Here is a 57671-nt window from a genome sequence, read left to right as displayed (position 1 = left end):
TGAGACGGTAATTTCCAAGTCGGTGCGGCTGGAGGAAAGCCCGGCGTACCGTGAATCCATTTTTACCTTTGCGCCTCAGTCGAGCGGCGCGCTTGAGTATGCCAAGCTTTGCGAGGAGGTGTTGCGTCGTGTCTAAGCGCGGACTGCCGTCCACGGTGCGCATGCGCCATGAATCGCACTATGTTGAAGAACTCTGGATGCGTACAGGCGCGCCTGTCGGGCGCATGATTCCGATTGACCGTCTAGAGCCGAACCCGAATCAGCCGCGCATCGAGTTCGGCGATTTAGAGGAACTCACCAACTCGATTCGGGAAAAGGGCGTGTTGGAGCCGCTGCTGGTGCGGCCGGCGGAGGTCGGCGGGCGCTTTATGATCATTTCCGGCGAGCGGCGCTACCGGGCGAGCTTGCTGGCCGGATTGCGCGAGTTGCCCTGCATCGAGATGAACGTGGACGACCGCGCCGTGGCGGAGATCGCGCTCATCGAGAACCTCCAGCGCAAGGACTTGACGCCGTTTGAAGAAGCTGAGGGGCTGACGGCGCTGGTGGAGCGGTTCAACTACACACATGAGGAGATAGCGCGCAAGCTGGGCAAGTCCCGCTCCAGCATTACGGAGTCACTGGCGATTGGGAGCCTGTCGCCGGAAATCCGTGAGCTGTGCCGGCAGGCCGGTATCACGTCCAAATCAACGCTGCTGCAAATTGTGCGGCGACCTTCGGACGAAGAGCGGCGGGCGCTGATTGCCCGTATTCGGCGACTGGGGCTGACGCGCGACGCTGTCAGACGGGCGACAAAGCCGGCGAAGCGCGCACAGCCATTCAAGTTTCACTTTCAGGAGCCATCGCGGGCGTTCACGCTCGACCTGAAGTTTCGCAAGTCTGACGTGGACAGGGCGCAGGTCGTCGCGGCGCTCAAAAAGGTGATCGCGGCGCTTGAAGAGGAATTGGCGGCCGGAGACGCCGGGCCGTAGGTTTCATTTAGCTTGTTTGGCGCGCGCCAACAAGGCCTTACGTTGCTGGCGGGCAAGCCAGCGGGCAAAGCGATCCAGGTAGGGAAACAATGGACGCATGAGCCGCGCTCGATAGCTGGTGTCGTGTTCGCGCAGCGTTTCAAGCCCCTTGCGCACGTACTCCCGAATGAGCGGCTCATAGTCGGTTTTCTTGCGTCCGCGCGTGAAGTTGAGATGATAATGCTGACCCATCAGCGCCAGCAGGGCGTAGGTTAGGTTGGCGCGCAACGTCCGGCGGGCGACGAAGCGTTTCCACCAACCCTTATGTTCCAGAAACGGCTCCAACGCAATCTCGAACCACGGGCCGGAGGTTGGCGTCTTGGGGTGGTAAAGGACAGGTAGCTTATTGCGTTGTTCGGCCGGGACGTGGGGATCCTGAATGCGATCCACAAAGACGACGCGGACGATGCCGGCCGTGTGGTTGCGCGGCATGGCGGCGAACGTCGTTTGCACGAGTTCTTCTAGGTTGAGGTTGGTTTTGTAGGTGGCGCGGTTTTCGATCTTCATAGTTTGATGTTTCGGGGCGTAACGCACGAGCCGGCCGGGCGTTGTTTCGGCGCGGCAATGACGCCAGCGTGCGCGCCCCAAACAGTTACAGTAAATCGCAAATCAGCGGACAAGGGCAACCACGCCAAGGCGACGAAAAAGGAACTGACTGGTATGGCGCGAGATGTCATTACGGAGTTTCTAACGTACTTGCGAGTAGAGCGTGGTCTAGCGGCGAACACCTTAGAAGCCTACGGGCGCGATTTGGCAAAGCTGGCGCGGTTCGCCGCTGAGCGCCAGAAGGATGTTCTCACGCTGGAGCGAACGGACTTGGCGGCGTTTGTCGAGGCGCTGTTTACGGCGGGGCTAGACGCCCGTTCAGTCGAGCGGGCGCTGGTGGTTGTGCGCAACTTCTACAAGTTTTTGGTGTTGGACGGCCACCGACGCACTGACCCGACGGTGACACTGGCGCAGCCGAAAAGTTGGCAGACGCTGCCAAAGTTTTTGACGCCGGAGGAAATTGAAAAACTGCTTCAACAGCCAGACATCACCACCGAGGCCGGTGCGCGCGACCGGGCCATTTTGGAACTGCTCTATGCGACAGGATTGCGCGTATCGGAGTTGTGCAGTCTCAAAATTGGCGACGTGAACCGCGATGTCGGCTACTTGGTGTGTCTCGGCAAGGGAAGCAAGGAGCGCCAAGTGCCGATTGGACGGTCGGCGCTGGCCGCGCTAAACCGTTATCTTCAGTTCCGCGCCGCACGGCGGGACGCCCAAGACCACCGGTACTTGTTTGTGACGGCGCGCGGTCGCCCACTCACCCGCCAAACGTGCTGGAAACTGGTGTCGGAGTACGGCCGGCAGGCCGGACTAGGCACAGTAACGCCCCACATGATCCGGCATACCTTCGCGACGCACCTCCTGGAGCATGGCGCAGACCTGCGCTCCGTCCAGATGCTTCTCGGCCACGCGGATTTGGCGACGACCCAGATTTACACCCACGTCACCTCAGAGCGGCTGCGGGAAACCTACCGGAAGTTTCATCCCCGTTCGTAGCCACTCTGCGGTAGCGGCGACGCCGTCTACATGACGGCGCTCACTGGCTCAGCCAGCGAGCTATTGTCCCCGCGACAGCAAGTGAGAAATATAAACGATGCCAAACAGCGTGCCGACCGTGAGAATGAAAAAGCAGATAACGGAAATAATTTGACCGATGACGTTCCACATACCGCGGAGCCTCGTCTTGCGGCTAGTGATTCGGTGGACGCATGGCTAATGTACTGTGTTTTCTGGTGCGTCACAACTTTGATCCTGACGGGAACAGCGACTCATGCAGACACTGATTTTGGCCGGCGGCAAGGGAACGCGCCTGCGCCCGCTGACGCTGCACACCCCAAAGCCAATTGTCCCGATTGCGAATCGGCCCTTCTTGTACTACCAGCTTGATTTGCTGCGTCCGCTGGATGTGGACGGCGCAATGGAGGTGCTGCTGAGCTTGTCCTATCAGCCGCGCAAGATCGAGGCGGCGTTGGTTCACGAAGAACTGGGCGGGATCACCGTTCGTCCGATTGTGGAGCGCCAACCACTAGGAACGGCCGGCGCAATGCGCCATGTTCGGTCGCAGGTGCGGGGAACGCTGCTCGTGCTCAACGGCGATATTCTAACGGATATTGATCTGCGGCCGGTGCTGGAACGTCACCGGATGCGGCGGGCCGCCGCGACGCTTGTGTTGGTCAACGTGGACGACACGCGCGCCTACGGGGTGGTGGAGTTGGACGCCGAAGGACGGATTCGGGCGTTCTATGAGAAGCCGGAGCCGGGTATCACCAATGCTAAATCAATCAACGCAGGCATTTACTTACTTGAACCTGAAGTCTTGGATTTGATTCCGAGCGATTGTGAGTATTCGTTTGAGTACGATTTGTTTCCACGCTTGCTGGCGTCAGGCTTGCCGCTATACGGCGAGATTACCGAGGCGTACTGGTTGGATATCGGGACGCCGGAGCGCTATCGCCGCGCCAACGCAGATGTTTTAGCTGGGAAGCTCCGGCGCTATCCGCCGGAGTCATCGCCGATGTTGACAGCCGACGGCTCGGTAGTGGACGCCGGAGCAACGCTCAAGGCCGGGGTGTCGGTGATCCGTTCAGTTATTGGGGCAAACTGCTATTTGGAGGAAGGCGTGCAGGTGGTGGACAGCGTCGTGTTGTCCGGTTCGCGTCTGGCGGAGGGGGCGGTGGTGTTCGGTTCAGTGCTGGGGCGAGGCGTCCACGTCGGCGCCAACAGTGTGCTGCACAACGTCGTGTTAGGTGATAAGTCAGTCGTCACCGACTTCTCACGCCTTGGGTGACGGCGGCCCAGTCGCCGTTAGGCGGGCGAGGGTGAACCGTCCTGCTTCGCCGAGCAGCGTTAGGGTATAGGCGGATGACTGCAACATTGCCAGCCGCGCTTTTGGAACGACAACCAGCAGGGTGCGGCGTTCGGCGACAGCGGCGGCAACGGCTGCTTGGTTGGGAAGATGATACGGCTCACGAGTGGCGTCACAGCAAGTTGTATACGCTGGGTTATAAAACACAGGTGCGTACTCGCGGCAGCCGAAGAAGGCGACGATTTCACCGGGCTGGGCGGCACGGTCAATCGCAGCGCTGAGGCCCTTAGTAGAAAACTTTGCTTCAAGCGCCGGAAAGGATGTTGTGAGCCATAGGACAAGGAGCAACGTCCCGCCGGACAGACGAAGTAGGGCGTCAGACGGTTGCGCCGCGTACACAGCGCTGACGCCCAAGCCAGCGACAAGCAACCCTCCGGCGAAAAGTTCTATAAAGCTCAAAGTTTTTTCCATCAGACTTTTATCAATGAAAATCTGAAGTCCGATATACAGTCCAACTTGTCCCAATCCGGCGACGCCAAGCCACAGCGTGCGCATTCGCGCTGACAGACTCCAAAAGCCATAGGCCGCAAGGATGGCGGCGAAGGGGATGGCCGGTAGGACGTAGCCGGGAAGCTTCGACCCTGAAAAACTGAAAAAAAGGATCGGGAAGGTAAAAGCGCACAGAGCAAGCCAAATCAAGCTTTGGGGCGCTTCACTTAAAGCGTTTTCTAATTTGTTTGGCCGCCACAGACGCCGAAGGCTACGATACAGGCCCGCCAACAGGAATGGCGTCCAAGGGAGAACGCCCAGTAGAACGATTGGCGCGTAGTAGTACGCTGGGCCGGGATGCCGGAATCGGTTGGAGGTAAAGCGCTGAAAGTGGTGGGCGATGAAAAATTCCTCAACGAACGCCCAACCATGTTGGGCCATGACAGGGATATACCAAATACCCGCCACAGCCGCCGTGATGAACAAACCGGTCAGGGGGCGCAGAGTACGGAGGAAAAAAGCCGGCTGTCGCCGTACATCCGGCACAACCAGCGCGTAAAGCAAAATGCTGCCGACAGGTAGTACTAAGCCAACTAAACCCTTGGCGAGCAACCCGATGCCAAGAAAAACATAAAATAACACACGAGCAAAGTCCACCGTCATTCTCCATCCGGACTGCACCGCTTCAAAGCTCAGATGAAACATGAGCAATGAGATCGTAACAGCAAATGTAAGAAGGGCTTCAAATGTAGCAGCCCGTGCGAAAGCCAGCATGAGGGGGCTGGTTGTCGCTATCAGGGCGGCCGACCAACCGAGATGAGCAGGTCGGAGCGCGCTCAACGCCAGAACGGTTAGTGTGGCGGCAACAGCCGACGGCAGGCGCACCGCCCACTCGTTGACGCCGATGAGGTGATAGCCGAGGCCAATCAGCCAGTAAAGAAGCGCCGGCTTTTCAAACCATGGCGTTTTACCGAGCGTTGGCGTGATCCACTCGCCCTGCGTCCACATTTCACGGGCGACGCGCGCGTAGCGGGGTTCATCAGGGCCAAGCAAACCAAGATCGCCTAACCGCCAGAAAAAGGCGACGCCGCAGGCCAACACAAGAAGCACAGACAAGCTGGTTGCGATCCGGCGCATAGGTGCGGAGGAATCCGCCATAGCCGAAGATTGCTTACGAAGGTTGATTGAACAACTGCCTCAGGTGAGAGGCTGAAAGCGTGACGTGTATTGACGGCTCAGGCGGAAGCGACGGGCGTTTGGAAGTCGAGCAGAGGTAGGCGCTCAGTGTTTTCAGACGCTTCTGGCGGTAAGGCTTCACATCGCCGTTAGGGTGAAGAATGCGAGTCGTTTCTAGCATCCCTCACCCTTCTCCGATCTACTTCGGCCGCGTCTTCACATCGGCCCAAAAAACAGCTCGATGCGGGGCAGGTGAACCTCAAAGCAAAAGTCTAGCGGCTCAAACTGACAGGCTCCCTGTGGCGTCGCTGGGCCAAGCGTCGGTGTGACGACGAGCGACTGTTTGTCCCGCACAAGCGTCACCTTGATCTCGCCGGCTTCGGCGCGGCGCAACTCACGGGCTAAGTCGCGGCTATCCCGAATCGGACGGTCGCCAATCTTTACTAGGCAGTCACCGGCGCGAATACCGGCTTTCTCAGCCGGGGAACCGGGAATAACTTCCGTCACAAGGACGCCTTCCGTAACACCGAAGTAACGTGCAAGCTGTTCAGACAGCGTTTGCGTCCGAACGCCAAGCCGCCCCCGATCGCTGAACACCATCGCCAGAGCGCCGCCTTTGATTTCGGCGCGGCGCTGTTCGCCAAGACGCCGCATTTGCTCCGCCATCTCGCGCACTCGCTCGGCTTGCTCACGGAATTGCTCCACTTGTTCGCGGCAGGCTTCCGGGTCAATCGTGATCCCAAACGGCCCGTCCGGCAGAGCCAGCACGCTGACGCGCGGCTTTTCCGGCACGACCGTGAGTGTGAGCCGTTGTTTGTCGCGGACAACGCCGAGCGTCATTGCTTGTCCGGGCGTTTGCTTGCGGAGCAGGTCGCGGAAGTGCTCGCCGTTGACAACCGCCTGCCCGTTGATGGACACCACCACGTCGCCGCGTTTCAGCCCAGCCCGATCAGCTGGGCTACCTTCGACGACTTTTACTAAATACACTCCTTGGGGAGGCGACACGCCAAGCTCAGCGGCACGTTGCTCGGAAAGTGTCTGGGGAAAGACGCCCAGATAGACAGTGGGACGGCGGAACATGGTTTCGGCGTCGCTGGCCGCTGTAGCGGGTGGCTGTTGTACGTCGGGCAAACCGGTGCGTGGTTGTTCGGCGGCGAAGGCGGCCGCAGCCAAGTAAAGCGGAAGAACCGTCGTGCCAACAAAGCCAGTCCACCGTTTACGAAGCGTCGGACAACAACGTTGTGCCATCGGTTTCATAAGGTTGGCCTCACCAGAAAAAGTCACGGCCGCGAAAACATTCGTCGCATGAGACGACGGCGGCCGGGGTTTGACTCGGTTGCCCAAGACGATGGGCGACGCAGAAAGTTCCCGTGATTTTTGGGCGCGCAAGCCAGGGAAAGTATTCGGCGCAGAGCACGGACGCTCTGCGCCGAACCGTGTGAACAAGGCTACTTGGGCTGTGTTTCTCCCTTCACTTTAGCGAAATCGCCGGCTTTGAAGCGGCTCATCTTGTCGTAGCTGATGTACTTGGCGAACGCCGCCGACACCTGCTCCGGCGTCAGGGCCTTGATCTTCGCCTCAAAATCAGCCTCCCACGTCAGTCGCCGCCCAAGGTAGCGATAGTTGACTAATCCCGGCGCCAGTTCCCGATCCTGCGCCCGCGCCACCTGCCGCTCTTGGAGATAGCCGGCCTTAGCCACTTCGACTTCTTTTAGTGTGAATCCTTCCCGCACGGCCCGCTCGACCTCTTCCTTGAAAGCTGCCTCAAGCCGCGCCAGATTCTGGGGCGCGTAGATGGCGAACACGACAAACGCTCCGCTGCGATCGAGTGAACTCACCTGCAACTGTGCGCCGACGCCATAGCTGATGCCTTCCGTTTGGCGAATGCGCACTGCTAAACGGGAGTTGAGGAAGCCGCCGCCGAAAATGTAGCTGGCTAGAACCAGGGCCGGGTAGTCTGGATCGTCGTCGCGGATTTCCAGCGGCTGCCCGGCGACAAAGAAGGCGTTTGCCTTGTCGGGCGTTTCAAACGTTTCATCCACCGGCGGGACGGCCTGAAAAGGGGTTTCAATCCGAACAAAGGGCGTTTTGGCCTTCCAGTCGCCGAACAACTCGTTGCCAAGCTTTTCAATCTCGGCTGCGTCAAAATCGCCGACGACGGCAAGCTGAGCGTTGGAAACGCCGTAGAACGTCTCGTAGAAACGTTTGACGTCTGCCAACGTCACAGCTTTGATCCGTGCGATTTCCTCATCGGGCAGCGGCGTGTAGCGCACGTCGTCCTTCGGGTAGGGCGCAATATGGCGTCGGAAGGCAACCAACGCCACGTTCTGCGGCTCGCGGCGGTTTTGTTCGATACGGGCGATGGTTTGCTGCTTGAGTTGCTCAAACTCGCTTTCTGGGAATGACGGCTCGCGCAGGATTTCCGCACCAAGCCGCATGACGGCAGGCAGGTTTTCGCGCGTCGTTGTCACGTAGAAGTTGACGCTTGTGGCGTCGCCGGACACGCCGCCCTGCGCCTTCAAGCGGTCAAACTCATCTGCAATCTGTTGGCGGGTTTTCTTCTTTGTGCCACGCGACAGCAGTTGCGCTGTAAGAGCTCCGGCCGCCGCCTGATTGCGCAGCGCCTGCGCGTTCCCAAGCCGGAGCTTCATCGCCAGCGTAACGGTGTTGCCGCGCGTCTTTTTCGGTAGCAGCACCATCTGTAAGCCGCCCCGTGGCGCAGGATAGATGGAGCGCGCCTCGATGTTTTCCGGCGTCGGATCAAACGTTTCCCCCGCCGCAACCGTGACATCGCTCTTGTAGTCTTTCACAAGCGCCGCTACGTCGGGCGTCGGCGGAATTTCCGCGCGGTCAGGCTTTTCCGTCGGAATGAACAGGCCCACCGTCCGGTTGTCAGGCTTGAGATAAGCTTTGGCGACACGCCGCACGTCCTCTACCGTGACTTGCTTGAGCCGGTCGCGGTTGAGGAAAAACAGTCGCCAGTCGCCCGCGCCAATCCATTCACTGAGTTCCAAGCCCAACCGTTCCGAGTTGTTGAGCGTTTGCTCGATGTCGGCAAGGTACTGCCGTCGGATGCGCTCCACTTCTTCGGCCGTCGGCGGCTTGGCCCCGGCAGTTTCCTCAATCGTCGTCAGAAAAATTTTGCGGACAGCCTCGATGTCGGACGCCATCGGCAGCACGGCGGCGAAGTTGACGAGGCCTGGCTCTTTGGTATCGAAGCTGAAGCCCTGCACGAACGCCGCTTTCAAAACTGGATCCTTGGCTTCCACCAGCGCCTTGTGCAGCCGCCCGGAAGGCGTGTCTCCGATGACGCCGGCCAAAATCTGTACCGCCGGTTTGTCAGGATGCGCCGCCGCCGGCACGTGGTAGCACGCCATAACGACTTTGGTATCCCCAACGCGCCGAACGATGACCTGCCGTTCGCCGTCCTGCGTCGGGTCAAGTGTGTAGGTCGGCTCCAATACGCGCGTTGGCCTTGGGATCGGACCAAAGTATTCGTGAATCATCTTGAGGGTTTTTTCCTCATCAAACTTGCCGGCCACGAGCAGGACGGCGTTATCCGGCTGGTAGTACTTGCGGTAAAACGCCCGGAGGCGCTCAATCGGCACATTCTCGATGTCGGCGCGCGCGCCAATCGTGGACTTGCCGTAGTTATGCCAGTCGTAGGCCGCCGCGTGCATCCGCTGGAGTAGTACGCGGTACGGGCTGTTTTCACCCGCCTCAAACTCGTTGCGCACGACGGTCATTTCTGAATCGAGGTCTTTTTTGGCGATAAAACTGTTCACCATCCGGTCGGCTTCCAGATCAAGCGCCCACCGGAGGTTGTCTTCCGTCGCCTGAAAGGTCTCGAAGTAGTTCGTACGGTCAAACCACGTCGTGCCGTTCGGGCGCGCGCCCCGCTCGGAAAGCTCCTTGGGGATGTCCGGATGGCGCGGCGTGCCCTTAAACACAAGGTGTTCCAGCAGGTGCGCCATGCCGGTCTCGCCGTAGTTTTCATGCCGCGAGCCGACCAAGTAGGTGATGTTGACGGTGATGGTTTGCTTGGACTGATCCGGGAAAAGCAACACGCGAAGACCGTTTTCAAGCCGATACTCCGTGATGCCTTCCACACTGGCGACGCGCGTGACGCCGGGCGGCAGCGCCACCCTGGTCGCCGGCGTGTCGGCCTTGGCGGTGACGATGAGCAACGGGTTGGGTAGGCATAACGCGGCGGCCAACGCAGCGCCGGTTAGCCTGCGGAGGCAGGCAAGCTTCATCGGGCAAAATACCTCGAAAGGCGAAATTGAGAATGACAACAGTCGCATGAACGCAGCGAACAATGGAAAGTTTCGTCCGGGGCAAGGGGGACCGCCCAGCGATTTTGGACGTTGCTCGTACGCGGCGTTACAGAATGAGCATCGCGTCGCCGTAGCTGTAAAAGCGATACTCGGCGGCGACAGCGTGCCGGTAAGCGTCCATCACCGGTGTATAGCCTGCAAATGCGACGACCAGCGCCAGCAGCGACGACTGCGGCAAATGGAAGTTGGTCATGAGGCCGTCAAGCACATGGAAGCAAAAGCCGGGCACGATGGTCAAATCCGTCATGCCCTGTCCGGCGACGATTTCCACGCCGTCTTTGGTAACGCGCGCGACGGTTTCGAGCGTCCGCGTGGATGTCGTCCCAACAGCGATGACGCGCCGCCCTTCACGCTTGGCCGCCGTGACGCGCCGGGCAGTTTCCTCCGGCACCATGTAAACTTCCGGCTCGACGCGGTGCGCCGCCAAGTTCTCCGTACGGACAGGCTGAAATGTGCCGTAGCCAACGTGCAGCGTCAGCTTGACGATTTCGACGCCTTGGGCGGCGAGCGTCGCCAGCAGTTCCGGCGTGAAGTGTAGGCCGGCGGTCGGCGCAGCGATGGAACCCGGCGCGGCGGCGTAAACCGTCTGGTAGCGTTCGCGGTCGGCGGGGTTGTCCTGCTCGCGCGCAATGTAGGGCGGCAGCGGCGTACGTCCAATCTCGTCGAGGAGGGCGAAAAAGTCGCCTACGTCTTCAAACGCGATGGTTCTTTGCCCGTCTTCGGTACGCCCCGTGACGAGCCCACGCAACAACCCGTCGCCGAAAACAAGCCGATCGCCGACGCGGACGCGCCGGCCCGGTTTGACGAGCGCCGTCCAGACGCCGGGCGATTGTTCCCGCACCAGCAAAACCTCAACCGTAGCGCCGCTTGGTTCACGGCGTCCGATGAGCCGCGCTGGAAAGACGCGCGTGTCGTTGAGAACGAGAACATCGCCGCTGCGCAGGAATTCCGGCAGGTTGTACACGTAGGCGTCCCGGCGCGCGCCCGTGCGACGGTCGAGGACAAGCAATCGGGCGTGATCGCGTCGTTCGCACGGTTGTTGGGCGATAAGGTGAGGCGGCAGATCGTAGTAAAGGTCGGAGAGGCGGATGGTCACGGTGGATTGAGCGGTGTTGCCCTTTCGTGGAAAGCTTACGGCGCATGGAACGCGCTTTGTGCGTTCATTGCTGAAATTTCAGCCGGACGCAACCCGAAATGCCCAAGGAAAAGACGATTTTCGCCTGTCAGCAGTGCGGCTACCAGAGCCGCAAATGGCTTGGCCGCTGTCCTGACTGCGGAGCGTGGAACTCGTTTGTCGAAGAGCGCGAGGAAAAGACGGTTTCAGCGGCGGCGCTGGCGCGTGGGTTAGGCGGTTCAAAAGCAAGCGCGAAGCTGGCGGCGAAAATTGCGCCGACGCTCTATGCGCAGGTGCCGAGCCAAGATGACTTGCGTCTTTCGTCTGGAATAGCCGAACTTGACCGCGTGTTGGGCGGCGGCATTGTGCCAGGCAGCCTCCTGCTTATTGGCGGCGATCCAGGCATCGGCAAATCCACGCTGCTGCTGCAAATGGCCGCCGGACTGAGTTGTCGGGGCGAGCGGGTGTTGTACGTCAGCGGCGAGGAATCTGAACGGCAAATCAAGTTGCGCGGCGACCGGCTCGGCTTGCGCCCCGGCGATTTGCACCTGTTGCCGGAAACCTGCTTGGAGCGAGTGCTCGAAGTCGTCGCCAACCTCAAGCCGACGCTCATCGTTGTGGACTCCATCCAGACGGCCTATTCCGAGCGGCTGGACAGTGCGCCGGGCAGCGTTTCGCAGGTGCGTGAAACGGCTGGGCAGTGCTTGCTGTTGGCGAAGCATCAGGGCATACCGATTTTTCTCATCGGTCACGTCACAAAGGACGGCGCGCTGGCCGGGCCGAAAACGCTCGAACACATTGTGGATACAGTGATTTACTTCGAAGGCGAGCGCCACCACAACCATCGCGTCATTCGCGCCGTCAAGAATCGCTTCGGCGCGACCAACGAGTTGGGCATGTTTGAGATGACGGGTTCGGGGCTTGTACCGGTGGCGAATCCATCGGCGCTCTTTTTGCAGCAGCGTCCCGTTGGCGTCGCCGGATCGGTCGTCGTCGCCTGTATGGAAGGCACGCGCCCGATGCTTGTGGAGTTGCAGGCGCTAGTGAGCAGCAGCAAATACGGTACCGGCCGCCGAACTGTCGAAGGGGTTGAGCCAAACCGCGTGGCGCTGCTGATTGCGATGCTCGAAAAGCGCGCCGGCCTCCAGATGCTGGGCGATGATGTGTTTGTCAACGTCGCCGGCGGGCTGACGCTAGCCGAGCCGGCTGTGGATTTGGGCATTGTCGCGGCGTTGGCGTCGAGTTTCCGCAACACGGCGATTGATCCGGCGACGGTCGTTTTTGGCGAAGTCGGCCTCGCTGGTGAGGTCCGCGCCACCAGCCAACCAGCGGCGCGGCTGCGCGAAGTCGCCGCCATGGGCTTTGAACGGGTGATCATGCCCGCCGGAAATTTGCCGGGGTTGGATGTACCCGATGGTTTAGAGGTTATCGGCGTCCGGTCAGTGCTGGACGCCCTCGACGCGCTCTTCTGAAAGAGGTTCGCATGACGGCGTTTGATTGGCTGGCCGGGGTGGTGCTGGTTTTTTCCATCGTCAGTGGCGCACTACGGGGGATGATCAAGACGGTGGTTTCCGTCGGCGCATTGCTGGGCGGTTTGGTGGTTGCGCTTGTGTTTTACGACGACATCGGGCGCGGCTTCGCAGCGCTTGGGCTGGCGTCGCCGATCGCCTACGGCCTTGGGTTTTTAGCGCCGATTCTCGCGGCGGGCGTCGGCGGGGCGTTCCTGACACGTCGCCTGCGTAAGGCAATGCGGAAGATGTCCTTGGCAAAGCTTGACCGTCTGGGCGGCATGGCGCTAGGCGTCGGCCGCGCTTGGCTCATTCTCTCAGCTGTGTACCTAGTTTTGACAGCCTTTCCAGCGCAGCCGGCTTTTGTGTTGAACGCACGCATAGCGCCGCTAATCAAACCCGGCGCGCGCCTGCTGACCGAGTGGGGGCGGGCTGACTTGAGAAGTCGTTTTGAGCAAGGCCTGGCGACGCTGCGGCGGATGAAGGCAACAGCTTTGCCGCGCGCGACGTCGCCGGGGGAACCTGCGGCGGGTGAACGTTCAGCGCCGGGTCGCCCGAATGCTGTGGCGTCTGGGCGCAAGTGAACCCGCTCGTGTTGTGGGAGATCGCTTCAGCGTACGTCGCCGTCGCCGCCGATGACGTGGCGTTCAGCCCGTGAAGCCAGCTTTGCCAAGTTGGCGCGGGCGACGGCTTCCAGCGAGGCGTCAAGTTCCGTGCATACTGCCGCGACGTACCACAGCACATCACCTACTTCCGCGAGAAGCCGCTCGCGCTGTTCAGGGGAAAGCTTCCCGTCGGCGTCGCGGATGACTTTTTTGAGCTTGCCGGCGACCTCGCCAGCCTCGCTGGCCAAGCCTAACACCGGATAAATCAGGTTGGCGCCACGGTTAGGGTAGGCGGCGGTGCGTGCGGCGGCCTGCTGGTATTCATTGAGCGTCAGCATGAAGGTTGCCTTTGAGGGAGTGGCTTTATAGGTACAGGGCGTCGCGCAGTTTGCGGCTGCGGCTGGGGTGGCTCAACTTCGCCAGCGCGCGCATCTCAATCTGGCGAATCCGCTCGCGGGTGAGTTGGAAACGCGCGCCAATCTCTTCGAGGGTCCATTCGCGGCCGTCCGGCATCAACCCAAACCGGAGCATTAGCACCTCTGACTCCCGCGCCGACAGGCGACTGAGCGCCTCACGTAGGTTTTGCACCATTTCCGTCGTCATTGAGGCGCGCAAGGGGTCTTGGCTGTTGTGGTCGGGGAGGAGGTCGCCCAGCGAGTGCTCGCCGTCGTCATCCGCCGTCGGCGTCTCAAGCGAAACCGGCTCTGCCACCACATTGAGCACCTGCCGCACGTCTTCCGGCGTCAGGCCGACCAGCGGCGCAATTTCCTCCGGCGTCGGCTCCTCGTCGCCATTTGTCGTCATTTGGCGCAGCACACGCCGGACGCGATTGACCCGATCCACCATGTAGGTGGGCAAGCGAATGGTGCGCGACTGGTTGGCGATCGCCAGCTGAATCGCCTGTTTGATCCACCAGACAGCGTACGTCGAAAACTTGATGCCGCGCCGCCAGTCAAACTTCTCTACTGCCCGAATCAGACCAATGTTGCCTTCTTGGATAATGTCTTCCATGGCGAGTCCACGCCCCATGAAGTCCCTCCCAATAAAGACCACCAGTTTGAGGTTGGACTCAATCATGCGAAGTTTGTAGGCTTCCGCTTTTTGTTTGACCTCGGCGAAATGCTTCCAGTTGGCGATGATGGCGTCTAGCGGCAGCGCGTTATCGCACTCCATCGCTCGGATTCGCGCCCGAACCGCCTTGAGTTGGTGTTTGAGCAGGCGCGTCGTGGCGGCGTCAAGGGTCGCGTCCTTGAGTCGGTATTCAAGCCGCGCACGCTCCGCCTTGAGGGTCAACGCTTCATCCACGACGTGACCCCAGGCGTTTTCAATGCGCCGTCGGATGGTCTTGTTGAAAGGTATTTTGTAGAGAATGCGCCCGATTTGTACTTGCAACCGGCGTACGTCGAAGTTGCGATTGGTGTGCTTGTAGCCGGGTTGCGCCACCATGGCGCGAATGCCAGCGTGCGCCGCTTCAATAGCGGCGAACTTCTCGCGCAGCGCGCGTTCTTGCCGTTCGTCTATGTCAGGCTTGAGCGGCGCTTCACACCGCTCCGCATCCGACTCTTCCTCGCCGCGCGAAACAACCAGGAGATCGGAAAGTCGAAGTCCCTCCGCCTGCAAGTTTTTGGCGAGCTGAACAACATAAGCGGCGACCGGCAGCGCCCGCGACAACAGGCGTAGGGCGCGGCGCTCATGGCGCTCCATCTCCCGCGCGACCATGGTCTCCTCCTGTCGCGTCAGTAACTTGGTGTGCGACAGCGATTTGAGATAGACCGAAATGGTGTCGCTGGCGTCGTCATCTGATGGCTCCGACGCTAGGTGATCTTCTTCCTCGGAAGAAAACATCTCCTCGCTAGGATCGATCTCGTATCGCATGGCATTCCGGCTCATAGCTATCCAATCTCCGAAATCGCACAACGTTGGAAGCGGCAGCCTACAAAGTCGCTCACAAGCTAGCTGACGGTCAGGCGTTGGCCCGGGGCGTTGGGTACTGATGAAGCCGTCGCCGTCATCGTCGCGCCGTCCTGAATGCTCTACACCGGAGAGGGAGAACGCTGTACGCTACGCACTGCGCAAACGCCAGGTGTGCTTTATCGTACACTTTTATCGTACGTTCGCGTCCGGCGGGCGTAAACCCGGACTACCGTGCGGCGTCCGTAGGTGGCGGCGCGGGCTGCCGTCGCCGGGTTAGCGCCTGTTCCAGCAGGGCGGCCACTTCGACAAAACGGGCGTCCCAAGTTTTGTCTCGTACGGCCATCTGGCGGCGGTCGGCGTCGGCTTCAGTATCCGTCGTCAAACAAGCCTCGACGTGATGGATGAAGTCATCTGGCGTTCGAGCGATGCGGATGACATCCGCCATCGGTTCGAACTCTGGAATGGGGACGATAACTACCGGCTTACCGGTCGCCAGATATTCCCGGACCTTGGTGGCGCTGGTGTACTTGACGATGTCCTGTGTGGCGTCTTTTGGCACAATGCAAACATCGAAGTGCGCGGCGAAGGCCGGGAGGTCGGCGTAAGGCTGCGCCGGAATGAAGTGAACATTGGGGCGCGATTCAATCCGCAGGGGAGCCGTTTTATTACCAATAAACACAAACTGCCAGTCCGGGCGGCGGTCACAGACGTACTCCACTAACGATTGGTCAATTTGCCACCGTTCAATTGCCCCGAAAAAGCCGAGAATCGGTTTTCCGAGTCGCTTGATCGGCGCTAACGCCGGAGGACACTCCCAACCGCCATGCCGCGCTGTGGCAAAGTGCTCAAAATCAACCGCCTGCTCCAACAGCACGGATTTTTCACGTCCCCGGCGGGCGTCGGCCAGCAGTTTCCACCCGTGGTAGAAAACAATATCCGCCGCTTCGATGAGTTCCTCATGCAGTTGGCGGATAAAGGCGACCTGCCCACCCGTATCCACTGGATTGGCATCATATTTGTCCGAGACATGGTATGCAACTAGAGATTCGTTGAACTGGCCTACCATGTCGCGCGCCGTCGGGATGGCGATCCACAAGATGGGATGTTCGATGCGCAGCCAGCGCAGCAGCAGCCGCAGTTGAGCGACCAGAAGCCAGCGGTTGATGCGTCGCCACGTAGGATTGGCGAAGAAAGGCGACAGAATTGGGGTGATAACCCAGATGCCTTCCGGCGTTCGGCGAAGGTACTTAGCGTAGCTGCGCAGCTTCCGGCGGATTTTGGTGACCAGCTCCGGGCTGCCGAGACTGGGCAGCCCCATCGAAATTGAATTCACAAACACCACTTGATTGTCGCGTGCAAAGCGCTTCATCAGGTGGTTGTTGGCGTGGGGGTGGTGATACCACCAGTCTTCTCCACCGAAGCAGAGAATCGCCCGCCCTTTCATTTCGAGGAGATGGCGAAATACACCACCACCACGACCACCAGCAGCAACAGGACGAACACGACGCCGCCGATGGCAATAAACAAGACAAGCTTCGACTTACCGCCCCCTGTTTCCGACGGCGGCGGCGTACTCAACGGCGCTTCGTAAGCAGACGGCGCCACCGCCACTCCGGGCGGTTGAGCGGAAGCGCTCTGAACAGCCGTCGCCCCGGACTCAAACGCCGACGGTGGTGAGGCAGGGAGCGGCGGCGGGGGCGGCGGCGTCATTGGCAAAACAGGTGGGGTAGGATGGCTGCTGGCTACGGTCTCTATATTGGGTGAGACAACCGGCGCAGGCGTCGGCGGCGGGAGGAAGGCGTCAGCGCCGACTGTGGGCTGACGCGAGATGGTCGGTTCACTGGGACTTGGGGCTACCGCTGGCAGAGGAGGCAGGGTGGCCGCCTCAAGCCGGTCGGGGGCGACCGACTTGGCTTCCGGCTGGCGGATAAAGTCAAACCGCACCTTTGGACCGCCAATGCCAAACTCAATCACATCCGCATCTTTGAGCCAAACTTCGGTAATGCGGTGACCGTTGAGGTACGTCCCATTGCTGCTGCCAACGTCACGCAGGAGATAGCCGCCGCCTTCATGCAAGATTTGTGCGTGGCGCGTTGAAGCCAGCTGATCTTGAAGCGCCAAAGGGAGGACGCTGTTGGGGTCACGGCCGATGGTCGCAGGAAAGGTCGTGATCGTCACGCGCTCGCCTTTGCGCAACCCGGAGAGAAATACGGCCTCAAGCCCAACAACCGTGGATGGCGAAGTTTCAGTAGAAGGGCTGCCGGCCACAGTCGCCAAGCTGTCTTTTGCGCCGCGCGCCAGCGGCTTCAGCGGCGTGCCGCAGGACTTGCAGAACTTCGCGTCGTCACGATTTTGCGCCCCACAGTTCGGACAAATCATGACCAGGCCTCTTCCGGGGGAGTGTCGCCGCCCAACCAAACTGATTGGGGGCGCTTTAGTTTTGGCGCATCTTTTTGACCTGCTCCGTCAACCTTGGCACAACCTCGAACAAGTCGCCGACGATGCCATAATCGGCGACCTTGAAAATCGGCGCTTCCGGGTCTTTGTTGATGGCGACAATAAACTTTGAGGACGACATGCCAGCTAGGTGCTGAATGGCGCCAGAGATACCACAGGCAATGTAAAGCGTCGGGCTGACGGTTTTGCCGGTCTGCCCAACCTGACGGGAGTGATCAACCCAACCAGCGTCCACTACGGCGCGTGACGCGCCAGCTGCGCCGCCGAGTGCGTCCGCCAGTTCCTGTATCAAGTAGTAGTTTTCCGGCCCCTTAATGCCGCGCCCGCCCGAAACGACGATATTGGCTTCGGTAAGTTCAATTTTACCTTTAGCCGCCGCCAAAATGTCGGTGACTGTGGCCTGTAAGGCGTCCACAATTGTCCCGCCGATTGATTTAATCTCGGCCGTGCGGCTGGTGTCTGGCGCAGCGGCCGGAAAAACATTCGGCCGAAGCGTGGCGACCGCCGGCGTCCGGCGGAACGCCACAGTTGCGAAGGCTTTACCGGCGTAGACTGGGCGCACAACGCTGAAGACGCCATCCGTGACATGGGTTTCCGTCACGTCTGAAGCCAAGCCGACATCCAGCCGAGCCGTCACGCGCGGCATCAAGTCCTTGCCCATCGCCGTCGCCGACGCCAAGACAACCGCCGGCTGCGCCGTCTGAATGGCTTCAACAAGGACCTTGGTGTAGCCGTCGGTGGAGTATTTCGCCAGCGGCGCTACGTCAGCGACATAAACCGTGTCCGCGCCGTAGTGCGCCGCCTCATTCGCCAACTGCCCGATGTTAGCGCCGATGACGACAGCGCACATCGGCTGCCCTAACTTGTCCGCTATCCGTCGTCCTTCGGACAGAGCCTCATAGGTGGCCTTTTTGAACGCGCCATTGCGCTGCTCCGCAAACACCAAAACACCGTTCGACATGAGCGCCAATCTCCTCAAAACAGTCCAGTCTGAAAAAATAACCCGGCAACGCCAGCCCTAGATGACCTTGACCTCATTTTGCATAGCCGCTAGAAGCTCACTGACTTGCTGGTCAGGGTCGCCGGTAATTTTACGTCCCGCCTGACGCGGCGGCGGCAGCCGCAGCGCCATAATCATCAGTCCAGCGGCTTCCGGGCCAACATCAGACGGCGTCAAACCAAAGTCGGCGAAGGTTTTCGTCGCCAACGGCTTTTTCTTCGCCTGCATGATGCTTTGCAGTTTCGGGTAGCGCGGTTCATTGAGCCCCTTCTGCGCGGCGATGACGGCCGGGAGCATGGTTTCGATGACTTCAACGCCGCCCTCAATCTCGCGCTCGGCGCGCAAGCGCCCGTCGCTTACTTCCAGTTTGGTCACGACCGTGACCTGCGGCCAGCCGAGCTTTTCAGCGACAATGGTGTGTACCTGCTGGTGGTCACCGCCAACGCCGTGTTTGCCGAAAAACACAATATCCGGGGTGATGGTTTTGAGGGCGGCGGCCAGCGTTTTACCGACGCACAGCGGATCGTCCACCGCGACGCCTGCGTCGGTAATGTGCATTGCCTCGTCGGCACCGCGCGCAAGCGCTTCGCGCAACAAGTTAGGCACTTCATCTCCACCCAGCGAGAGAGCAATGACCTGTCCGCCCTTGGCTTCTTTGAGCCGAACAGCCTCTTCTAACGCAAACTCGTCGTAGGGGCTAATGATGAACTTAACACCCGTCCGGTCAATCGAACGACCGTCGGCGGCAATCTTGATGCGCGTGTCGGTTTCTGGTACGGCCTTGATGCAAACAGCAATCTTCACAGGAAAGCCTCCAAAAAGTCATGACGGCCGGCTAGGCTTTGATGCCGGCGGCTTAGTGGGAAAAAGCACGTATAACACGCGGTTTCCATGGTGAGCAACGGTTGCAAACAACCTGCATAACGGCTTTCAAGGTATTGTTTCATCCTCAACGTCCACGCGGTTTGGGCGGTTGCCGTCGCTGGCTTCACTCAGGTCGTCGTGGCACGTTGCTTCAAAGCCTCGGCTACTAGCGTTGCGATTTCATGGTGAACGTCAGCGACCCAGACGCCGGCGGCGCGCAGCGCCTCGACCTTTTGACGCGGACTCCCCATGCCGCGCTCCATAATCGCCCCAGCGTGCCCGAAAGTGATCCCAGACGGCATTGCGTCGGCGAACTTGCCGGCGATGAAGGCGATGAGCGGTTTGGTGAAGCCCCCATCCTTGACTAACTGCGCCGCCTGTTCTTCGTAAACGCCACCCGGTTCGCCGAACATCACAACGGCGTCGGTTTCCGGGTCGGCCTCAAACAGGGGCAGAATGTCGGCAAAGGTTGAGCAGGCGATGACATCCCCGCCGACGCTTAGCGCCGTGCTGATCCCAAAACCGGCCTGGCACAACACCCACGCCGTTTCGCTCGTCATCGAGCCGGATTTACTCACAATGCCAATCCTGCCCGGCTTGAACTGAAAGTCCGGGTTGGTGCCCCCAATCGGACCAAGCTTGCATTTACCGGGCGTTAGGATGCCGACCGAGGTCGGCCCAACGACGCGCGCCCCCTTGCTGACGGCGTAGGAGTACAGGTCGGCCGTATCGTGGATGGGGACGCGCTCCGTGATGATGTTGACCAGCCGGATGCCGTTGCTGATGGCTTCAATGGCGGCGTCCTTGGCGGAAAGCGGCGGGACGTATACGAGCGAAGTATTAATGGTCGGGTGCGCAGCCAACGCCTGCTTGAGCGTGTCGTAAACCGGTACGCCGTGAACTTCCTCGCCGCCCTTACCTGGCGTCACGCCGGCCAGCACCTTGGTACCGTAACGCAGCATTTCCCGCGTCACGAACGATCCTTCCCGCCCCGTGATTCCCTGAACAACGACGTGGGTATTTTCATCAACCAAAATGCCCATAAGAACGCCTCGCTTTGCTTGTTCCGGCCACAGCGCACGCTAGCAACTCAGGCTGCGCAGCTTGTTTTTGTATTCCTCGCTCTTCTGAATGACGATCTTGGCGCTTTCCGTCATCGGCATTTCCGGGCCGAAGATCGTCATATCCAGATGGAGTTCGTCCCGCGCTCGCTCCAGCGCCGCCCGCGCTTCCTCCCAGCCTGGGCCGCCGCGCCGGACGACAATTGGGAAGGGCGGCCGAATGGCGCGCAGCCCGGCGATAAACCCTTCCATGGTGATGTCTACACGGGTGTTGTTGGCGACCGCGCCAACGTGCCAGCACGCCGTCAGGCCCGGCTTGGACAACACAACCCGCGTTAGTTTTTCGACTTTCTCCGCCGGTGGGTTGCCGCCGTACTCGGTGTAGTTGGCTGGACGGCCGCCATAGCTGATGAGCGCGTCCATATTCGTCAGCGAGCCGCCGCCCCCGGCGCTCATCATGGCGATGTCACCGTCGAGTTCAATGTATTTGCCGGCGACGCCTCGGTAATCATTCTGGTCAATGAGTTTGGCTTGGAGTTCGCGCTCGGTCAGCGGCCGCCCCAGACCACCGCGTGGTGGGTAGTTGAAGTCGCGGTGGCGCGTCATGGCGTCGTCGTCGAGGATCACAACCGCGTCGGCCGCAAAAAAGTTCATCTTTGGCGTCTCAATGACCGGATTGATTTCAAGCAGTCGGACATCGTTTTCTCGGAAGCAACGGTAGGCGCGTACCATCAGGTCGGCCATTTTCCGCATGCGTTCCTCACGGAAACCAGCCTCAGCTGCAATCTCGCGGGCTTTCCACTCCGGCAACCCAAAGATGGAATCAATCGGACGGATGATGATTTTTTCAGGATTGTTTTTGACAATGTCCTCGATGTCCACGCCGCCTTGTTGGCTCAGCATGACGACAGGAGCGCGGTACCAGCCGTCAAACGTCAGAGCGAGGTAATACTCCCCAACGATCGAAAGCCGTTGTTCAACAAGGACGCCTACTGATTCCGACCCATGGATGGTGGCGTTCAGAAGTAATTCGACAGCGAGTTCTGCGCCTTCAGCCGTTTTGCAGAAGCGGATGCCGCCGGCCTTGCCCCGCTTGCCAGCCAGCACCTGCGCCTTGACGGCGACTTCACCGACTTCCTCTACAAAAGCCTCGATACTGCCGGTGTTCTGGGGCGCGTTGATGAAGATGCCCTCCGGGACGCGGATGCCATACTTTTTGAGCAGCGACTTGCCTTCGTATTCGTAGAGATTCATACCCCCACTCCAGCTTGCGTTGCGCCCCGGCGCGCAGTTGGCGGCGACGACCGGGCGGCCGGAAACATCCGGCAGTAGTGTACCGTAACGCACAGACGGCTGACGTAGCTTTGCCAATTGCCGCCTATCCGTCAACTGTTTGTGTGGGACGACGGCAATTGTCGGGGAAAGCTAGGGCGGCCGTACTCGTCCGTGGGAAGAGAAAGCCGGTGTGTTCCCCGCTGGGCGGGCTTGGAGGAGCGTCTCCGCCCCCCGCTAGGCCCCTGCTCTCGCTTCCTCCTCAAAAAACGACTCTAACGACTCAGAAAGGCCGCGTCAGCGCCCAGCGTTAGAAACAGAATGACGCTGACGAAGGCGTTGGTCGTAAAAAACGCGGCGTCCAGACGGGAAAGATCGGTTGGGCTCACCAGCCGGTGCTGATGGATCAACAAGCCGCCGGTCGCCAAAACGCCGCCAACGGCAAGCCATCCTAGCTTGGTGACAGCGACAAGCGCGACAAGACTAAAAAACATCGCGGCATGGAGTCCGCGTGCGACCGCCATCGCCCGCGCGACGCCAAGGCGCTTTGGCAGGGAGTGTAACTCTGGGTGCTGCCGATCAAAGTCATAGTCCTGACAGGCGTAAAGAATGTCGAAGCCGGCCGTCCATAGGAGGACGCACAGCGACAACAGCACGGCCGTTCCCTCCAGGGTCCCCCGGACGGCGATCCACGCACCAGCCGGGGCGATCGCCAAACACCAACCCAAAACAATGTGCGACAATGCTGTGAAGCGTTTGGTGTAGGAGTACAACAGCACTGATCCCAGCGCGACGGGTGACAGCCACAGCGCGAGACGGTTGAGCATCGCCGCCGCCAAGATGAATAGCGCTGCTGAAACCACCGTAAACGCCACGACAAATTGGCGGCTGACTAGTCCGGCTGGGAGGGCGCGGCCGGCCGTACGGGGGTTGGCGGCGTCATACTTTTCATCCACCAAACGGTTGAAGGCCATCGCCGCGCTCCGCGCTCCAACCATCGCCACCGTAATCCAGGCCATCTGCGCCGGACTGGGTAGCCCGCGCGCCGCTAGAAAGGCCCCTAGAAAGGCGAACGGCAGAGCAAACAGCGTATGCTCGATCTTGATCATTTCACAGGTGATTTTGACATCGCGCAGAACCGTGGACATTGCGCCGATACTCCTCTCATCAGGCATAAAACAGGGGGCGAGGCGCTTCCGGGGAGCGGTAAACCTTATCCCAAACTATTCGAATCATCCGGCGGCGTGGAAGCCATCAGCCCGCAGGCAAGGCTAGGAATGCCCTGCTTCCCCCAAAAGCTTGACTGCGCTGAAAGTGATTTCGTGCGCTTGGTTAGCGCATCTCTCCACGCCCTAGGGTTGCGCCGCCGTGGCGTCGTTGTGAATCACCACGGACGGACGGACACGCTCAAACGCCAACCGTACGGCCGCCGACCACCCCGGCCCGCCGCCCAACGCGAACTTCCAGCGCATGCCGTAGAGGTCGTCACGAGAACTTTCTGTCAGTCGCTGAGGCGCACGGCCAAGGTCTACTAACGGCGGCGAAGGCGAGCCTCTGGGTTGGCACCGCCGCGATGAGTGAGTTCTTCAAACAAAGCAAACAATTTCGGATCGCGCCGGGCCAGTTCGTCGCGGGTATGGCCGGCTGTCGGGCTTGCCGGCCGCCGCTTGACGGTTGAAACATACGCCTCATAGCCCTGTGCGAAGTACTCGAACTTGTCCGAAGCCGCGTAGTAGTCCAGCGCCCGGCCCTCGCGGACGGCTTCCTCATATAACCTTTCAATCCGCTCCAGCGTGGGGGTATCTAGAGCGCAGCTATGAATCTGGTGCGCAAACTCGTGCGCCAGCGTGTTGAAGCCGCCATACTCAACCACGCGCAGGGTCTCGACACCGGAAACCGTGACGACGCCCCCAACACCGCGCAAACTGCCGTAGTAGCGGCCGTCAAACGTCGCCCGTTCGGCTAGCGGCTCACAGCCCGGTATGTCGCCCAACAAGCGGTCAAGCGGGAGAATCCAGTGCTTAGCGCCGCACTGGCGCAGCTTGGGAAGAAAATGCGCCAGCGGAGCGATGGTCGCCAAAACAATCTGTTGTTGACGCAGCGTCAGCGCGTCAAAGTTAGGAAAGACGACCTCTAGGTCCGCTGGCTTTTCGCCAACTTCGGTAAAAACCATCTGGGGAAGGCGCGCACCAAGTTCGCGCGCCGCTGCTTCATGTCGCGCCAAGTTGACCAAGCTCAACTGCAAGTGAGGCAGCGGATGCTGTGGATCAAGCGCCAACGCCCGCCGCGCCAACCGCTCCGCGTAGGCGATGTCGTCATTTTCCAAGGCGAGCGCCGCCCGACTTAGCAGCGCGGCAAAGAAGGTCGGATGCTTTTCCAACGCTTCGTCGTATCGCGCCATCGCTTCGGCGATGGCGTTGCGTTGCCGCGCCGCCTGCGCCGCCGCGTACGCCGCTCGCGCCGCCGGCGGCGGCGGCGGATGCGCCTTGCGACTGCGGACGTACTGCGAGTAAGTGCGACGGACACGGATGTTGTTCGGCTGGAGTTCGAGAACGCGCTCCGCCAAGCGGCGGACATCGTCGGGTTTGCGCTCTATGACGCGCACGGCGCACAGAGCAGCCAGCGCCTCCGGGTTGTTTGGCGCCAGCGCCGCCGCCCGTTCGGCGTGACGCCGTGCTTCCACCGCCCGGTTTTGCTCAAGAAACAGTCGCGCGCCGAGGATGTGTACGCCGACGGCGTCTGGGTACGTCGCCAGAAGTTCCATCAAGCGCGTTTCGCACTCGTTCAGCCGACCCTCGGCCAGCGCAATTGCCGCCAGTCCGGTCGGCCCGCGCGGGTCGTTTGGGAAGCGGTGGGCGAGCGTTTGGAAATGCTGCGCGGCTGGTCCAAGGCACTCAGCCGTCAGATAAATCAGCCCCAGTTCGGCCAGCGCATCGGCCTGTACGGCAGCGTCACCGAGTTGGGCGGCCTGTAGGGCGTAGCGGACCGCTGTTGGATAAGCATGCGCCTCCCGAAAAGCCTGCGCCGCCGCTAGCAGCTCGCTGGCGGTGGTTGGTTCGTTGGTCCGCCCGGAGGCGATCAGGGAGAGTCCGACACAGAGGCCAACCGCTAACCACAGCCACCGGCAACGCTCTTCACACTGTGACGACCTAATGCGGAAAACAAACGGCTTCAAAGCGAACGCCTCCTACCGTACGGTGGAAGGTTTAGCGCGGCCGGGGCTGGAGCAGGCGACGCAGAAGCCGCACGAACTGCCTCGGAGGGCCGCCGACCAGAGTGAGCTGTTGATTTGATGAAGAAGCGCGATGAACCGCAGACGCTAAGCTAGCTTGTCGCTTGCCGGACGGCAACCCGAAGCTGACAGCCATATGACGTGGATTTGTCCGCCCAAAGCGCCCACGTGACAACTGCAGAGAAAAGCGGCAAGATGGGGCGTTCCAAAAACCCATATTTGAATTTCTGCGAGGTTTGCTATGCCCGCTGTCTGGAAGCTCACTCGCGCGGCCGATCATTGGTCAGCCGCTTGGTTTTGCTTTGTCGTCCTGACGCTTGGCTGGATCGGCCCGGCGTGGGCGCAGGGTACGACGTCGCGTCTTACGGGGACGGTGCGCGACCCATCCGGCGCGCTTGTCGCCGGCGCGCGCGTCACCCTTACCAATGAAGGCACCAACGCCGTTTTTGAGACCCAAACTGGAGAAAGCGGCGTGTATGTCTTTGATTCCGTTCAAGTCGGCGTCTATACGGTGATGGTGGAAGCCGCCGGCTTCAAGAAGTTGGTACTGAGGGGAAACGCCGTCAATGTCGGCCAGCCCACGACGGTCAACGCGACGCTTGAGATCGGCGGCACGGAGGAAGTTGTAGAGGTCACTGGTGCGGCCGAACGAATTCAGACGAGCAGTTCCGGCAACTTGGGTAACCTTGTCGAGCGGCAGGTGATCGTCGCCCTCCCCATTGTTGGCGCGCGCGGGCGCAATCCGCTTGACTTTATCAACTTTCAACCGGGCGTCGTCGTCGGGGCGAACACCGGCGGCGGCGTTCACGTCCACGGGGCGCGCGACCGCGCCGTGAACTTCACGCTTGACGGCGTTGACACGAATGAAACGAGCGCCGGCGGCTCGAATTTCTCGCCGACGCGCGTCAACCCGGATGCGCTGGCCGAGTTCCGCGTCATCACCAGCAACCCGTCGGCTGAAAACGGCCGCAGCAGCGGGGCGCAGGTCAACATGATCACCCGTTCGGGAACGAACGAGTTTCATGGCACGGGGTTTTGGTTCTACCAAACGCCGGGGTTTAACGCGAACGAGTACGAAAACAACCTCAACGGCATCGCCAAGCGCCAGTTTGTTCAGCATATCGGCGGCGGCAGCCTTGGCGGCCCAATTATTCGCAACCGGCTGTTTTTCTTTACCAACGTGCAGGTGTTGCGGGCGAGCGAGGGGCGGCCGGTAACGCGCATCGTCTACACGCAGGCGGCGCGGCAGGGGCTGTTTCGCTACGTCATCGGCGGGCGCAACCTCCCGTTCGGCGCCACGGGCGCGTCGGTGGACGCCAATGGCAATCCCGTGCCGGGTCTCAGCATCGGGACGTACAACATCGGCATGATGGACCCGCAGGGACTTGGGCTTGACCCAACCATTCGGCGCGTCATTGACCTGACGCCGCTGCCGAACAACTTCGCCGTCGGCGACGGCCTCAATACGGCCGGTTTCCTCTTCAACGCGCGCGGACAGGAGCAGCAAGAGGATTACACTGTGAAGGTGGATTACATCATTAGCGACCGCCAGACGGTGTTTGCGCGCGTCTCCTGGGGAAGGCAGGACTCACTCGGCGACTTCGCCAACGCCGGCCCGGCGGCGTTTCCCAATACGCCGCGTCTTGTGGACACGCGCCGGTCGCCCCGCAACGTCGCCATCAACCATCGGTGGTCGCCAGCCAGCAACATCACCAATGAGTTCGTGGTCGGTCTGAATCGTTTCACGTTCAGCTTCGACAACCCCGATCCGAACTTCGCCAACAACCCGCCAATCACGTTCAACGACATCACGACGCCGATTTCCAACCTTGCCCCGGTCATCAACCGGCGTGCGCTGACGACCTTTCAGTTCGTGGATAACTTCACCTACGTACGCGGCGCGCACACCATCAAAGCCGGCATGAATCTGCGCTTTGGACGGCATATTGACCGGCGGACCTCCGTCGCGGGCCTCAACACCCAGCCTTCGGTCAACTTCAGTACGGCGATCAACACGGTCAGCGTCACTGCTTTCAGCATTCCGGGGAATATCAACACGGCGTTTGATCTGCCGCTGCTTCAGCGCACCATCAATAATCTGCTGGGGCGGGTGGGGCGCATCTCGCAGGCGTTTGTCTCAATTGGCGACCGGTACGGCCCGCCCGGCACGATTTTCACCGCCGATGCGCGTTACCCGGAATACGACCTGTACCTCCAGGATACATGGCGTTTGCGTCCAAATTTGGTCGTAGATTACGGCGTGCGGTGGGAGGGACGCCCCGCGATGCGCGAGCCAAATCGGTTGGCTGTACCGAATGTTCCGCTGTATTTCGGTGCTGCGCCGACCAATACCGCCGCGTGGTTCAACGGTAAGCCCTTCGCCGACGACTGGAACAACTTCGGGCCGAGCGTTGGCGTGGCTTGGGATCCTTTCGGCGATGGGAAGACCTCAGTGCGCGTCAACTATCGCTTAGCGTATGACCGACTCAACACGTTTGTGACCTCGTCGTTTATCCTGCCGACTGTGCCAGGCGCGACGTTAGGCGTCAACAATGACGCCTTTGGGCAGGGTGGCGGGCGGTTGCGCAACCTGCCGACGCTGGCTCCACCGGCGGGCGTGTCGCCGGATGCGCTGCGGCAGCCGCCGGCCTTTTCGGTCAACAGCATCACGGCGTTTGACCCACGCTACCGGACGCCGAAAGTTCACCAGTGGGCGTTGAGCGTGCAGCGTGATCTGGGTTGGAACCTGGTGCTGGAAGTCAACTACATCGGCCGGCATGGGAACGGGCTGCTGAGCGGCTACAACGCCAATCAGGTAAAAATCTTTGAAAATGGCTTCCTGGAGGCGTTCAACATCATGCGCCCCTGCGCCGTGTCCGGGACGTTTACGCCGGCCTGCAATAGTCCGCTCATCAACGCGCTGCTAGGCAGTCCGACCGGTTCGCAGACGACCATCAACAACTTTCGCGGCAGCCTGACGACGAACAACGTCGCCGGCTTAGCCGTTTCACTAGCGCAGCAGGTCGGCGCGAATTTGCCGGCGCGCGGCTTTTCACCGTTTTTCTTCTTTGATTTTCCGCAGTACACCGGCGGGTTGTTCATCATTGACAACTACGACTTCTCCAACTACCACGCCGGTGAGGTGCAGCTGTCACGGCGCTTCCGCGATGGGCTGAGCTTCCAAGTAAGCTACACCTTTGCGAAGTCGCTCGACACGCGGTCGTTTGACCCAACCTTCACGGTGGCGGCGAGCGGCAACGTGCAATCGGCGTCGAGTACGCCGTTCGATCTGCGCAACCGGCGCATCAACTATGCCCGCTCAGATTTTGACCGGACGCACTCGCTGCAGGGCAACTTCGTATGGGAGTTGCCGTTTGGGCGCGGGCGGCAGTACGCCAACAATCTCAATCCGGTGATTGATCAGGTCATCGGCGGGTGGATGGTCGCCGGTATCGTCCGGCTCACGTCGGGACGGCCGTTCACAGTCTTTTCCGGCGCGAATACGCTCAGCAACGCCGTGCAGTCGTTCGCCGACTGCAACGGCTGTTCGCGGTCGCTCGGTTCGGTACGGCAGGAAGCCGGAACGAACTTCTACTTCACAGCGGATGAACGCGCGCGGTTTAGCATCCCCGCGCCTGGAACCTTAGGCAACACCGGGCGCAACTTCTTCACCGGGCCAGGCTTTTTCCAGCTTGACCTGACGGTGGCCAAGTCATTCCGCATCGTGGAAGGCGTCAATCTCCAGTATCGGCTGGAAATGCAGAACGCGACGAATACACCGTCGTTTGCGTTCCCAACCGCCGTGGTGACAGCGGCGACCTTCGGGCGTATCCGGGACGGCGTGGTTAGTAGTGCGCGCCGGATTCAGATGGCGCTGAAGTTGACATTCTGAAATTTCGCGGAAGCCTACTTGCCGCGTCCGAAAGGGAGTGCAAGCAGGTCGCACGTGGGGAATAACGGCTTCTAGCGGCGTTGGTTGACCATGCAACTGGAAGCCGTTGCTCCAGTGACGGGAGAAGACTAAAAGGCAAAGACGGAGGCGCTGAAGCGGGAGAAGAAACCGGAGGAAGAACAACAAAAGCGGCGCTTGAACAAGCTGTCCAAGATCGCACCGAAAAAGAGCGTGAGCGTGGAGCGAAGGAATAATGACGCGCCAAGCTCTATGCGTTGGGTGTTGACCCGGATGCTTTGTGAGATGAGCGGCATGAGCAATGATTCTGCCCAGCAGCTTTCGATGGACGACGGACCAGCCCACCCCACGAGGCATTCCAACCCCGATCCGCCGTACGGCTTGGCTGGGGGGAATCAAGCCGCTCGGCGCAAAGAAGACGGTGGATGGCGTTCTGCTTTCCACCGTCCATTGTTGATGCAGCGGAAGGGGAGGTTTACTGCCCTTTCTTGTCCACGTTGTAACGTTCCAGGACCTCGCCAGTCAGCCCGTCGAGAACAACGCAGGGCCGGTCGCCCATATTGCTGATGTGTAGGTTCAGGGCCGCCCGCGCGTTTTGCGCACGGATGACATAGATGAATCGTTCTTCAGGAGTGTTCCCAATGACGCGGATGAAGAAGTCGCGCATGACTTCATTCGTTCCACCGGGCATGGCCAATGTCCTCGGAAGGCTTAAGATACGCATGAATGCGAACAAAGCCGTTGGCGCGAAGTGTATTGCGCCATACGGTTGTAGACGATGCGCGAATATAGCTACGGTGAAATCATTTGGTCAACCTGCGTTGGTGCATCGGCGCGACGGTTTGACACAAAGGTGGGCTTTGCAGAAACCCAAGTTGGGGAGTAATTTGCGGCGTTGGAATTTTCATTGGAGGTGCGCCGCCATGCCGGGACCTGAGGAGCGCAAGGTTGTCATTATTGAACGAAAAGACGATACGCCGCCGGCCGGCCCCTTGCCGAATCCGCCGAGCGACGAGCCGAAGGGAACGATTGAGGAAATCACCAGTTCTGTCCGTGAACTGGCGCGGACGCTGCCGGAGTCCATCAGTCGGTTGCCGGGTTCCATCGGGGCGGCGATTCAGCAGGCGCTGGCTAGCCGCGACTTGAACGTGACCGTGCACCTGTCCGAAGACGCCCTGCGTTCGATTGAGATGCTTGTCCAAGCAGGAATTTTTGCCAACCGCTCGGAAGCGGCGGCCTACTTGATTGGCGAGGGAATCGCCGCCAAACGCGAACTCTTTGAGCAGGTGACGGAAAAGATCATCCAGATTGAGAAACTTAAGTCGGAGCTGCGGTCATTAGCGAGGCGTTCATAACGCATTGCCCGATTGGGGAGGCGGAACGGCCTTTGCTTTGGGTCATCAAGGTCATTGTTCACGCGCTCTTTCGCGTGTTTTTTACGCTCGAATACACGGGCGTTGAAAACGTCCCACTGACTGGTGCAGTCATTCTGGCCGGCAATCATCCCAGCTATCTCGATCCGGTACTCATCTCCTTGCCCATTCGGCGGCGGATTCGCTTCGTTGCTTGGGATCGGCTGTTCACCATTCCGGTGTTGGGTCCGTTGATTCGTTTTCTCGGCGCGTTTCCTGTGGATACGGCTCGCCGCGATCAGCAGGCTTTTCTCCAAGCCCTGCAAGTGCTGCGTGACGGCGAGGCGCTGGGGATTTTTCCCGAAGCCGGCCTCTCCAAGGAAGGACGTATGAACGCCCTACTCAAGTCAGGCGCGGCGCGGTTAGCGCTCGCGGCGCAGTGTCCGCTCGTGCCGGTGACAATCGCTGGGGCGCGCGCCGCCTGGCCGCGCGGACAGTGGTTGCCGCTGCCGCGCAAGATCACGGTCAAGTACCACCCACCGCTTCAGCCGCCCACAACGGCCGGCGTTCCGGCGGAAGCGGAGCCGGCGCTTGCCCGCGCGCTGACCGAAGAACTCCGACAAGCGATTGAGCGCCGCCTCATTCCGGCGTTGAAGGTCGGCGCGAAGCGAGCGGAACGGTACAGTCGTCCGGCGTCAGCGCTGCGTTCGTACGAGTATGTCCCTTTCGTCGTCTGGCTGGCGAGCTTTGGGTTGGTTGGGCTACATCAGACGCCGACGCTGCCGACGGCGGCCTACTTGGCGTATGTCTTGCTTGATATTTGGGCGCTGCCCCAAACGCGACTGACCAAAGTGCTGCGGGATTTGGCGCTGCCGGTCTGGTTGGCGGCGAGTTACCCATGGGCGGTGGCGACGTTTGTTGCGCCGGAGGCGCAAGCGCGCTTCCTGGACGCCAAGGCGTGGCTGTTGGGGTTGGTCATGGCGAGCGTCTTGTTTCCGTTCCACTGGACAAGCTACTACGCCGCCCAGCGTTTTCTGCGTGGGTTAGCGGTAGGCTACTTGGCGCTGTGGGGACTGGAAACGCTGCGTCCCGACGGCGTGGGCTATGGCCCACATGTGTTGTGGCTGTCCTTCACGGTCGCGTATGCTCTAGGCGTTCGCCACCGGCATTGGTTGTGGGTGACGGTTGGGGCGCTCGGCTATCTGACGCTATTTTGGCAACTTTCACCCGAACACTGGCCGCCGGATATGCTTTACTATGTTGGCGTTGGGGCGGCGGCGTTTGGGTATGTGCGCGTCGTCAAGTTCACCGCGCACGACGGCCGATTGGTGTGAGGCCGGTCTGGAGTCTTCAGCACGCATAGCGAACTGGTCGTTAGGGGACGGCGCGCGTTCCACGGCGCACACTTGGGCCACTGGTAGACGGGGAAGACGCGGTTAGTGATGACGACACTCCTGCACTGGCTTGGTCAATCATGGTTGGCGTCCGTCATTGATCTGGTTCTGGTCTTTCTGGTCGTCTATGAGGTGCTCAAGCTCCTGAAGGGCACGCGGGCGGCGCAGATTGCGCTGGGTATTGCGCTGGTGGCGCTGCTGTATCAGGCGTCCCACTGGCTGCGTCTGCCGACGCTGGAATTCGTCATTCGTCACAGCCTGCTCTACGTTGGTTTCGCCGTCGTCGTGTTGTTCCAGAACGAAATTCGTACGGCGTTTGCGCGCTTTGGGCGGAACATCCGCCTACCGGCGCTGTTCGGATGGCGGACGCCGAAGTCGCCGGCGGCGCAGTATGAAGACGTGCTGCTGGCGGTGACAACCTTTGCAGCGAAAAAGACCGGCGCACTCATTGTGTTTGAACGGCAGGATAATCTGGATGAATACATCGCGCGCGGCGTTCGGCTCGACGCCGTGGTCGGCTATGACCTGCTCGTCAACCTGTTCAACCCGGAGGCGCCGCTGCACGACGGCGCGGTCATTATTCGGCAAGGACGTATCGCCGCCGCGAGCTGCTTTCTGCCGCTGACCCTCAATCCACGGCTTTCCAAGGACACCGGCACGCGCCACCGCTCGGCGATTGGGATTACGGAAGAAACCGACGCTTTTGTGATTGTCGTCTCGGAAGAGACCGGTTTGGTGTCATGCGTCGAGGGTGGCCAGATCAAGCGCGGCCTTGGCATTCGGGAGGTTCGGGCGTTGTTGTCCCGCGCCATGAACGCCGCCGAAGGCGCGCCGCCCCCGGCGCGGCGGCGGCGACGACGAACCTTGGTGGTTGAGGACACCTCCAGTGTGGATTACGTCACCGCCGATGCGCCTAGCGAGACAAGCGAAACGCCGGTAGCCAGTACGCCGGCGCTGGTCGGTGAAGGGCGCGTTTCACGGGTCAGTGAACGTGGAGCGCTGGATGTCGCTGCAATTTGGCGTCAGGGACGACACTGGGGCGCGTGGTTAGGGGAGCGGTGTCACACCTTGTTGGTCGAGAATTTCACCCTGAAGCTCATTGCGGCCGTTATCACGAGCGCCTTGTGGCTGTCGGCGACGAAGCAGGACGCCATTCCATTTGTGTTGCGCGGCGTGCCCATCACCTACCAAGGGCTGCGGGAGGATTTGGTCATCGCCAACAGCAACGAGGTTCAGGAGGTGACGTTGCGCGTTCGCGGGCCGCGGGATGTCGTCGAGCGGTTGCGCCCGGAGTCCTTTGTCGTCACCGTCCCGCTGGCCGGCAAAAATCCCGGCGAGCGGGTCATTTTGCTGCGGGAAGATGCGCGCATTGAGAAACCGGCCAACGTAGAGATTCTGGAGATTGAACCGGCGCGGATTACCCTCAGTCTGGAGCGGCAGGTGTACCGTGAAGTGGAGATCAAGCCGAACTTTCGCGGGGCGCTGCCGGTGGATCGGGAAATCGCCGAGTATCAGGTTTCACCGCCGACGACGAAACTGCGCGGACCGGAATCGCAGGTGTACGCTCTGCAGGCCGTCGGGACCGAGACCATCTGGCTCAACGTTCACGACCAGTCGTTTGTCGAGCGGTACAAGGTGGATGTCAAGGACCCGCGGATTGAGATTGTCGGCGCGCAGGAAGTCGAGGTGAAGGTGACGATTCGCCCGGTCATCGTCCGCCGCCGGTTGGATGTCATTCTGGACGTACCGGGGACGCCGCCGGTGCGCCTTGAGGTGATGGTGGAGGGGCCGAAGTCCGTTGTGGAAAAGCTTCGTGGGCGGGATTTTCAGGCCGCGTTGAGCGAGGCGTTGGTGTCGGAGCATCCGCCTCGGCGGGCGGTGGTGGTGACGCCGCCGCCGGAAGTCGCCGGTCAAGTACAAATCATAGCGGTCACGCCAAGCGAAGTCGTCAACCGCCTACCGCAACGGGATTGAACCTGCAAGGTGGACTTACTTGAGCGTTTTCGCCGCCTGACGCAGGGCGTTGCGGCGGAACATCGTCAGCAGGAGTGTGCAGGCCAAAACGTCGTCGAGAAGCAGAACACTGTACAACGCCACATCGCCGCGCATGCCTACCGCCATCAGCAGATGAATCAGGGCCATGTTCACCACGTACAGTAGGAACAACACCCCAGACATAAAAATCAACGGCTGGATTGAGGCACGGTACAGGCTCGCGCCCTTTTTGACGCGCACCGCCGAGACGCGCGCCAACGCCAGCAGCATGACGGTGATGATTAGCGTACAGGAGGTGGCGACAAAGAAATCGGGAGCCATGGCAACAGTTCCGGTGGTGGTCGGGACCGGGGGGTGCTTTGGGCTAGATGAGGGCGCGTCGTCGCCGTCCGATTGGAGGTGGCGGTCGGAATCGAACCGACGAATAAGGGTTTTGCAGACCCGTGCCTTACCACTTGGCTACGCCACCGTACCGGCCGCCGACGTAAACGGCGATGAGCGACCGTTCACATCGGGCAAAGGATGCTAACGACCGAGTCCGCGACTGTCAATCCGTCCGCTGCGGTTCGGCGGCGCATTGAGGCGCTGGCGGTGACAGCGATCCTGCGTGGTTTAGGTGTGCTGCCGCATCGGTGGGCGCGGGGGCTAGGCGTCGCAGCGGCGGGAATCTTAGCGTTGGCTTTGCCGCGCCTGCGGCGCGTTGGGCTGGAGAATCTGGCGTTAGCCTTTCCCGATTTGTCGGCGCGCGCACGCCGGCGGTTGTGGTGGGGGTGCGTGGCGAATCTAGGCCGCTTGCTCGGCGAGTTTTCCCAATTTCCCAAACTGCACGCAGGAAATATCGCTGAATTGGTCGAGTATGAGGGTTTTGAATACTTTGAAGCGGCGCGGGCGCAGGGCCGCGGCGTGATTTTTTTCACCGGACACCTTGGGGCGTGGGAACTCAGCGCCTACGCCCACGCGCTATATGGTCATCCGCTGACGATTTTGGTGCGTCCGATTGACAATCCACTGGTGGATGCGCTTGTGACGCGCTACCGCACAGGAAGCGGCAACCGTCTGCTGTCCAAGCACCGCGAGCTGCGGGCGTTGGTCGCCGCTTTGCGGCGTGGAGAAACAGTGGGCATTCTGGCGGATGTCCATGTTCAACCGCAGCACGGCGTATTCTGTGAGTTTTTCGGCCGTCCGGCCAGTACGTCGCCGTTGGTGGCGCGGCTGGCGCGGCGAACCGGCGCAGCAGTCGTCCTTGGTTATCTGGTTTGGGACGCTGCCCGCAAACGGCATCGGCTGATTTTTGAGCCGCCGCCAGCGCTAGTACGGACGGCGGATGAGGATTTTGATGTTCGGGAAAACACGGCGCGACTAACGCGCCGCTGGGAGGCGATTGTCCGGCGCCATCCCGATCAGTGGCTTTGGATTCATCGCCGGTGGAAAAGCCAACCGGCGGCGGTGATGTCGCCGGCTGTCGCCGACGACGCGACTCTGATGACCTTGGGAAACGACTGATGCTGAAACGAAGAACGATCCTCACCGCTCCGGCGGTTTTTGCGTTGTGCTGGTTGTGGACGACGCCCCTCTACGCCGAGGGGACGGCGTTTTGGGAGGTGACCCGCAAGGAGGACTATCTGGCGGGACGGTTGGTGGGGTTATCTGTGTCTGATAACGGTATTTTGCGCGTGGCACCGACGCCGAAGCTGGTCGGCGATACGCAACAGCCCTTTGCCCTCTGTAGCCTGTTGGTCGGCGGCGAGGTCTATATCGGCACAGGCCATGACGGCAAGCTGTTTAGAGTCGGCGCGGACGGTGCAACGAAGCTCGTCGCTGATTTTGAAGAGCTGGACGTGACGGCGTTGGCGACGGACGGCAAGGGCAGCGTGTTTGCTGCGACCTCGCCAGAGGGGAAGATTTACGAGTTGACCGGCGAGAAGGGGTTTCGCGTGGTGTACGACCCACCGGAGAAGTACATCTGGGCGATGGGTTGCCTGGCGGACGGAACGCTCGTCTATGCGACCGGCGCGAAAGGCGGCGTCTTTGCGCTTGCTCGCGGGGCGACGGCCGTCAAATCACTGCTGACGACGGATGAGTTCAACGTCACGGCGCTGGCAACGGCGGCGGACGGGGCGATCTGGGTAGGGACGGATCCCGGTGGGTTAGTCATTCGGATTGCACCCGACGGCAGGGCGACGGCGGTGTTTGACGCGCCATCCCGTGAAATCCGGCGGCTGGTGTTGTCGCCCGACGGTACGGTGTTTGCGCTGGGGATTGGGGAAGGGAAACCAGCGGCGTCCGGGGGCGGGAGTTCGGGGACGGCGACGGAGACAACGGCGAGTGAGGGTGAAGGTGGCGGCGCAGGGGCGTTGCGTCCGGCGTCCGGGGGAACAACGCTCTACCGGCTAGAGATGGACGGACGCCAAACTGCCGTCTGGACGGCGACTGATACGGCGACCGTCCTGCTGCGCCGGCCGGACGGCCTGTTGGTCGGGTTGGGAAGCAACACGACTGGCGGGCAGGGGCGGCTATTTTTGGTGGCGCCCGACGGGCGGGCGACGTTGGTGGGGACAGTTGAGGAAGAGCGGATTGCGGCGGTGGAAGCCAGCGCCGGTGACACGCTCTACATTGTCACCAGCGGTCTGGCGAAGCTCTACCGGCTGAGCGCCTCGGCGCAGGACGAGGGGATATTTACGTCGGCCGTACAGGACGCGAAGGCGGTGGTGGAGGCGTGGGGGCGGATTGTCGTCGAGGGGACGGGTGAGATTTTTGTGCAAACGCGAACAGGCAACACCCAGACGCCGGGCGCGTTGTGGAGCGAGTGGTCGGCGGAGACGCCGGCGCCGGGGGGCATGATTGCCAGTCCGAAGGCGCGGTTTTTGCAGTGGCGCTTAAGGCTGAAGCCGGGCGCGGAAGTGACGGCGGTGCGCGCAGCGTACCTGCCGAAAAATCTTGCACCGACGATCTCTTCTTTTGCTGTGTTGCCGGTTGGGGTTGCGTTGCAGGAAGCGGTTGTCCCGCCGCCCGATCCCGGCGTGATGACTTCCGGCCTCGATCCGGCGCAATTCGGCGTGGTGGTCAACCAGCCGCCGCGCAAGGTTTTTCAACGCGGGGCGCGGACGCTGCAATGGCAGGCCGAGGACAAAAACGGGGATACGCTGACCTACCGGTTGTCGTACCGATTACGCGGTCAAACGGCGTGGAGGCCGCTGGCCGACAAGCTGCGCAATCCGTTCTTTGTGATTGCGCCGGAGGCGCTGCCGGATGGGACATATGAGTTTCAGCTTGAGGTGAGCGACGGCGCTTCCAACCCGCCGGCGTTGGCGCTGACCGCCTCGCAGGTGTTGTCGCCGGTGGTGATTACGAACTCCCTTCCGAAGATCACCTTTTCGCCCGTCGTCGTCGCCGCAAAGGAGTCGAAGCTGCGGGTGGAGATTGTAACGACGACGGCGCCGCTCAAGTCGGTTGAGGCGTCGTTCAACGGCGACGACTGGACGCTGATCTATCCCGACGACTTGGTTTTGGACGCGCCGCGTGAGGTGTTCACCTTGACTTACCAAAACCTTGCGCCGGGTGAGTATCTGGTTTCGGTACGGGTGTTGGACGCCGCGTTGCACACGACGAGCGAAAAGTTTGTGCTGGTGGTCAAGCCGTGACTGCGGCGACCTAGAAAGCATACTCATCACCTAGGCAAGGCGCTGTATGCGTCGGATTGTGAGGGTCATCCTTTGATTACTGACTGTCAGAAATGACACCGCCGGCGGCAAGCTCCATGAGTCGGCTGATGATGGCGTCGGCAGGCCGGTTTGGACGCAGCCACAACAGCCCGCCGCCGTCCCCGATGGGGAGGACGACTTCGATTTCGGCTGTCGGCTCCGGCTCAAGGCGGATGGTTTCGAGTCCGGCGCGCAGCCGCTCAAGCTCCAGCGGCGTGAAAAAGGTCAGCCAAACGGCGTCCCAGTGGAATTCGGGGCTTTCGACGATGGTCTGGAAAAGCTCAGGGGTGGCGGATGCGGCGAACCCAACGCGCCAGTGGTCACCGGCGGGTGTTGCGATTTCGACGACCGTCTCCAGAAGGTCTTCGTAGGGAAGCTCGGAGGCGCGTTCGTCATCGGTGATGAGGCAGATGGGACGGTCGGCGGCGGCGTAGGCAAGGAGCGCCGCCGCCGTCTGTTGCCAGTGTTGGAAATCTTGGTCGGAAAGGAAGGGCAGCGAGGATAGGATTTCAACGCCGCCGTTTGGCAGCTTGTGACAGACAAACTTCATAACTGCTGGCGGCCGGTGACAGTCTGCCGCGCACCAAAGCGAATACCGATGCACCACGTTGGCGAAATACTCGTCGCCCACAACACGTCCCGGATGCGCCTACGACAATGCGGAAGCGGGTCAATGTAAACGAGCCGGACGCCCGGTGTGCCGTCAGCGTTGCAGAGTTTGCCGGCCTTATTTCCGGCAGGGTCTTCATAACCTGCAGGTTGTCGCCGAAAATGAGCAGGTTGTGCCGTCCGTCGTCGTTCCGACCGAAGGTGCGCACTGGTTGCAGCGGCACAGCCAGCGTGTTGGCTATGATGTCCTCCTACGTTCCTTGCTGTGTCAAAAGGACCTGAACCACCATGACCATCCCTATCGCTTCCTCCGCGCTGGCCGACCTAGCGCGCGCCGAACGCGATTACCGCTTTCTGGTTGAGTGCTTCCGCGAGGTGCTCGAAGAAACCGGCGAGTCGACGCTCGTGACGGCGCTGTCAGTCCGCGACGGCGTCCTGCCGCCGCCCGAACAACACGAACGATTCGTCCGAGTTTGCTCTATTGTGTTCCAACTGCTCAACATGGCTGAGGAGAACGCCGCCGCCCAAAATCGCCGCGCGCTCGAAGCCAGCGCTGGCTGTGCCGCCGAACCGGGGCTGTGGGGCGCGGCGCTCCGCCGGGCGCAGACCCTCGGTGAAGACGCCGCCGCCATCGCCGCACGCCTCCCCACCATTCACGTCGAGCCGGTCCTCACCGCGCACCCAACCGAAGCCAAACGGGCGACCGTCCTCGAACACCACCGGCGGTTGTATCTGTTGCTCGTCAAGCTCGAAAACTCCGTCTGGACGCCCAACGAACGCCGCGCCATCCGCGCCGACATCAAACGCGAACTCGAACGCCTGTGGCGGACTGGCGAAATCTACCTCGAAAAACCGACCGTCGCCGACGAACTGCGCAACGTCCTGCACTACCTGACGACGACGCTTCCCGAAGCCGTCGGATGGCTCGACCGGCGATTGCTGGAAGCTTGGGACGAACTCGGTCTGGACGCCGCCATGCGTCCAACCGACCCGGCGCAGTGGCCGCGCCTGACGTTCGGGACGTGGGTCGGCGGCGACCGCGACGGCCACCCGCTTGTCACGCCCGAAATCACCCGCGAGACACTTCTCACCTTACGCCGAACAGCTATCGCCCTGCTGCGCCGCCGGTTGACCGACCTGGCTGCGCGCCTGAGCCTGTCCGACCACCATCGGACGCCGCCGGACGACTTGCGCGTCTTCCTCCACGAAGCCGAAGCCGCTGACGACCCAGCGCTGCGGGCGGCACTCGCCCGCAACCCCTACGAGTCGTGGCGGCAAGCCGTCAACGTCATGCTTGCCCGCCTGCCCAACGATGATGCCCCGGCGGAAGCTGCGCGAACGCTCTACCATACGGCTGCTGAACTGGCGGCCGACCTGCGGCGCTTGGGCGCGGCGCTGTGCGCAGTCGGCGCACGGCGGCTGTGCGAAGGCGATGTGTGGCCAGTGCTCCGGCTGGTGGACGTGTTCGGCTTTCACCTCGCCGTGCTTGACATTCGCCAGAACAGCGCCATGCACGAACGCGCCGTCGGCGAGTTGTTGGCGGCGGCCGGCGGCGACAGCGACTACGCCGCCTGGGACGAAGCGCGTCGCCTCGCTTTCTGGAATGAAGAACTCACCCGCGCCCGACCGTTCGCCCACCCGGACGCGCCGCTCGGCGACGCCGCCCGGACAGTCGTCGGGGCGCTGCGGGTCGCCGCCGAACACGGTAAGACCTACGGCTGGGACGGCCTCGGCGCGTTGATTGTCAGCATGACGCGCTCTACGTCGGATTTGCTCGCCGTCTATGGCCTAGCGCGCGAAGCCGGGCTGACCGTGACAACGCCTGACGGCTTAGTGTGTCCGTTGCCGGTTGTCCCACTCTTTGAAACGCTCGATGATTTGACGCGCAGCCCGGACATTCTGAAGGCGTTTTTGACGCACCCCATGACGCAGCGGAGTCTTGCTTGGCGACACCGCGCCGACCGACCGCCGACGCAGCAGGTGATGATCGGCTACAGCGACAGCAACAAGGACGCCGGCCCGATTGCTAGTCTGTGGGCGCTCTACCGCGCGCAGGAACGGCTTGCCGAAGTCGGGCGCGCGCACGGCGTCGCCATTCGCTTCTTTCACGGTCGCGGTGGCACGCCCAGTCGCGGCGCTGGCCCGACGCACCGCTTTCTAAGCGCCCTGCCGCCGCGCGCTGTATCCGGCGAGCTGCGACTGACCGAACAAGGGGAAACGATTTCGCAGAAATACGCCAACCTCATCACGGCCACCTACGAGTTGGAGCTATTGGTCGCCGGTATGTTCGAAGCCGTGACCGTCGCGCGCCGAACGCCGCTGGCTACGCCGCATCCGCTGGAAGGCGTTCTGGATGATTTGGCGCGATATGGGCGCGACGCCTACCAAGCCTTGTTGCGGCAGCCCGGCTTTCTGGCGTTTTTCACGCACGCGACGCCGCTGGACGCCATTGAAGCGAGTCGCATCGGGTCCCGGCCGGCGCGGCGGACGGGGCAACGGACGCTGGCCGACCTGCGCGCCATTCCGTGGGTGTTTAGCTGGAGTCAGGCGCGGTTTTTCCTACCGGGGTGGTACGGGGTGGGAACAGCGTTGGAAACGCTGGCGACCAGCGATCCGGCGCGGTTTGCCGCGCTGCGGCGGGATGCGCTCCAGTGGTACCCGACGCGCCTGTTGCTGATGAACGTCGGCAGCCAACTGCTTTTGGCTGACGCCGCTTGGATGCAGGCCTACGCCGAGCTTGTTCCTGATGCGACTGTGCGCGCGGACATTTTGGGGAGCATTTTGGCGGAGTTTGACCGGACGCGCCGCTGGGTTGAGACGGTGTTTGGCGCGCCGCTGGCGGAACGTCGGCAGCGGACGGCGTTGACGATGCAACTGCGCCGCGCCGGTCTGGACGCGCTGCACCGGCGGCAGATTGAACTGCTGAAGGTATGGCGCGACGGCGGAGTGCAAGACAACGGGGCGCGCCGCGAAGCGTGCCTGAGGGATTTGCTGTTGACCGTCAACGCCATTTCAAGCGGGCTAAAAAGCACCGGCTAGAGCGTTTCCGCAAAGGCTGCTCCGGCGTGGCGGTCCGGCGAGCGGGCAGGGCGGTAACCGCTTTCCCTGCGCCGGAGGGCAGACCTGCGACAAGCGCGAAAGAGGAGCCGCGCTTTCCGGGACGATGCGGCGACGTAGGGAACGCCGCCGCATCGCAACGGTTAGCCAACTTGCTGTCTGCCCTGGTTACCTTTGGAGAAGGCTTTAGAAGGGAACGTCGCTGTCCTCGACAGTGTCTTCCGGCACGGCTTCGCTGGCCGCGCCGACTGGCCGTTCTGTTCGGCCATCTCCGTCGCTGCGGCTGCCCACTAGATGCAGCTCCGTTGCGGTGACTTCCAGCGTCATGCGTTTGACGCCTTCGTTGTCGGTCCACTCCCGCGCCGCCAGCCGCCCCTCGATGTACACAGGGCTGCCCTTTTTGAGGAACTTATGCGCCGTTTCAGCCAGATTGCGCCAGGCCGTGACGCGAAACCAGGTTGTAGTTTCCGTCGGTTCGGCGTCGCCCTGCCCCTTCTTCCGCTCGCTGGTGGCGACTGAGAAGGTGCAGACCGGAACGCCCTGCGTGGTGTAGCGCATTTCCGGGTCGCGGCCCAAATGGCCGTAAATAATGATTTTGTTGAACGACATGGCGGTTTTTCCTCAGCGGCTTTACGGCAGGTGCGTCTTGAAAAAGCGTTGAACCCGGTCCCAAGCGTCGTAGGCGGCGTCCGGGTGGTAAACTTCTGGACGTGTGTCGTTAAAGAAGGCGTGGCTTGTTCCGGGGTACACGTGAAACTCGTAGACTTTGCCGTGGCGGTCAAGTTCGTTGCGCAAGGCGGCGATGGCTTCGTGGTTGACAAAGGCGTCGTTTTCGGCGAAAAGGCCAAGCACCGGCGCGGACAACTTAGCGAAGTCAGGTTTGACGTTTGGGTGGATGCCATAGAAATCCACGCACGCCCCAATTTCGGGGTTTTCGCAGGCGGCGTAAAGCGCCAGTTGGCCGCCCATACAAAAACCAACGACGCCGACTTTGGGGTGCCCCTGGGTGGCGGGATGGGCCAGCAGTGCTTGAACCACAGCCCGCAGTCGTTCCGCTGTTGTCGCGATGTTGAGCGCCATCATGAGCTTGCCGGCTTCGTCCGGCGAGGTGGTCGCCCGGCCGTCATAGAGGTCAGGCGCAAACGCCGTGTAGCCGGCCGTTGCAAAACGGTCGGCGACGGCTTCGATGTGGGGTACCAATCCCCACCATTCCTGTAAAACAATGACGCCGGGGCCGCCGTCCGCCGGAACGCTCAAGTAGCCCGCGACAGTGATGTTGTTTGCCGTCAGTTCAGTTCGTTGTCCAGCCATGGGGATGCGCCTCCACAAATCAGCATCATCAGGGGACGCCGTTGCACAGGCGAAACGGCCTGCCGGTCTGCCCACCCGTTAGTCGGTAATCTGGGCCTTTTGGAGTCGGCCGCTGAAATCAACGTAGAGCGTTTTCCATTCCGAGAAAATGTCCAGCGCCTGCAAACCGCCTTCGCGGTGGCCGTTGCCGGTGCCCTTAATGCCGCCGAACGGCAAGTGAACCTCAGCGCCAATGGTCGGTGCATTGACGTAACAAATACCGGCCTCAATGTCGCGCATGGCACGGAAGGCCCGGTTGACATCCGCCGTGTAAATCGCCGCCGATAACCCGTAGCCGACGCCGTTGGCGATGCGAATGGCGTCTTCAAGGTCCTGACAGGGGATGACGGCCGTCACAGGGCCAAAAATTTCTTCCTGCGCAATCACGGCGTCCGGCGCGACGTCGCCAAAGACGGTCGGGGCGATGAAGTAGCCGTGGGCCAGATCGCCGTCGGTGACGCGCGTCCCCCCACAGAGAAGCTTTGCCTGATCGCGGGTTCGTCCAATCTCAATGTAGTGGAGTACCCGTTCGAGTTGGTCCTGATTGACGACCGGGCCAACGTCGGTCGCCGGATCGCGGCCGTCGCCGACGCGTAGGGCCATGGTGCGTTCAACCAGCATCTGCGTGAACTTTTTGACGACCTTTTTGTGGACGATGAGCCGCGACGCCGCCGTACACCGCTGGCCGGTCGTGCCGAACGCGCCCCAGACAGCGCCTTCGACGGCAAGCTCCAAGTTAGCGTCGTCCATGATGAGAATGGCGTTTTTGCCGCCCATTTCTAGACTGCATTTCTTGCCCTTATCGGCGGCCTGCATGGCGATGAGGCGGCCGACCTGCGTCGAGCCGGTGAACGACACAAGGCGAATCGTCGGATGCGTCACCAAGGGCGCGCCGGCCGTTTCGCCGTAGCCCGTGACCATGTTGACGACGCCGGGCGGCAGACCGGCCTCTTCAAAGGCCTTGATGAAACGATACGCCGACAGGGGCGTGTCTTCGGCCGGCTTGATGACGACGGTGTTGCCGCACAGGATGGCTGGGAGAATTTTCCACGAAGGAATAGCAATAGGGAAGTTCCACGGCGTGATGAGGCCGCAGACGCCGATGGGGTCGCGCACCGTCATGGCGAACTTGTCGGCGAGTTCCGAGGTGGTTGTCTGGCCATAGAGGCGGCGGCCCTCGCCGGCGACAAAGTAGGCCATGTCAATGGCTTCCTGCGTGTCGCCGCGCGTTTCCTTGAGAATCTTGCCCATTTCCCGCGTCATGTCCTGCGCAATGGCTTCTTTGTCGCGGATGAGGATTTCGCCGACGCGAAAGATGTACTCGGCGCGCTTGGGCGGTGGGACGAGTCGCCACTTGGGGTAGGCTTCGGCGGCGGCGGCGACGGCGGCGTCCACATCCTCGGCTGTCGAGTAGGGAAAATAGCCGATGATGTCACGGGTGTCGGCGGGATTGCGGTTGGCGAACGTCTCGCCGTTTTTGGCCGGAACCCATTCGCCGCCAATGTAGTTGGCGTAGGTCGGCGGCGCGGCGGTCTTTTTGGCGGCGGCGGTGGAAGCTTTCTTGTTGGGCATGGAAGTTTCAGTGGTCCTCCCGAAGCTGGGGATATCCGGCGCTAGCGTTGTCCGGCCAAGGTGGGTTTAGCGATGGCGTGGCAGCCAGTGCAAGCGAATTTTTCATCGAGCCATTTTTGCGGGTGATTTGGTTGCAAGCGATGCCCGACGGCGGCGCCGTGGTTGGGGTCATGACAACTCAGGCATTGGGCGCGCCGTTCGCGCACCGGCAAGTCGGGTTTTTGGCGCGACACATCGCAGGCGGCCGCCACCGGCAGCGGACGCTTGCCGGTGCTGGATAGGTACGCCAGTCCGAGGATGACCAAGGCGACGACGGCGGCGAACAGCGCATCGCGTTTCTGAAAGCGGAAGGCCATGGAATGAAAACGCGCCGATGGGCGGCGGCAGGCGGCGCGACGGTTGTTTTGGAGTCCGGGTTGCGCACGGCGGTTACCCTGCGCCAAACATACACCAAAGGTCTGGTAATGAACAAAAGATGAGCGGGCGTCCGCCGCCGGGACGCCCGCCCGCTGTCCTCGGAGGCGCCGGCGTCAGTTGCGTCCCAACGGAACGACCAAGAAAAGATTGACGCCGCCGCGATAGATGCGCAGGAGGACCTCGCCTCGGCTTTGGCGGACAGCGGCGTCGAACGCCGCGACGCTCGAAATAGGTTGTTGGTTGACCTGCAGGATGATGTCGTCGCGTTGCAGGCCGGCTTCAGCTGCGGCGCTGTTGGGCTGGACAGCGCGGACGATGACGCCGCCTTTCAGGTTGAGTCGGCTGCGGACGGCCGGCGACAGTTCGGCGACCATGACGCCCGCCAGCGCGCCGCCGTCCGGCGTATCGGTGCGGGGGGCGTCGGCGTCGTCCGTCCCTTTAGCGAGCGGCTGATCGTCGGGCAGTTCGTCTAAGGTGGCAGTCAACTCACGCGGCGCTTTGTTGCGAAGAATCTTGAGTTTGACCGTCGTGCCGGGCGGTGTCTGGGCGACGGTTAGGCGCAGGGTGCGCAGATCGCGGACCGGCCGCCCCTCAAACTCCACAATGACATCGCCGGGTTGGAAACCGGCTTTCGCCGCCGGGCTGTCGGGCGCAACATCAGTAACGACAACGCCCTGTTGGTTCGTGACGCCGAACTGCTTGGCGAGGGCCTCGTTGAGGTCCTGCAGCGTGACGCCAAGGTAGCCGCGTACGACGCGGCCCTTGGTGATGAGCTGCTCCATCACCAACCGCGCCATATTGATCGGCACAGCAAAGCCGATGCCTTGGTTGCCCTGCGCGCCGCGCGCAATAATGGCGGTGTTGATGCCGATGAGCTGGCCCTGAAGGTTGACGAGCGCGCCGCCAGAGTTGCCGGGATTGATGGCGGCGTCGGTCTGGATGAAGTCCTCGTAGGCTTCAATACCGAGGTTGCCGCGTCCCAAGGCACTAATGATGCCGAAGGTGACGGTCTGGCCCAAGTCGAAGGGATTACCAATAGCAAGGGCAAAGTCACCAACCTGCACCTGACTGGAGTCGCCGAGCGGCATGGCAGGCAGATTGGTTTCGTCCACCTTGAGCACGGCGATGTCAGTTTTCGGGTCTGTGCCAATGAGCTTGGCCTTGAGGCTGCGGCCGTCGGCGAACGTCACCTTGATGTCGCCAGCGCCGTCAATGACGTGGTGGTTGGTGAGAAGATAGCCGTCGGAGCGAACAACGACGCCAGAGCCGAGGCTGGTGATTGGTTGGCGGCGCTGCGGCGTCGGGCCGAAGATGTCCGGGAAGAACGGGAACTCAAAACCAAGGTCGGGTTGGCTGCGCGTTGTACGGGTGGTGGAGATATTGACGACGGCCGGCAGGGTGGCTTTGACCACCGAGGCGAAACCGGTGGCGGGGAGTGAGGCGTCGCTTGCCCCGCCGGGGCGGACGATGACGGGTGGGGTTGGTGGGGGTGGTGGGTTGAACCAGCGGGCGGCCGCCGTGCCGCCGACGCCGCCCAGCAGCGCGGCAGTGACAAGGAGTGCGACGGCGAGCCAGGTTTTGATATGGAGGGCGTGGTTGGCGATGGCTTGGAAGGGGCGGGTTATAGGTACAATCGTCTGATAACGAGTCATGAGTGTAGTCTCTCCTTGGCACATAACCTCAGCAGGCGTAGGCTTCAAATGGCTGTTTCAGGCGAACCATGGTCGCTTGAGCTGGCAATGTTCGTCTAGGGAAACCGCCAGTTGTCCAACGACTGGCGGTTAGAAAAGTTCCACGGGCGGCGGTTAGAACAGTTCGCTGCTGGGCGCGGCAGCCTCCGGTGGGCCGAAGACGCGCTGGAAGATGGCGTCTACATGGCGCAGGTGGTGGCGTACGTCAAAGAGCCGCGCAAGGTCATCCGGCGTCAGCAGGCGTTGTATTTCCGGGTCTTGGCTGACCAATGTTCGAAAATCGTCGCCGGCGTCCCAGGCTTGGAGGGCGAGCCGTTGGACGAGGGCGTAGGCGGCTTCGCGCGCTAGCCCGCGCCGCGTAAGTTCGAGCAGCAGCGTTCCAGAAAAGATCACGCCGCGCAGTTGGTCGAGGTTAGCGCGCATCCGTTCGGCGTCTACGACCAGTCCCGCCACCAACTCCTTTGCTTTGACCAGCATGTAGTCGGCGAGGATACAGCTATCTGGCAGAATGATGCGCTCGACGCTCGAGTGGGAGATGTCACGTTCGTGCCAGAGGGCGATGTTTTCGAGCGCCGCTTGCGCGTTAGCGCGGAGGACGCGCGCCAGCCCGCAGAGTTGCTCAGAGACAACAGGGTTGCGTTTGTGTGGCATGGCGGAAGAACCCTTTTGGCCGGCGCCGAAGGCTTCCCGCGCTTCACGCACTTCGGTGCGTTGGAGGTGGCGCACTTCAAGGGCCAGTTTTTCGACGCTTGCGCCGATCAGCGCCAACGTTGTTAGAAGCTCGGCGTAGCGGTCGCGCTGGATGATCTGCGTTGAGATGGGGTCGGGTTGCAGGCCAAGGCGTGCGCAGACCCGCGCTTCGACTTCAGGTTCGAGGTGGGCGAAAGTGCCAACCGCGCCGGAAATTTTGCCGACGGCGACGGTTTGGCGCGCCTGCGCTAGTCGCCGCCGGTTTCGTTGCGCGTCGGCGTAGTGGAGCGCCAGTACCAGTCCGAACGTTGTCGGTTCGGCATGGACGCCGTGGGTGCGACCAATCATGACAGTGTTTTTGTGTTCGTAGGCGCGGGCCTTCAGCGCTGCGGCGAAGGCGTCCAAGCGGCGCAGAAGCAGGTCGCAGGCGTCCCGCATCAGAATAGCGTTGGCGGTGTCCACCACGTCAGACGACGTGAGGCCGAAGTGAACGTAGCGTGCGGCGGGACCGATGTGTTCCGCAAGCGCCGTCGTGAAGGCGATGACATCGTGGCGCGTTGTCTGCTCCAGCTCAGCGATGCGTTCGACGGAAAGCCGAGCTTTGGCGCGGATCTCGGCTGGGATGTCGGCCGGGATGAGGCCCATTTCAGCCTGAACCTCACAGACAGCGAGTTCGACGGCGAGCCACGTCGCAAAGCGCCGTTCATCGCTCCACAGAGCGGACATTTCGGGCAGGGCGTAGCGTGGAATCATAGCTGTGGGGCGGTAGCAAGGCTGGGGTCGAACCGGCACAGGGCGTTGCGAACAACATCTGGGAGCGGCTGGGCGGTGCGGGTGTGGGGGTTGGCGTGGACGTAGATCAGTTCACCGTTGGTCAGGCAGATGTCCTGACGGTACACGGCGAGGGCGTAGGTCATACTGGAGCGGCCGAGGCGTGTGCACCGGACAGCGATGTCGAGTAAGTCATCAAAGCGGGCCGGGGCGCGGTATTCAAGCGTCGCCTTGACCAAAAAGAGGTCGGTATCAGCGGTGGCGAAGGCGTCAGGGTAGCGCAGACCGGCTGCGCGCCAGTACTCTGTAATGCCTACGTCAAAATAGGTCAGGTAGTGGCCGTTGAAGACGATGCCTTGGGCGTCCACTTCGGCCCAGCGGACGCGCAGCGTATGCATGAAGGTGAAATCTGAGCGGGGCAGGGGCATGGCTTACAGGGTGTACCAGTGTGGCAGACCGTCGGGCGGGGCGACGGCGACAACCGCTTCCCAATCGCGGTGCGGTCGGACGCCGTCCAGCGCCTGAAGCGCGGCCAGACGGGCTAGGTCGGGGTGGTTGTTGTGGCGGCTAAGGTGCGCCAGGATGATGTAGGCGGCGTCGCCGTCGAAGTCCTCGCGTAGAAAGCGGGCCATTTCATCGTTGGAAAGATGGCCGAGCCGTCCGGCGACGCGCTGCTTGAGTTCCCATGGGTACGGGCCGGCGCGGAGTAGGTCGCGGTCGTGGTTGGCTTCAAGGACGAGGGCGTGGCAGCCGGTTAGGCGGCGGGCGACGTGGGGCGGGATGTAGCCGAGATCGGTAACGACGGCGAGTTTGACGCCGCCGGCAGTCGCTGTGAAGATGAAGGGTTCGGCGGCGTCGTGGGGGACAGCGATGGGGGTGAGAGTGAGGTCGCCGATGACAATCGGCTGTTCGGCCGTCAGCGGGTCGGCCCAGCGAATGGCGGCGGCGTCTTTTTCCGGTAGGCGCAGGTTGCGCCGGGCGTCTGAAGCGATAAAGACCGGAAGGTTCAGGCGGCGTGCGATGACCGACAGTCCAGCGATGTGGTCGGTGTGTTCGTGGGTGACGACGATGGCGGCGAGGCGGGTCGGATCAAAGCCAAGGGCGGTCATGCGCTGGACGAGGGCGCGGGCGGACAGGCCGGCGTCGAGGAGAACGGCCGTGCGGGTGGTTTCAATCAGGGCGGCGTTGCCGGTGCTGCCACTAGCAAGAATAGTGAACCGCATCTGGTAATTTATGATCTGGGAGTTCAGCTGTTACATGAACCGTTGAACGTGAAACATGGCGCGGGATGTGGAGCCAGTCGGGTTGCAGGCCGAAGCGCCCTAGGGGGCCGAGGGCGAGGCCGGAGAAGGTGCGGCCGGCGAAGGTTGCCTGCGCCAAGTGTTGCAGGTCGGCGTGAGTCACAGCCTTAATCTCCCGCTCTAGAGTTTTGTTGCTAAAGATTTGTCCGAAGGTAATTTCCTGGTAACCATTCTGGTTGGCACGAACGCCGGCGGCGTCATGGCCGAGGTGGAGGTTGGTCAGGTGTTGCGCCTTAGCTAGTTCGACCTCTTCGGGGGTGAAGTCGCCTTGGGCGATAGCGGCGACTTCGCGGATGATGGCCTGCACGGTGCGCTTGAGGTGACGGGGAGCGACGGCGGCGTAGATGAGCAGGACGCCCGCGTCGCGGTACGCCATGGTGTCAGCGTAGATGTTGTAGGCGAGGCCGGCTTCTTCACGGATGCGTAGGAAGAGCCGTGAACTGAGGCCGCCGCCGAGCAGCGTCGTCAGCAGGGTGGACGCCGTCCGGTGCGGCGATAGGAGAGGGGGGGCGGGCAGGCCGAGCAGCAGGTGGGCCTGTTCAACGTCGCGTTCGTGGTTGAGGCAGAATGTCGGCGCGCCGACATAAGGCTCAACTTCTTGATATTCAGGTGGTTGCGGCGCATCTCCGAAGTAGGCGCGGGCGGCTTCTAGGAGGTCGTCGGGGTTGACGTGTCCGGCGACCGACAGCACCAGCTGGCTGGGATGGTAGGCGAATTGGTGAAACCGGCGCAGGTCGGCCGGTGTGAGGCGACGCAGGGTGCGCGGCGTGCCTTCAATCGGTCGCCCTAGGGCGTGGTTGGGGAAGAAGTTGGCCAAAAACCGCTCGAAGATGAGTTCTTCGGGGTTGTCGGCGATCATCTTCATTTCTTCGAGAATGACGGCGCGTTCCCGCTGAAACTCCGTTTCGTCAAAGCGTGGCGCGCACACCAGGTCGGCCAGTAAGTCAAGCGCCTGCGACCAGTACAGGTCCAGCGTTTGGATGTGGTAGTTGACGCCTTCCATCATCGTAGCGGCGTCAACCTGTCCGCCCAAGCGGTCGCTCTCGACGGCGATCTGGCGGGTAGTGCGGCGTTCCGTCCCCTTGAAGAGCATGTGCTCGACGAAGTGGCTGACACCGTTGAGCAGCGCTGGTTCGTGACGTGCGCCGATGCGGCTCCAGACGGAAAGCGCCACGGAGCGCACATGCGCCATCGGCTCGACGATGACGCTGAGGCCATTCGGCAGCTTTGTCTGGTGACGGCCGCGCCGCGCCGGCGCACGGCGCGGTGTCGTCAGGTGGGCGGGGATGTAAGGTGAAGCCTGATGCGGCGCAGCGTCTGGGGTTGGGGTGGGTGGGATGGCTTTCTTCACAGGGCAATGGTGGTGGGTTTGGTGAGGGTCAGGCGCACAATTGTCCCTTGCGGCAGCCGGATGTCATTGCCGCGTGTGAGGAGGACGCCGCCCAGCGCGCCGCCGCCGAGCGTTGCCGCCGCCGCCGGCCCACTGCCGCCGCTGAGAACGATGACGCCGGCGCCAATGCTGCCCAGCCAGCCGCCATTGATGGTGTTTTGGACGGTGCGCCGCCCTGACCGGCCGCCGGAGACGGTGCCGTCGCGGTCGGCGCGCAGGCGGGCTTCATTACCGACATCGTCCACCGAGACGACGACCGCCGCCATCTGCTGGTGACCAAGGTCGGTCACCAAGGTGTCGAAGACCATGCGGAGACGCGCCGGGCGCTGGGGCATCTTCGCCGGGCTGACGGCGGCGATAGTCCCGCGCACTTCCGTACCTCGCGGGATGACGAGTGTCCCATCGGCGAGCCGGACGGATTCCTTGAGCTGGGCGACGACTTCATCGCCGGGGCTGTTGATGCGCGTGTGGACGGCGGTCAGGAGTTCCAGCACCAGCGGCGTACCGGCCGGCAGCGTCACGCGGTTGGTCGCAGGAAGAGTGGCCGTCCGAGGACGCACCGGTGGGTCGTTCGGCGTTTGTCCGGCGGCGACCAGCAGACCGCCGGCGAGAGCGAGCATCAGAGCCAGCGTCGGCGTTATGAGGCTGCGCCGGAAGCGGCGCTCGGCGACAGGGGATGAAGTGGTGGACGACATAGGCCAGTCAGTGCGATGCAACATACGCGATGCCTCCGCGCCCAACCCAGCGGGGCTTGGGCAAGTATAGCGAAACAGGGTCACGAATGACGTAAAAACTCCCGCAAACTGCCGAGCTTGAGTTGGAGCAATTCCTGTTCGTCAGGCGGGCAGAACGGCAGCAGGTCGGCGACAAACGCTTCGTAGAAGACCTCCGGGTTGAAGGCCGTCAGAACGCGCGCTTGTTCGGCGTGGCGAATATCCTCCAGAGCGGTCAGAAGCATTTCGTTCAGGGGACGGTTGCGCCGGCTGGCTTCGTTGTAGGCCCAGCCGGCGACGATTTCCGCCACGCGCTCACGAGGCAGCACAAAGGGTGGTTCGGTGCGCAGCAGGCGCGACAGCGAATCACCGACGACGAGCGGCGCTTTTTGGTCATCAAGGTACGCCAAAAGATCGTCAATGGCAGCGTCCACGTCAGGGTCGCCGGTGGGTTTGACTGGATTGGGACGCCGTTGGGCGGCCGGACGCGCTGGCGGCGGCGAGTTAGCGTCGCCGGGGGTCGGCGGTGGGGGCAGCGGGCCGGTCGTTGCCGCCGGGTATGCGCCGGTGACACGGGCGAAGCTTGGCGTGGCGGCGAAGCGGACTGTTGGGCGCGGCGGTCGCGTCTGAAGCGACTGCTGACGCAGGTATTCGTAGCTTTGCGCAATGCGCCGGAAGACTTCATCAATTTCGCGGCGGAGCGGCGTCGGCGCTGTCAGAAAACGGTCCGGGTGAAAGCGGTCGGCTAGGCGGAGATAGGCCGCCGTCAGGTCCTCAAGGGGTGCGCCGGCGGGGACATTAAGAATGGCGTAAGGGTTGTTGAGGCGGATGCGCGCCCAGAGATCATCCAGTTGGACGCGCAGAGTGGTGTAGTCTGGGCTGTAGGCCGGGGTCGCTTGCGAGACGGCGGCCGTTGATGCAAGGGGAATGACCGGGCGCAACGCCGCCGGGATTTCGAGCTTGCCCGTATCACGGGAGACAGTCGGTGGCTCGGTTTGTTCGAGAACACCGGCGGCGATGAGGCCGAACAACGCCTTGAGGGTGGCGGCTGGCGGCGCGCTGACCGCTACCAGAATGTGCAGCAGGTCAAGCGGCTGGGTGATGAGTTCTAGCAGTTGGCGCTCAAACGGCTTAAGCGTCATGGTTTGCAGGCGCAGCAGCGGCGACGACGAGGGCGCGATAAAGCGGTTGAGGTCGCCGAGGCCGCGCCGGATAATACCGAAGTCCTCAATCCGACGGACGCCTTCTAGGATGATGCTGGCGGTGGTGAGGTTAAGCTTGAGTTCGTCCGCGACGCGCTGTTCGCCGGCGATGAATTCAAACGCGCCGGTCGTCCAGTTGAAGACCGAGTAAATAATGTCAAGGATTTGAAAGGTGATGTTCGTGATGAGGTCGCGTTGGGACATCAGTCCGGCTTCGACAAGCGCCTGACCGAAACGTTTGCCTTCGGCGGCCTGCGCTAGTACGCGGTCAAAGTCGGCTTGCGTGATCAGTCCCTGCCGCAGGAGGGCCGCGCCGATGCGGTCTTCAGGTTGATTACTCGAGGCAAAAACGATGTTGCCGGTCTCAAAGTAAATTTGCTTTTGTTCCTCGCCGCGTTTGAGAAGCAGTTCGCCGGTGAAGCGTTCACTGTAGGCGCGGCGGATCAGATCGGGGACGCCGACGGCGGTAAGATGGCCGGAGAGGGGGCTTGGCGGTGGAGAGGACGGTGCAGCGTCGGCGGCTGGCGGCTGAGTCGGTATGGTTTCAGACATTGTGATGTGTTCCTTCGCGCGTTTGCTTGGTGCGGACGGGGATGGTGTCAGCTCATCATACTCGGTGATTCCCCGATAGGCTACCTGTGATGAGGCGGCGGCGCATCAGCTCGAAGAGGTATTGCTGGGCGAGACCAGCAACGGAACCGAGGGTTGCGGCGACGGCAGCGATGCGGCGGCGGTCGGCGGCCGGTGACGGCGGCGACGGGTCACCTAGCAGGATAGCGAGGGCGCGGCGTACCCAAACATCCACTGGGAAGGCTTCCCAGCGGTGGAAACCGAACAGAAGGACGCATTCGGCGACTTTAGGGCCGACGCCTGGCAGAGTGCGAAGGGCTTGCCGCAGGGCGGCGGTGGGGAGAGTGGCGGCATGTTCCCAGAAGCGGCGGTCACGGCTAATTTGCTGGGCGAGACGGCTGAGGTAGCGGTCACGGTAGCCGACGCGGCAGACGGTGCGGAGGGTGGCAGGATCAGCGGCGGCAAGCGCTTCGGGGGTGGGGAAGGCATAGTGGTCGTCGCCAAGGGGCTGGCCGAACGTGCGACTGATAATGTCAATAATCTGGCGGATACGGGGTAAGTGGTTGTTGGCTGAGACGACAAAAGAAACCAACGTTTCAAACCACGGCTGTCGCAGCAGGCGTAAACCGGCCAGTTGGTTGAAGAAAGCGCCGAGTGGGTCGGTGGTTGGCGTCCACGCCGCTGTGCCGGACAGTCGTCGCAGGCGCTCGACGACTAGGTGGTGCGCGGCGCGGTAGTCGCGGTCGAGATCAAAGTACGCGCAGATCCGCCGCCGCCACGTTGGAGTCGGCGGGTGATTGAGAAGCCGCACCTGCCAGTTGCCATGGTCGGCGCGGACAACAGTCAGAACCGCGTCGCCAACGACGCCTTGGTACGCCGCCGCTGACGGGGCGGCGGCGATGGGCGTCCACCGAAAGGCTTGACCGCCGCAGAGGGTGAGATCGGGATTGAAATCGGCCGGGAGAGAAACCAAGTCGGACATGAGGCGTCACCGGCGCGGCCGTCGTCAGGGCCGCCGGAAGAGGTCCTCACTTAGGCCGGGCGGGAGTTGAATGTCGGTGAACGTCAACGTCACGGTGCGCCCGCCCTGAACGCTGCGGACGATGCGGTGGGGCAGCCAGATGTCGTTGACGGGTTTAAAGTCTTCATAGCGTTCTTCAATTTGGAGTGGGCGGCCAAGGGCGGTTGGGAGTTCATAGGCGCATTTGACTGGACGGTAAGTTTCAAGGTCAATCACTACGTCGTAGGTGTCGCCGTCGCCGTCGGTGACGCGGATGGTTTCCTCAACCCGGCCGTCGGCTAGGTGACGTGAAAAGCGCACAACCGCGTTGCCGGGCGCTAGCAGTTGCTGGTAAAGGCCGACGCCAGCCAGTTTGGACTGCATGCGAATTTGCTTGAGCGTTTCCGGCTGGGAGATGCGTTCAACGCGGCCGTTGACGCGCTGCTGGAAGGTTCTTTCCATGCGCAGGAAGACCAGTCCAGTCGGGCTGCCGGGAGCCACCTCAAAGCGTAGACGTTTGTTACGTGTCCAGAACTGACGGATGGGTTTGGGGTCGGGCGCGACTTCCGGAGCGGCTAGTGCCGGCTCGACGATGATTTGCGTCCCAGAGAATTGCGCAGCGGCAATGCGTTCGATGTTGGCGCGGCCGCCGACCGCACCGAGCATGGTCCCAATCAGCGCACGGGCGCGCACCGGGGCGGAGGCGCTTTTGGAGACATCATCAGCGGCGACTGGCGTTGGTTGGGAAGCAGCGGCAACTTTCTCTTGGGTGGCTTTCGGTTTTGGCTGTTTGCCCTTGCTCTGACTGGTTTCTTTGGCCTTGTTTGCAGCGGTTTCACCTTCGTCCGACGCAGGAGCATCCGAAGTGGGTTGGGGAGCCGGCTGGGAAGCGACGGCGGCGTCGCCTTGAGCGGCTTTCGGTTTTGGCTGCTTGCCCTTGCTGGGTTGCTTAGCGTCCTTCGAGACGGTCTTGGCGCTTTCCGATGGGGTGTTGTCGAGCGCCGGGGTGGGACGTTCCACAGTTGTTGCACCTGTGTCCGGTAGGGAAGTAGTTGGCGGACTGGCGGACGTCGGTTTGGATGCTCCGGAGGCGGGACGGAGGGTGGTCGCTCGGCTTGGGTTCACAGCCAGAAATTCGCGGTGAACCTCAAGTGAGAAGCGAAGGATTTCCTCGATGTTCCACAGAATGTTGATTTTGTCGCGCTGGGAAAGTTGCACTTCGCCGCTGTCATTGCGCGGGTCATAGCTGTTGCCCATTGCAAACTGGAGGTCGGGAAGCCGTTTTGGGCTGCGCGCGCCGGCGAGCACCAAAAACACTTCACTTTGGACATCGCCTCGGATGAAGGCGCGGGAGAAAGCCTCCAGCGGAAAGGTCTGGGTTTCGCCCGTGTCAAGGTGCTCAAGCATCAGACTGGAGCGCGACAGTTGGAGGCGGACGGGTTGAGGCGCTTTTTTCTCGTTGTGGAGGAGCAGGGTGAAGTCTAGCGTACCGTCGGCGTCAAGGATGCGCTTAGCGGTGGCGATGAAGTTGGGGGTGTCGTTGAGGCGGAGGTAGCTGTGCGCGAGTACATTGAGCGCAGCGAGGTGGCGCGGGGCGACGGTCAGAACTTCAAGCAGCGTATTGACCGCTTTACTGTAATCCCTACTTGAGAAAGATTTTCTGGCTTCGTTGATGGCGTCTTCAATCAGCGTTTCGTCTAGTTCGAGTTCAATCGGCAGGGTCAAGTGTTGTCCTGACTGGATTTGAATGATTTGTGTGATGGGCCGGTACCAGCGGCTGCGCGCCTGAAGCGTATAGACGCCGGGCGCCAGTTCGCGTTTGGCAAAGACACCGGTCAACGAAGTCAGTTCATTGTACACGCGGATGTCCATGTTTGGCGTCAACGGGGTAATCGTCAGGCTGCCGACGTTGAGCTCCGGCTCAAAGACGACTTCTTGGTTGTCGCGCGGGCGTAAGACGACACGCCGTTGCCCGTCTTTGTACTTAGGGCGGTTGCGGGTTTCGATGAGATGTTCACCGGGTTCGAGGTCGTTGATTTGCAGGATGCCCGTGGAGTCGGTCACGCCGTACTGTTTGCCGTCAATAAAGACGGTGGTGCGGTCAAGTTTGGTCACGATGCGCACGGCTGCTTTAGGGAGGTAAGGTTCAAGGGCGCGAAGCGTTTTTTCCTGGGCCCCCAGCAGGCGAAGCGACTCCAAGGTTTGGCGATCAAAGGTGTCGGAAAAATCAATGCCCCGATCGCGGATTTCGCCAGCCAATGCCGTATCAGGGAAATCGTTTTGGATAAGACGTTTGATTTGTTCAAGTGAAAGTGGTTTCCCACTGCTGTTCTGGGCGGCGGTTGGGATGGTCCAAAGCAGCGGTGTGAAGCAAACAAGTGACAATAGTGACAAACGCAGTAATAAACGCATGGCAGAAGGCGGAGTTGGATTGATGATTGTATGGTTCAGAACTATCACGGCGTTGATGCTGTCACGGCGTCGCCGGTTTGGCGGCGTCCGGCGGTGACTTGAGAATTTCCAGCGATGTTTGAATCCGCCGCTTGAGGTGGCGGGCGGCAGTGTTTTTTGGGTCCTGCTTGAGGATAGCGTCGCATTGCGCCAAGGCTTCATCGTAACGGCGTTGTTCGTAGAGCGCTTGGGCGCGCGCCAGTGGTGAAACGACGCTGGCTTCCGCCGGTGGGATGTCCGGCGGCGAAACACCGGCTGGAGAAGACAGGGGTGGTGGGTTAGTCAGGCGTGGCCCCGGCTCTAACGTGATTGGCGGCGCTGGGAGGGCGGCGGTTACCGGCGTGAAGGAAGGCTTGGTTTCCGTCCGGCTGCCGCTCCAAGCGCCAGTGCGTTGACCGTCACGCCAGACGCCGACTAAATCGCGTCCGGTGGTAGAGACCTGGGCTTCAAAGGTCAACACTCGGCCGGCTTCGTTTTTCCGTTCGAGCGTCAGGCGCTGATTGTCGAGCAGCCGTCCGGTGACAGGGAAGGCTCTGGGCGGTTTGGTCGAGGTAGTAGGCGGTTCTTCCCACAGCCCTGAGAGGGCAGTGCCAGTTTGGCCAAGGCTGAGGATGAAGTCAGTGGGCTTACCGGCGGCGGGGTCCTGTACGACGCCTTTCCAGTAGCCGTTGAGGTCAAGATAGAGCGGCAGTGTGAGGCGGTAGTCGCCTTCCGGCATGTCGAAAGCGGTGGCGACGGGCAGGTAGCCGGCGCGTTGGAGCGAGATTTGGTGGCCGCCCACCCGCACGCGGGGGACAGCGAGAACGCCAGTTTGCAGGTCGGTTTCGCCGACTTGCACGCCGTCCAGCCGCACCGTCGTCATCGGTTCCGTCTGAACAGTGAGTGTAAAGAGGGCGGAGCGAAGTGGGATGTTGATTTTGGTGGGGCGGAAGCCATACTCAACGGTAACGGCCTGTTCGGCGTCTAGGTACTCAGGGTGCGTAAGGCGGATGACATGCCGGCCGGGGGGAACGCTGGGAATGGAAAAGCGGTTCAGCTGGTTGGTGGCGCCGCGCGGTTCGCCGTTGAGGTAAACGGTGGCGCCGCTGACGTTGGTGATGACGATGACAGTTGGTTTGGAGAAGAACAGAAGCAACGCGCCGCCGAGGATAAGAGCGAAAAGCATTCCCAGCCCATAGAGCCATTGTTTGACGGCGCGGCGGCTGGGAAGGGTCGCGCGAGGTGGGCGGGGGTGGGGGCGTGCAGCTACGGGTGTTTTTGGGTAAACGTTCATAGCAAGCATGGCCCATGGTGGGCACCGTGTCGGCTCCTACCCGTGGTGGGGGCGATATTTTGCTATTGCCGCCGGAATTGCAACCTGTGTTTGGCTGCTTCTAGACAATCGTCTGATAACATTCCTTAGATTGCTCACATTGAAACCGGTGATGCAACCCCTGGAAATTGTCAACGCCCACGAGCACAACCTACAAAACCTGACGCTCACCATCCCACCACGCTCCCTAACGGTTTTTACCGGCGTCAGTGGATCAGGCAAATCCTCACTAGCTTTCGACACGATTTATGCTGAAAGCCAGCGCCGCTACATTGAATCGTTCACAGCCTACGCACGGCAGTTCCTAGCCAAGCTGGAGCGTCCGGCGGTCGACGC

Annotated in this window: 46 protein-coding genes and 1 tRNA gene (2 of these 47 running past the window's edge); 14 read left to right on the top strand and 33 right to left on the bottom strand. The window is 61.6% G+C overall.

Going from position 1 to position 57671, the window contains the following annotated elements; all coding sequences use genetic code 11:
• Together NZ585_09845 and NZ585_09840 are read left to right on the top strand one after the other, a co-directional pair.
• A protein-coding gene (locus NZ585_09845; protein MCS7080337.1) for a ParA family protein crosses the window boundary here: on the top strand, window positions 1-136 show its final stretch. 665 nt of this gene lie to the left of the window's left edge; 136 of the gene's 801 nt are visible here — the last part of the coding sequence; its start codon lies off the left edge, out of view; its stop codon occupies window positions 134-136.
• On the top strand, window positions 129-968 hold the full coding sequence (locus NZ585_09840) for a ParB/RepB/Spo0J family partition protein (GenBank protein MCS7080336.1): 840 nt from the start codon (window positions 129-131) through the stop codon (window positions 966-968). The genes NZ585_09845 and NZ585_09840 overlap by 8 nt, the downstream gene beginning before the upstream one ends.
• Window positions 969-971: 3 nt before the next feature.
• Here NZ585_09840 and NZ585_09835 read toward each other — a convergent pair whose 3' ends face one another.
• Window positions 972-1514: a hypothetical protein gene (locus tag NZ585_09835; GenBank protein ID MCS7080335.1), complete on the bottom strand. Its 543-nt coding sequence runs from the start codon at window positions 1512-1514 to the stop codon at window positions 972-974.
• Window positions 1515-1667: 153 nt separating this feature from the next.
• Between NZ585_09835 and xerD the strand changes: the two genes are divergently transcribed.
• Window positions 1668-2549: a site-specific tyrosine recombinase XerD gene (gene xerD, locus NZ585_09830; GenBank protein ID MCS7080334.1), complete on the top strand. Its 882-nt coding sequence runs from the start codon at window positions 1668-1670 to the stop codon at window positions 2547-2549.
• A gap of 274 nt (window positions 2550-2823) precedes the next feature.
• Window positions 2824-3840, top strand: coding sequence for an NDP-sugar synthase (locus NZ585_09825; GenBank protein ID MCS7080333.1), 1017 nt, complete (start codon window positions 2824-2826; stop codon window positions 3838-3840).
• Here the strand turns inward: NZ585_09825 and NZ585_09820 are convergent.
• The 4 genes from NZ585_09820 to queA all read right to left on the bottom strand — a co-directional run bounded on the left by NZ585_09820 (window position 3826) and on the right by queA (window position 10950).
• On the bottom strand, window positions 3826-5457 hold the full coding sequence (locus tag NZ585_09820) for a glycosyltransferase family 39 protein (protein MCS7080332.1): 1632 nt from the start codon (window positions 5455-5457) through the stop codon (window positions 3826-3828). The genes NZ585_09825 and NZ585_09820 overlap by 15 nt on opposite strands.
• Before the next feature lie 282 nt (window positions 5458-5739).
• Window positions 5740-6771 carry a PDZ domain-containing protein gene (locus NZ585_09815; GenBank protein MCS7080331.1) on the bottom strand — a complete coding sequence of 344 codons (1032 nt, stop codon included), beginning with the start codon at window positions 6769-6771 and terminating at the stop codon, window positions 5740-5742.
• Between the two features lie 200 nt (window positions 6772-6971).
• Entirely contained in the window at window positions 6972-9779 is a 2808-nt protein-coding gene (locus NZ585_09810; GenBank protein ID MCS7080330.1) for an insulinase family protein, read from the bottom strand.
• A gap of 127 nt (window positions 9780-9906) precedes the next feature.
• Entirely contained in the window at window positions 9907-10950 is a 1044-nt protein-coding gene (gene queA / locus NZ585_09805; protein MCS7080329.1) for a tRNA preQ1(34) S-adenosylmethionine ribosyltransferase-isomerase QueA, read from the bottom strand.
• A gap of 104 nt (window positions 10951-11054) precedes the next feature.
• On the opposite strand from queA, the gene radA reads away from it, so the two are divergent.
• Both radA and NZ585_09795 read left to right on the top strand, forming a co-directional pair.
• Complete coding sequence (gene radA / locus NZ585_09800) at window positions 11055-12446, top strand: DNA repair protein RadA (protein MCS7080328.1); 1392 nt, start codon at window positions 11055-11057, stop codon at window positions 12444-12446.
• A gap of 11 nt (window positions 12447-12457) precedes the next feature.
• A complete protein-coding gene (locus NZ585_09795; protein ID MCS7080327.1) occupies window positions 12458-13066 on the top strand; it encodes a CvpA family protein in 609 nt (202 codons plus the stop codon).
• 26 nt (window positions 13067-13092) lie between these two features.
• On the opposite strand, the gene NZ585_09790 is transcribed toward NZ585_09795, so the two are convergent.
• From NZ585_09790 to NZ585_09745, 10 genes are all read right to left on the bottom strand, one after another.
• Window positions 13093-13422, bottom strand: a complete 330-nt coding sequence (locus NZ585_09790; GenBank protein ID MCS7080326.1) for a nucleoside triphosphate pyrophosphohydrolase family protein — start codon at window positions 13420-13422, stop codon at window positions 13093-13095.
• A gap of 28 nt (window positions 13423-13450) precedes the next feature.
• Window positions 13451-14962 carry a sigma-70 family RNA polymerase sigma factor gene (locus NZ585_09785; protein MCS7080325.1) on the bottom strand — a complete coding sequence of 504 codons (1512 nt, stop codon included), beginning with the start codon at window positions 14960-14962 and terminating at the stop codon, window positions 13451-13453.
• A gap of 265 nt (window positions 14963-15227) precedes the next feature.
• A complete protein-coding gene (locus tag NZ585_09780) occupies window positions 15228-16445 on the bottom strand; it encodes a glycosyltransferase (GenBank protein MCS7080324.1) in 1218 nt (405 codons plus the stop codon).
• The gene (locus tag NZ585_09775; GenBank protein ID MCS7080323.1) at window positions 16442-17380 is read right to left on the bottom strand and encodes an FHA domain-containing protein; all 939 of its coding nucleotides are present in this window, start codon (window positions 17378-17380) and stop codon (window positions 16442-16444) included. Before NZ585_09775 ends, NZ585_09780 begins: the two co-directional genes overlap by 4 nt.
• 55 nt (window positions 17381-17435) lie before the next feature.
• Window positions 17436-18419: an electron transfer flavoprotein subunit alpha/FixB family protein gene (locus tag NZ585_09770; GenBank protein MCS7080322.1), complete on the bottom strand. Its 984-nt coding sequence runs from the start codon at window positions 18417-18419 to the stop codon at window positions 17436-17438.
• A 57-nt stretch (window positions 18420-18476) separates the two neighbouring features.
• A complete protein-coding gene (locus NZ585_09765; protein MCS7080321.1) occupies window positions 18477-19262 on the bottom strand; it encodes an electron transfer flavoprotein subunit beta/FixA family protein in 786 nt (261 codons plus the stop codon).
• Between the two features lie 188 nt (window positions 19263-19450).
• The gene (locus tag NZ585_09760) at window positions 19451-20365 is read right to left on the bottom strand and encodes a CoA-binding protein (GenBank protein MCS7080320.1); all 915 of its coding nucleotides are present in this window, start codon (window positions 20363-20365) and stop codon (window positions 19451-19453) included.
• 39 nt (window positions 20366-20404) lie between these two features.
• Entirely contained in the window at window positions 20405-21730 is a 1326-nt protein-coding gene (locus tag NZ585_09755; GenBank protein ID MCS7080319.1) for an acetate--CoA ligase family protein, read from the bottom strand.
• Between the two features lie 200 nt (window positions 21731-21930).
• Window positions 21931-22803 carry a putative 4-hydroxybenzoate polyprenyltransferase gene (ubiA, locus tag NZ585_09750; protein ID MCS7080318.1) on the bottom strand — a complete coding sequence of 291 codons (873 nt, stop codon included), beginning with the start codon at window positions 22801-22803 and terminating at the stop codon, window positions 21931-21933.
• Between the two features lie 383 nt (window positions 22804-23186).
• Window positions 23187-24830 carry a hypothetical protein gene (locus NZ585_09745; protein MCS7080317.1) on the bottom strand — a complete coding sequence of 548 codons (1644 nt, stop codon included), beginning with the start codon at window positions 24828-24830 and terminating at the stop codon, window positions 23187-23189.
• 298 nt (window positions 24831-25128) lie between these two features.
• On the opposite strand from NZ585_09745, the gene NZ585_09740 reads away from it, so the two are divergent.
• Window positions 25129-28779, top strand: a complete 3651-nt coding sequence (locus NZ585_09740; GenBank protein ID MCS7080316.1) for a TonB-dependent receptor — start codon at window positions 25129-25131, stop codon at window positions 28777-28779.
• A gap of 493 nt (window positions 28780-29272) precedes the next feature.
• On the opposite strand, the gene NZ585_09735 is transcribed toward NZ585_09740, so the two are convergent.
• The gene (locus NZ585_09735) at window positions 29273-29488 is read right to left on the bottom strand and encodes a hypothetical protein (GenBank protein ID MCS7080315.1); all 216 of its coding nucleotides are present in this window, start codon (window positions 29486-29488) and stop codon (window positions 29273-29275) included.
• A 232-nt stretch (window positions 29489-29720) separates the two neighbouring features.
• Here NZ585_09735 and NZ585_09730 point away from each other — a divergent pair, with 232 nt between their 5' ends.
• The 3 genes from NZ585_09730 (at window position 29721) to cdaA (ending at window position 33517) form a co-directional block, all read left to right on the top strand.
• Window positions 29721-30152: a ribbon-helix-helix domain-containing protein gene (locus tag NZ585_09730; GenBank protein ID MCS7080314.1), complete on the top strand. Its 432-nt coding sequence runs from the start codon at window positions 29721-29723 to the stop codon at window positions 30150-30152.
• Between the two features lie 32 nt (window positions 30153-30184).
• Complete coding sequence (locus tag NZ585_09725) at window positions 30185-31483, top strand: 1-acyl-sn-glycerol-3-phosphate acyltransferase (protein ID MCS7080313.1); 1299 nt, start codon at window positions 30185-30187, stop codon at window positions 31481-31483.
• Between the two features lie 108 nt (window positions 31484-31591).
• Window positions 31592-33517: a diadenylate cyclase CdaA gene (cdaA, locus tag NZ585_09720; protein MCS7080312.1), complete on the top strand. Its 1926-nt coding sequence runs from the start codon at window positions 31592-31594 to the stop codon at window positions 33515-33517.
• 15 nt (window positions 33518-33532) lie between these two features.
• Here cdaA and NZ585_09715 read toward each other — a convergent pair whose 3' ends face one another.
• Entirely contained in the window at window positions 33533-33859 is a 327-nt protein-coding gene (locus tag NZ585_09715) for a hypothetical protein (protein ID MCS7080311.1), read from the bottom strand.
• Window positions 33860-33932: 73 nt separating this feature from the next.
• A tRNA-Cys gene (locus tag NZ585_09710) sits at window positions 33933-34007 on the bottom strand.
• Window positions 34008-34060: 53 nt separating this feature from the next.
• Here NZ585_09710 and NZ585_09705 point away from each other — a divergent pair.
• Together NZ585_09705 and NZ585_09700 are read left to right on the top strand one after the other, a co-directional pair.
• The gene (locus tag NZ585_09705) at window positions 34061-35041 is read left to right on the top strand and encodes a lysophospholipid acyltransferase family protein (GenBank protein ID MCS7080310.1); all 981 of its coding nucleotides are present in this window, start codon (window positions 34061-34063) and stop codon (window positions 35039-35041) included.
• A complete protein-coding gene (locus NZ585_09700) occupies window positions 35041-37179 on the top strand; it encodes an SMP-30/gluconolactonase/LRE family protein (GenBank protein ID MCS7080309.1) in 2139 nt (712 codons plus the stop codon). Before NZ585_09705 ends, NZ585_09700 begins: the two co-directional genes overlap by 1 nt.
• Before the next feature lie 76 nt (window positions 37180-37255).
• Here the strand turns inward: NZ585_09700 and NZ585_09695 are convergent, their stop codons facing one another.
• Window positions 37256-37789 (bottom strand): hypothetical protein, encoded by a 534-nt coding sequence (locus NZ585_09695; protein ID MCS7080308.1) that lies wholly within the window; start codon window positions 37787-37789, stop codon window positions 37256-37258.
• A gap of 347 nt (window positions 37790-38136) precedes the next feature.
• On the opposite strand from NZ585_09695, the gene NZ585_09690 reads away from it, so the two are divergent.
• Window positions 38137-40887, top strand: coding sequence for a phosphoenolpyruvate carboxylase (locus tag NZ585_09690; GenBank protein MCS7080307.1), 2751 nt, complete (start codon window positions 38137-38139; stop codon window positions 40885-40887).
• 204 nt (window positions 40888-41091) lie between these two features.
• Here the strand turns inward: NZ585_09690 and ssb are convergent, their stop codons facing one another.
• The 14 genes from ssb to NZ585_09620 form a co-directional block, all read right to left on the bottom strand.
• On the bottom strand, window positions 41092-41514 hold the full coding sequence (gene ssb / locus NZ585_09685; protein ID MCS7080306.1) for a single-stranded DNA-binding protein: 423 nt from the start codon (window positions 41512-41514) through the stop codon (window positions 41092-41094).
• A gap of 21 nt (window positions 41515-41535) precedes the next feature.
• Entirely contained in the window at window positions 41536-42216 is a 681-nt protein-coding gene (locus tag NZ585_09680; GenBank protein ID MCS7080305.1) for a dienelactone hydrolase family protein, read from the bottom strand.
• 78 nt (window positions 42217-42294) lie between these two features.
• The gene (locus tag NZ585_09675; GenBank protein MCS7080304.1) at window positions 42295-43827 is read right to left on the bottom strand and encodes an aldehyde dehydrogenase family protein; all 1533 of its coding nucleotides are present in this window, start codon (window positions 43825-43827) and stop codon (window positions 42295-42297) included.
• A gap of 41 nt (window positions 43828-43868) precedes the next feature.
• On the bottom strand, window positions 43869-44183 hold the full coding sequence (locus NZ585_09670; protein ID MCS7080303.1) for a hypothetical protein: 315 nt from the start codon (window positions 44181-44183) through the stop codon (window positions 43869-43871).
• A 174-nt stretch (window positions 44184-44357) separates the two neighbouring features.
• On the bottom strand, window positions 44358-45896 hold the full coding sequence (locus tag NZ585_09665) for a DegQ family serine endoprotease (GenBank protein ID MCS7080302.1): 1539 nt from the start codon (window positions 45894-45896) through the stop codon (window positions 44358-44360).
• Between the two features lie 153 nt (window positions 45897-46049).
• Entirely contained in the window at window positions 46050-47378 is a 1329-nt protein-coding gene (purB, locus tag NZ585_09660) for an adenylosuccinate lyase (protein ID MCS7080301.1), read from the bottom strand.
• On the bottom strand, window positions 47375-47824 hold the full coding sequence (locus NZ585_09655; protein MCS7080300.1) for an acyl-CoA thioesterase: 450 nt from the start codon (window positions 47822-47824) through the stop codon (window positions 47375-47377). The genes purB and NZ585_09655 overlap by 4 nt, the downstream gene beginning before the upstream one ends.
• 3 nt (window positions 47825-47827) lie before the next feature.
• A complete protein-coding gene (locus NZ585_09650; GenBank protein ID MCS7080299.1) occupies window positions 47828-48619 on the bottom strand; it encodes an MBL fold metallo-hydrolase in 792 nt (263 codons plus the stop codon).
• Window positions 48597-50048 (bottom strand): insulinase family protein, encoded by a 1452-nt coding sequence (locus NZ585_09645; protein ID MCS7080298.1) that lies wholly within the window; start codon window positions 50046-50048, stop codon window positions 48597-48599. The genes NZ585_09650 and NZ585_09645 overlap by 23 nt, the downstream gene beginning before the upstream one ends.
• Window positions 50045-50782 carry a hypothetical protein gene (locus tag NZ585_09640; protein MCS7080297.1) on the bottom strand — a complete coding sequence of 246 codons (738 nt, stop codon included), beginning with the start codon at window positions 50780-50782 and terminating at the stop codon, window positions 50045-50047. Before NZ585_09640 ends, NZ585_09645 begins: the two co-directional genes overlap by 4 nt.
• An 80-nt stretch (window positions 50783-50862) precedes the next feature.
• Window positions 50863-52554 carry a DUF4388 domain-containing protein gene (locus NZ585_09635; GenBank protein ID MCS7080296.1) on the bottom strand — a complete coding sequence of 564 codons (1692 nt, stop codon included), beginning with the start codon at window positions 52552-52554 and terminating at the stop codon, window positions 50863-50865.
• A gap of 55 nt (window positions 52555-52609) precedes the next feature.
• Entirely contained in the window at window positions 52610-53554 is a 945-nt protein-coding gene (locus tag NZ585_09630) for a hypothetical protein (protein ID MCS7080295.1), read from the bottom strand.
• A 24-nt stretch (window positions 53555-53578) separates the two neighbouring features.
• Window positions 53579-55984, bottom strand: coding sequence for a hypothetical protein (locus NZ585_09625; protein ID MCS7080294.1), 2406 nt, complete (start codon window positions 55982-55984; stop codon window positions 53579-53581).
• Window positions 55985-56045: 61 nt separating this feature from the next.
• Complete coding sequence (locus NZ585_09620) at window positions 56046-57296, bottom strand: PEGA domain-containing protein (GenBank protein ID MCS7080293.1); 1251 nt, start codon at window positions 57294-57296, stop codon at window positions 56046-56048.
• Between the two features lie 151 nt (window positions 57297-57447).
• Between NZ585_09620 and uvrA the strand changes: the two genes are divergently transcribed.
• Window positions 57448-57671, top strand: the beginning of a protein-coding gene (gene uvrA / locus NZ585_09615; GenBank protein ID MCS7080292.1) for an excinuclease ABC subunit UvrA. Its footprint extends 2590 nt past the window's final position; only the first 224 of its 2814 coding nucleotides appear in the window; its start codon is at window positions 57448-57450; its stop codon lies beyond the right edge, outside the window.

This window comes from Chloracidobacterium sp. (assembly GCA_025057975.1).
GTDB lineage: Bacteria > Acidobacteriota > Blastocatellia > Chloracidobacteriales > Chloracidobacteriaceae > Chloracidobacterium.
Note: the sequence above shows the minus strand (reverse complement) of the source record. Positions and strands in the feature narration are given on the sequence as shown.

Coding starts and splice junctions, on each gene's coding strand:
- NZ585_09835 (MCS7080335.1), bottom strand. CDS start 1,514: ATGAAGATCGAAAACCGCGCCACCTACAAAACCAACCTCAACCTAGAA.
- xerD (MCS7080334.1), top strand. CDS start 1,668: ATGGCGCGAGATGTCATTACGGAGTTTCTAACGTACTTGCGAGTAGAG.
- NZ585_09825 (MCS7080333.1), top strand. CDS start 2,824: ATGCAGACACTGATTTTGGCCGGCGGCAAGGGAACGCGCCTGCGCCCG.
- NZ585_09815 (MCS7080331.1), bottom strand. CDS start 6,771: ATGGCACAACGTTGTTGTCCGACGCTTCGTAAACGGTGGACTGGCTTT.
- NZ585_09810 (MCS7080330.1), bottom strand. CDS start 9,779: ATGAAGCTTGCCTGCCTCCGCAGGCTAACCGGCGCTGCGTTGGCCGCC.
- radA (MCS7080328.1), top strand. CDS start 11,055: ATGCCCAAGGAAAAGACGATTTTCGCCTGTCAGCAGTGCGGCTACCAG.
- NZ585_09795 (MCS7080327.1), top strand. CDS start 12,458: ATGACGGCGTTTGATTGGCTGGCCGGGGTGGTGCTGGTTTTTTCCATC.
- NZ585_09785 (MCS7080325.1), bottom strand. CDS start 14,962: ATGCGATACGAGATCGATCCTAGCGAGGAGATGTTTTCTTCCGAGGAA.
- NZ585_09780 (MCS7080324.1), bottom strand. CDS start 16,445: ATGAAAGGGCGGGCGATTCTCTGCTTCGGTGGAGAAGACTGGTGGTAT.
- NZ585_09775 (MCS7080323.1), bottom strand. CDS start 17,380: ATGATTTGTCCGAACTGTGGGGCGCAAAATCGTGACGACGCGAAGTTC.
- NZ585_09770 (MCS7080322.1), bottom strand. CDS start 18,419: ATGTCGAACGGTGTTTTGGTGTTTGCGGAGCAGCGCAATGGCGCGTTC.
- NZ585_09760 (MCS7080320.1), bottom strand. CDS start 20,365: ATGGGCATTTTGGTTGATGAAAATACCCACGTCGTTGTTCAGGGAATC.
- ubiA (MCS7080318.1), bottom strand. CDS start 22,803: ATGTCCACGGTTCTGCGCGATGTCAAAATCACCTGTGAAATGATCAAG.
- NZ585_09740 (MCS7080316.1), top strand. CDS start 25,129: ATGCCCGCTGTCTGGAAGCTCACTCGCGCGGCCGATCATTGGTCAGCC.
- NZ585_09735 (MCS7080315.1), bottom strand. CDS start 29,488: ATGCCCGGTGGAACGAATGAAGTCATGCGCGACTTCTTCATCCGCGTC.
- NZ585_09730 (MCS7080314.1), top strand. CDS start 29,721: ATGCCGGGACCTGAGGAGCGCAAGGTTGTCATTATTGAACGAAAAGAC.
- cdaA (MCS7080312.1), top strand. CDS start 31,592: ATGACGACACTCCTGCACTGGCTTGGTCAATCATGGTTGGCGTCCGTC.
- NZ585_09715 (MCS7080311.1), bottom strand. CDS start 33,859: ATGGCTCCCGATTTCTTTGTCGCCACCTCCTGTACGCTAATCATCACC.
- NZ585_09705 (MCS7080310.1), top strand. CDS start 34,061: ATGCTAACGACCGAGTCCGCGACTGTCAATCCGTCCGCTGCGGTTCGG.
- NZ585_09700 (MCS7080309.1), top strand. CDS start 35,041: ATGCTGAAACGAAGAACGATCCTCACCGCTCCGGCGGTTTTTGCGTTG.
- NZ585_09695 (MCS7080308.1), bottom strand. CDS start 37,789: ATGAAGTTTGTCTGTCACAAGCTGCCAAACGGCGGCGTTGAAATCCTA.
- NZ585_09690 (MCS7080307.1), top strand. CDS start 38,137: ATGACCATCCCTATCGCTTCCTCCGCGCTGGCCGACCTAGCGCGCGCC.
- ssb (MCS7080306.1), bottom strand. CDS start 41,514: ATGTCGTTCAACAAAATCATTATTTACGGCCATTTGGGCCGCGACCCG.
- NZ585_09680 (MCS7080305.1), bottom strand. CDS start 42,216: ATGGCTGGACAACGAACTGAACTGACGGCAAACAACATCACTGTCGCG.
- NZ585_09675 (MCS7080304.1), bottom strand. CDS start 43,827: ATGCCCAACAAGAAAGCTTCCACCGCCGCCGCCAAAAAGACCGCCGCG.
- NZ585_09670 (MCS7080303.1), bottom strand. CDS start 44,183: ATGGCCTTCCGCTTTCAGAAACGCGATGCGCTGTTCGCCGCCGTCGTC.
- NZ585_09665 (MCS7080302.1), bottom strand. CDS start 45,896: ATGACTCGTTATCAGACGATTGTACCTATAACCCGCCCCTTCCAAGCC.
- purB (MCS7080301.1), bottom strand. CDS start 47,378: ATGATTCCACGCTACGCCCTGCCCGAAATGTCCGCTCTGTGGAGCGAT.
- NZ585_09655 (MCS7080300.1), bottom strand. CDS start 47,824: ATGCCCCTGCCCCGCTCAGATTTCACCTTCATGCATACGCTGCGCGTC.
- NZ585_09650 (MCS7080299.1), bottom strand. CDS start 48,619: ATGCGGTTCACTATTCTTGCTAGTGGCAGCACCGGCAACGCCGCCCTG.
- NZ585_09640 (MCS7080297.1), bottom strand. CDS start 50,782: ATGTCGTCCACCACTTCATCCCCTGTCGCCGAGCGCCGCTTCCGGCGC.
- NZ585_09635 (MCS7080296.1), bottom strand. CDS start 52,554: ATGTCTGAAACCATACCGACTCAGCCGCCAGCCGCCGACGCTGCACCG.
- NZ585_09630 (MCS7080295.1), bottom strand. CDS start 53,554: ATGTCCGACTTGGTTTCTCTCCCGGCCGATTTCAATCCCGATCTCACC.
- NZ585_09625 (MCS7080294.1), bottom strand. CDS start 55,984: ATGCGTTTATTACTGCGTTTGTCACTATTGTCACTTGTTTGCTTCACA.
- NZ585_09620 (MCS7080293.1), bottom strand. CDS start 57,296: ATGAACGTTTACCCAAAAACACCCGTAGCTGCACGCCCCCACCCCCGC.